The sequence below is a fragment of the Ruegeria sp. C2 genome, from assembly GCF_056537765.1.
The window spans coordinates 1-57,671 of record NZ_JBQFRZ010000013.1 but is presented as its reverse complement, the minus strand read 5'-3'; the positions used below and the strand labels follow the sequence as shown (position 1 = coordinate 57,671).

Annotated in this window: 51 protein-coding genes and 1 pseudogene (1 of these 52 running past the window's edge); 18 read left to right on the top strand and 34 right to left on the bottom strand. The window is 54.7% G+C overall.

Annotation, left to right across the window (positions count from 1 at the left end; genetic code table 11):
* The 4 genes in view from ACR0IV_RS20645 to ACR0IV_RS20630 are tightly spaced (at most 41 nt apart) and all read right to left on the bottom strand, a layout consistent with a single transcriptional unit that may run on beyond the window.
* Positions 1–345 carry the 5' portion of an ABC transporter permease gene (locus ACR0IV_RS20645; RefSeq protein ID WP_480660844.1) on the bottom strand. It extends 453 nt beyond the left edge of the window, so only the first 345 of its 798 coding nucleotides appear in the window; the start codon lies at positions 343–345; its stop codon lies beyond the left edge, outside the window.
* Positions 342–1,094, bottom strand: coding sequence for an ABC transporter permease (locus tag ACR0IV_RS20640; RefSeq protein ID WP_480660846.1), 753 nt, complete (start codon positions 1,092–1,094; stop codon positions 342–344). The genes ACR0IV_RS20645 and ACR0IV_RS20640 overlap by 4 nt, the downstream gene beginning before the upstream one ends.
* Positions 1,095–1,103: 9 nt before the next feature.
* Positions 1,104–1,868 carry a transporter substrate-binding domain-containing protein gene (locus tag ACR0IV_RS20635; RefSeq protein WP_480660848.1) on the bottom strand — a complete coding sequence of 255 codons (765 nt, stop codon included), beginning with the start codon at positions 1,866–1,868 and terminating at the stop codon, positions 1,104–1,106.
* A 41-nt stretch (positions 1,869–1,909) separates the two neighbouring features.
* Positions 1,910–2,707, bottom strand: coding sequence for an ABC transporter ATP-binding protein (locus ACR0IV_RS20630; protein ID WP_480660850.1), 798 nt, complete (start codon positions 2,705–2,707; stop codon positions 1,910–1,912).
* Between the two features lie 77 nt (positions 2,708–2,784).
* Here ACR0IV_RS20630 and ACR0IV_RS20625 point away from each other — a divergent pair, with 77 nt between their 5' ends.
* From ACR0IV_RS20625 to ACR0IV_RS20610, 4 genes are read left to right on the top strand one after another with little or no spacing between them, the layout of a single operon-like run.
* A complete protein-coding gene (locus ACR0IV_RS20625) occupies positions 2,785–3,441 on the top strand; it encodes a TetR family transcriptional regulator C-terminal domain-containing protein (protein WP_480660852.1) in 657 nt (218 codons plus the stop codon).
* Positions 3,438–4,622, top strand: coding sequence for a pyridoxal phosphate-dependent aminotransferase (locus ACR0IV_RS20620; RefSeq protein ID WP_480660854.1), 1,185 nt, complete (start codon positions 3,438–3,440; stop codon positions 4,620–4,622). The genes ACR0IV_RS20625 and ACR0IV_RS20620 overlap by 4 nt, the downstream gene beginning before the upstream one ends.
* A complete protein-coding gene (locus ACR0IV_RS20615) occupies positions 4,619–6,223 on the top strand; it encodes a 5-guanidino-2-oxopentanoate decarboxylase (RefSeq protein ID WP_480660855.1) in 1,605 nt (534 codons plus the stop codon). Before ACR0IV_RS20620 ends, ACR0IV_RS20615 begins: the two co-directional genes overlap by 4 nt.
* A gap of 3 nt (positions 6,224–6,226) precedes the next feature.
* Positions 6,227–7,009: a dimethylarginine dimethylaminohydrolase family protein gene (locus tag ACR0IV_RS20610; protein ID WP_480660857.1), complete on the top strand. Its 783-nt coding sequence runs from the start codon at positions 6,227–6,229 to the stop codon at positions 7,007–7,009.
* A gap of 342 nt (positions 7,010–7,351) precedes the next feature.
* On the opposite strand, the pseudogene ACR0IV_RS20605 reads toward ACR0IV_RS20610, so the two are convergent.
* The 6 genes and pseudogenes from ACR0IV_RS20605 to ACR0IV_RS20580 all read right to left on the bottom strand — a co-directional run.
* Positions 7,352–7,501 (bottom strand): annotated as a pseudogene (locus tag ACR0IV_RS20605) (ISNCY family transposase); the annotation flags it as partial.
* Between the two features lie 6 nt (positions 7,502–7,507).
* Entirely contained in the window at positions 7,508–8,515 is a 1,008-nt protein-coding gene (locus tag ACR0IV_RS20600; RefSeq protein WP_170403814.1) for an oligopeptide/dipeptide ABC transporter ATP-binding protein, read from the bottom strand.
* Positions 8,512–9,480, bottom strand: coding sequence for an oligopeptide/dipeptide ABC transporter ATP-binding protein (locus tag ACR0IV_RS20595; protein ID WP_170511016.1), 969 nt, complete (start codon positions 9,478–9,480; stop codon positions 8,512–8,514). The genes ACR0IV_RS20600 and ACR0IV_RS20595 overlap by 4 nt, the downstream gene beginning before the upstream one ends.
* 9 nt (positions 9,481–9,489) lie before the next feature.
* The gene (locus ACR0IV_RS20590; protein ID WP_170403821.1) at positions 9,490–10,407 is read right to left on the bottom strand and encodes an ABC transporter permease subunit; all 918 of its coding nucleotides are present in this window, start codon (positions 10,405–10,407) and stop codon (positions 9,490–9,492) included.
* Between the two features lie 12 nt (positions 10,408–10,419).
* Positions 10,420–11,343 (bottom strand): oligopeptide ABC transporter permease OppB, encoded by a 924-nt coding sequence (gene oppB / locus ACR0IV_RS20585; protein ID WP_170511019.1) that lies wholly within the window; start codon positions 11,341–11,343, stop codon positions 10,420–10,422.
* Positions 11,344–11,432: 89 nt separating this feature from the next.
* Positions 11,433–13,055, bottom strand: coding sequence for a peptide ABC transporter substrate-binding protein (locus tag ACR0IV_RS20580; RefSeq protein WP_170511022.1), 1,623 nt, complete (start codon positions 13,053–13,055; stop codon positions 11,433–11,435).
* Positions 13,056–13,476: 421 nt separating this feature from the next.
* On the opposite strand from ACR0IV_RS20580, the gene ACR0IV_RS20575 reads away from it, so the two are divergent.
* On the top strand, positions 13,477–14,415 hold the full coding sequence (locus ACR0IV_RS20575) for a LysR family transcriptional regulator (RefSeq protein WP_170511025.1): 939 nt from the start codon (positions 13,477–13,479) through the stop codon (positions 14,413–14,415).
* 58 nt (positions 14,416–14,473) lie between these two features.
* Entirely contained in the window at positions 14,474–15,385 is a 912-nt protein-coding gene (locus ACR0IV_RS20570) for a glutaminase (protein WP_480660861.1), read from the top strand.
* Positions 15,386–15,868: 483 nt separating this feature from the next.
* Here the strand turns inward: ACR0IV_RS20570 and ACR0IV_RS20565 are convergent, their stop codons facing one another.
* The 7 genes from ACR0IV_RS20565 to ACR0IV_RS20535 form a co-directional block, all read right to left on the bottom strand.
* Positions 15,869–19,453: a hydantoinase B/oxoprolinase family protein gene (locus ACR0IV_RS20565; protein ID WP_480660863.1), complete on the bottom strand. Its 3,585-nt coding sequence runs from the start codon at positions 19,451–19,453 to the stop codon at positions 15,869–15,871.
* A 71-nt stretch (positions 19,454–19,524) separates the two neighbouring features.
* Complete coding sequence (locus tag ACR0IV_RS20560; protein WP_010441863.1) at positions 19,525–20,808, bottom strand: TRAP transporter large permease; 1,284 nt, start codon at positions 20,806–20,808, stop codon at positions 19,525–19,527.
* A gap of 4 nt (positions 20,809–20,812) precedes the next feature.
* On the bottom strand, positions 20,813–21,376 hold the full coding sequence (locus ACR0IV_RS20555; protein WP_480439428.1) for a TRAP transporter small permease subunit: 564 nt from the start codon (positions 21,374–21,376) through the stop codon (positions 20,813–20,815).
* Positions 21,377–21,440: 64 nt separating this feature from the next.
* Positions 21,441–22,478 carry a TRAP transporter substrate-binding protein gene (locus ACR0IV_RS20550; protein ID WP_170511034.1) on the bottom strand — a complete coding sequence of 346 codons (1,038 nt, stop codon included), beginning with the start codon at positions 22,476–22,478 and terminating at the stop codon, positions 21,441–21,443.
* 20 nt (positions 22,479–22,498) lie between these two features.
* Complete coding sequence (locus ACR0IV_RS20545; RefSeq protein ID WP_170687396.1) at positions 22,499–23,314, bottom strand: putative hydro-lyase; 816 nt, start codon at positions 23,312–23,314, stop codon at positions 22,499–22,501.
* An 86-nt stretch (positions 23,315–23,400) separates the two neighbouring features.
* Complete coding sequence (locus ACR0IV_RS20540; protein WP_170403851.1) at positions 23,401–24,282, bottom strand: LysR family transcriptional regulator; 882 nt, start codon at positions 24,280–24,282, stop codon at positions 23,401–23,403.
* A gap of 334 nt (positions 24,283–24,616) precedes the next feature.
* Entirely contained in the window at positions 24,617–25,639 is a 1,023-nt protein-coding gene (locus ACR0IV_RS20535; protein WP_170469388.1) for a helix-turn-helix domain-containing protein, read from the bottom strand.
* 96 nt (positions 25,640–25,735) lie between these two features.
* Here ACR0IV_RS20535 and ACR0IV_RS20530 point away from each other — a divergent pair, with 96 nt between their 5' ends.
* Together ACR0IV_RS20530 and ACR0IV_RS20525 are read left to right on the top strand one after the other, a co-directional pair.
* Positions 25,736–27,247, top strand: coding sequence for a DUF1214 domain-containing protein (locus ACR0IV_RS20530; RefSeq protein WP_214648678.1), 1,512 nt, complete (start codon positions 25,736–25,738; stop codon positions 27,245–27,247).
* 34 nt (positions 27,248–27,281) lie between these two features.
* Positions 27,282–28,775, top strand: coding sequence for a DUF1254 domain-containing protein (locus ACR0IV_RS20525; protein WP_170380003.1), 1,494 nt, complete (start codon positions 27,282–27,284; stop codon positions 28,773–28,775).
* 138 nt (positions 28,776–28,913) lie between these two features.
* Here ACR0IV_RS20525 and ACR0IV_RS20520 read toward each other — a convergent pair whose 3' ends face one another.
* From ACR0IV_RS20520 to ACR0IV_RS20510, 3 genes are read right to left on the bottom strand one after another with little or no spacing between them, the layout of a single operon-like run.
* Entirely contained in the window at positions 28,914–29,216 is a 303-nt protein-coding gene (locus ACR0IV_RS20520) for a hypothetical protein (RefSeq protein WP_214648679.1), read from the bottom strand.
* A 60-nt stretch (positions 29,217–29,276) separates the two neighbouring features.
* Entirely contained in the window at positions 29,277–30,047 is a 771-nt protein-coding gene (locus tag ACR0IV_RS20515; RefSeq protein ID WP_170380001.1) for a nuclear transport factor 2 family protein, read from the bottom strand.
* Between the two features lie 35 nt (positions 30,048–30,082).
* A complete protein-coding gene (locus tag ACR0IV_RS20510) occupies positions 30,083–30,877 on the bottom strand; it encodes a VOC family protein (protein WP_170380000.1) in 795 nt (264 codons plus the stop codon).
* A gap of 104 nt (positions 30,878–30,981) precedes the next feature.
* Between ACR0IV_RS20510 and ACR0IV_RS20505 the strand changes: the two genes are divergently transcribed.
* Positions 30,982–31,863 carry a LysR family transcriptional regulator gene (locus ACR0IV_RS20505; RefSeq protein ID WP_170379999.1) on the top strand — a complete coding sequence of 294 codons (882 nt, stop codon included), beginning with the start codon at positions 30,982–30,984 and terminating at the stop codon, positions 31,861–31,863.
* A 229-nt stretch (positions 31,864–32,092) separates the two neighbouring features.
* On the opposite strand, the gene ACR0IV_RS20500 is transcribed toward ACR0IV_RS20505, so the two are convergent.
* From ACR0IV_RS20500 to ACR0IV_RS20480, 5 genes are all read right to left on the bottom strand, one after another.
* The gene (locus ACR0IV_RS20500) at positions 32,093–32,629 is read right to left on the bottom strand and encodes an AAA family ATPase (RefSeq protein ID WP_480473200.1); all 537 of its coding nucleotides are present in this window, start codon (positions 32,627–32,629) and stop codon (positions 32,093–32,095) included.
* A gap of 31 nt (positions 32,630–32,660) precedes the next feature.
* Positions 32,661–33,041: a GFA family protein gene (locus ACR0IV_RS20495; protein ID WP_480473202.1), complete on the bottom strand. Its 381-nt coding sequence runs from the start codon at positions 33,039–33,041 to the stop codon at positions 32,661–32,663.
* Positions 33,034–33,603, bottom strand: coding sequence for a DUF2087 domain-containing protein (locus ACR0IV_RS20490; RefSeq protein ID WP_480473204.1), 570 nt, complete (start codon positions 33,601–33,603; stop codon positions 33,034–33,036). The genes ACR0IV_RS20495 and ACR0IV_RS20490 overlap by 8 nt, the downstream gene beginning before the upstream one ends.
* Positions 33,604–33,831: 228 nt before the next feature.
* Entirely contained in the window at positions 33,832–34,248 is a 417-nt protein-coding gene (locus tag ACR0IV_RS20485; protein WP_480473206.1) for a VOC family protein, read from the bottom strand.
* 71 nt (positions 34,249–34,319) lie between these two features.
* Positions 34,320–35,570 carry an MFS transporter gene (locus ACR0IV_RS20480; RefSeq protein WP_480660871.1) on the bottom strand — a complete coding sequence of 417 codons (1,251 nt, stop codon included), beginning with the start codon at positions 35,568–35,570 and terminating at the stop codon, positions 34,320–34,322.
* Positions 35,571–35,689: 119 nt separating this feature from the next.
* Here ACR0IV_RS20480 and ACR0IV_RS20475 point away from each other — a divergent pair, with 119 nt between their 5' ends.
* The gene (locus ACR0IV_RS20475; RefSeq protein ID WP_480473210.1) at positions 35,690–36,454 is read left to right on the top strand and encodes an AraC family transcriptional regulator; all 765 of its coding nucleotides are present in this window, start codon (positions 35,690–35,692) and stop codon (positions 36,452–36,454) included.
* 369 nt (positions 36,455–36,823) lie between these two features.
* Here the strand turns inward: ACR0IV_RS20475 and ACR0IV_RS20470 are convergent, their stop codons facing one another.
* From ACR0IV_RS20470 to ACR0IV_RS20450, 5 genes are all read right to left on the bottom strand, one after another.
* Positions 36,824–37,576 (bottom strand): outer membrane protein, encoded by a 753-nt coding sequence (locus ACR0IV_RS20470; protein WP_480660873.1) that lies wholly within the window; start codon positions 37,574–37,576, stop codon positions 36,824–36,826.
* 70 nt (positions 37,577–37,646) lie between these two features.
* Positions 37,647–38,891 (bottom strand): DUF3179 domain-containing (seleno)protein, encoded by a 1,245-nt coding sequence (locus ACR0IV_RS20465; RefSeq protein WP_171724059.1) that lies wholly within the window; start codon positions 38,889–38,891, stop codon positions 37,647–37,649.
* A gap of 59 nt (positions 38,892–38,950) precedes the next feature.
* Complete coding sequence (locus tag ACR0IV_RS20460; RefSeq protein WP_171724060.1) at positions 38,951–40,618, bottom strand: sulfatase-like hydrolase/transferase; 1,668 nt, start codon at positions 40,616–40,618, stop codon at positions 38,951–38,953.
* Positions 40,619–40,719: 101 nt separating this feature from the next.
* Positions 40,720–42,357, bottom strand: a complete 1,638-nt coding sequence (locus ACR0IV_RS20455; protein WP_480660876.1) for a sulfatase-like hydrolase/transferase — start codon at positions 42,355–42,357, stop codon at positions 40,720–40,722.
* 1 nt (position 42,358) lies between these two features.
* Entirely contained in the window at positions 42,359–42,637 is a 279-nt protein-coding gene (locus ACR0IV_RS20450) for a hypothetical protein (RefSeq protein WP_480473218.1), read from the bottom strand.
* 122 nt (positions 42,638–42,759) lie between these two features.
* Between ACR0IV_RS20450 and ACR0IV_RS20445 the strand changes: the two genes are divergently transcribed.
* Positions 42,760–44,076 (top strand): tetratricopeptide repeat protein, encoded by a 1,317-nt coding sequence (locus ACR0IV_RS20445; protein ID WP_480473220.1) that lies wholly within the window; start codon positions 42,760–42,762, stop codon positions 44,074–44,076.
* Between the two features lie 285 nt (positions 44,077–44,361).
* Positions 44,362–44,958, top strand: a complete 597-nt coding sequence (locus ACR0IV_RS20440) for a DUF6088 family protein (RefSeq protein WP_480660879.1) — start codon at positions 44,362–44,364, stop codon at positions 44,956–44,958.
* A gap of 212 nt (positions 44,959–45,170) precedes the next feature.
* Here the strand turns inward: ACR0IV_RS20440 and ACR0IV_RS20435 are convergent, their stop codons facing one another.
* The 4 genes from ACR0IV_RS20435 to ACR0IV_RS20420 all read right to left on the bottom strand — a co-directional run bounded on the left by ACR0IV_RS20435 (position 45,171) and on the right by ACR0IV_RS20420 (position 48,813).
* On the bottom strand, positions 45,171–45,851 hold the full coding sequence (locus tag ACR0IV_RS20435) for an IS6 family transposase (protein ID WP_480660881.1): 681 nt from the start codon (positions 45,849–45,851) through the stop codon (positions 45,171–45,173).
* A gap of 493 nt (positions 45,852–46,344) precedes the next feature.
* Positions 46,345–46,410 carry a hypothetical protein gene (locus ACR0IV_RS20430; RefSeq protein ID WP_480734436.1) on the bottom strand — a complete coding sequence of 22 codons (66 nt, stop codon included), beginning with the start codon at positions 46,408–46,410 and terminating at the stop codon, positions 46,345–46,347.
* Positions 46,403–47,509, bottom strand: a complete 1,107-nt coding sequence (locus ACR0IV_RS20425; RefSeq protein ID WP_480660885.1) for a ParB N-terminal domain-containing protein — start codon at positions 47,507–47,509, stop codon at positions 46,403–46,405. The genes ACR0IV_RS20430 and ACR0IV_RS20425 overlap by 8 nt, the downstream gene beginning before the upstream one ends.
* The gene (locus ACR0IV_RS20420; RefSeq protein ID WP_480660887.1) at positions 47,506–48,813 is read right to left on the bottom strand and encodes an AAA family ATPase; all 1,308 of its coding nucleotides are present in this window, start codon (positions 48,811–48,813) and stop codon (positions 47,506–47,508) included. The genes ACR0IV_RS20425 and ACR0IV_RS20420 overlap by 4 nt, the downstream gene beginning before the upstream one ends.
* Positions 48,814–49,281: 468 nt before the next feature.
* Here ACR0IV_RS20420 and ACR0IV_RS20415 point away from each other — a divergent pair, with 468 nt between their 5' ends.
* From ACR0IV_RS20415 to ACR0IV_RS20390, 6 genes are all read left to right on the top strand, one after another.
* Positions 49,282–49,965, top strand: coding sequence for a DnaA N-terminal domain-containing protein (locus tag ACR0IV_RS20415; RefSeq protein ID WP_480734435.1), 684 nt, complete (start codon positions 49,282–49,284; stop codon positions 49,963–49,965).
* A 112-nt stretch (positions 49,966–50,077) separates the two neighbouring features.
* Positions 50,078–51,859, top strand: coding sequence for an ABC transporter ATP-binding protein (locus ACR0IV_RS20410; protein ID WP_480660891.1), 1,782 nt, complete (start codon positions 50,078–50,080; stop codon positions 51,857–51,859).
* On the top strand, positions 51,856–52,755 hold the full coding sequence (locus ACR0IV_RS20405; protein WP_480660893.1) for a glycosyltransferase family 2 protein: 900 nt from the start codon (positions 51,856–51,858) through the stop codon (positions 52,753–52,755). Before ACR0IV_RS20410 ends, ACR0IV_RS20405 begins: the two co-directional genes overlap by 4 nt.
* Before the next feature lie 798 nt (positions 52,756–53,553).
* Complete coding sequence (gene dctP / locus ACR0IV_RS20400; protein ID WP_480472125.1) at positions 53,554–54,654, top strand: TRAP transporter substrate-binding protein DctP; 1,101 nt, start codon at positions 53,554–53,556, stop codon at positions 54,652–54,654.
* A gap of 75 nt (positions 54,655–54,729) precedes the next feature.
* Positions 54,730–56,061, top strand: coding sequence for a TRAP transporter small permease subunit (locus tag ACR0IV_RS20395; protein WP_480660896.1), 1,332 nt, complete (start codon positions 54,730–54,732; stop codon positions 56,059–56,061).
* A 15-nt stretch (positions 56,062–56,076) separates the two neighbouring features.
* A complete protein-coding gene (locus ACR0IV_RS20390) occupies positions 56,077–57,420 on the top strand; it encodes a TRAP transporter large permease (protein WP_480485024.1) in 1,344 nt (447 codons plus the stop codon).
* The last annotated feature ends 251 nt before the right edge of the window (positions 57,421–57,671 follow it).

The window sequence follows — 57,671 nt, the reverse complement described above, 5'->3', positions numbered from 1 at the left end:
TATCCACGGGAATTGGGGGAAGAGCGATCCAAGCCCATAATACAACAACCAAAGTTGCAGCAGCAGCGGCGTGCCACGGATGATGGTACAAAATGCCTTTGCAGGGGCGGCAAGATACCAGGGACCGACCGCCTGTGCCAATCCAAGCGGCACTGCGAGAAGGAAACCGAGAACGACTGTGACGACAAGCAGCCAGATTGTCGTCCAGATGCCCTGAAGGGCCAGCGGGGCGTATTTCGGTATCCAGTCCCACTGCAGCGATGCTGCACACCAGATAACGATCCCGGTGAAGATCAGCATCATCACGATGCGATGAGGCTGCATCAATGATTTGAAATCGATCATCTGCTCCCTCCCTTCAGAGAGGGTTGGCCGCGACGGGCCCATTTCTCAATCCGTGCGAAGATACCGCCAGAAAACAGCGTGACCATGAGATAGAGAAAACCCGCCGCCAGAAAGAATGTGAAATAAGCGCGCGTACTGCTGGCGGCCTGTCGCGTTTCCAACGTCAGCTCGTTGAAACCCACGACCGCAAGTAGTGCCGTGTCTTTGGTCGCAATCAGCCACAGGTTAGCCAAACCGGGTACGGCGAAGCTCATCATGGCCGGAATTGTGACACGCCGCATGGTCATAAAGGCGGGCATCCCAAAAGATTTGGCGGCCTCGATTTGACCGGGTGGAACCGCCTGAATGGCACCGCGAAGAATCTCGGTCGCATATGCGCCCTGAACGATGCCCAGCACCCATATGCCTGCGCCAACGCCACTAACCTCGACGCGACCACCACCCATGGCGGCAGAAATTTTGTTGATGATATCCGATCCCACGTAATACAGGATCAGGATCAGGACCAGTTCCGGCACGGCCCGGATCACCGTCGTATAAATGGCGAGAAGATCGCGCGTGACCTTCCCGCCATAAAGTTTGCCATAGGCTCCGAACAGTCCGATCACCAGACCGAGCGCATAAGCGCCAAAGGCGATCTGCAGCGAGTGGGACAATCCGCGCAGCAGATTGCCCCCCCATCCCGGTGGCGAGAGAGACAGAAGCTCTGCGCTCTGCGCCAGCCCAAGTGAATCCAAAAGTCCGGTCACAGCAGCGGCTTAGTAGATGCTGGCCGAGAAATAGTTCGAAGTGATTTCCTCGTGCGTGCCATCGGCGAGAATTGCAGCGATGCCCTTGTTCAGCGCCTCGCGCAAATCATCCTGCCCTTTGCGGACACCAGCACCAACACCACGCCCCAGAATGGCGGGGTCATCTGCAACGGCACCTTTGATCTCACAGCACGCACCAGCATCCGAGTTCACAAAGTCAGCCATGGCGATGCTGTCGGCCTGTGTGGCATCAATGCGGCCTGCGAACAGGTCCTGATTTGCCTCATCCTGGGTTTGGTAGACACGCAGTTCGGAATCCTTGAAGTATTCCTGCGCATAGGCCTGGTGGATGGTCGAAGCCTGAATGCCAACAACTTTACCCGCCAGCGACTCTGGGGTCGCTTCGATATCCATCGACTTATCCGCGACGATGACGGCAGGGGTATTGTAGTAAGGATCGCTGAAATCAATAGTTTTCAGCCGCTCTTCGGTGATCGACATCGAGGCCATGATCGCGTCGATCTGCTGCCCGGTCAGCGACGGGATGATACCGTCCCAGGCCACCGGCGTGATAACGCAGTCAAGTTCCGCAGCGGCGCATACGGCATTGATGACATCGATCTCCCAGCCAACCCAGGTGCCTGAACTGTCCAGCGAAGCGAATGGCGGATAGGGCTCGGCAGCGATGCCGATCTTGACCTCTTCGGCTCTGGCGACACCAGCCGAAAAGATGGCGGCGGCAAGCCCCGATGCGAGTAGTTTCTTGACGTTCATTTTGTTACTCCCTTTTGGTTCATTCGTTTGTTTTGACTGAATCAAGCGACCGAGCTGAGGAATTGCTTCAGCCGTTCTGATTTTGGATTACCGAAGACCTCGGCAGGTGGACCCTGCTCTTCAATGCGGCCCTCGAAGAGATAGACAACGTGGTTGGCAACTTCGCGCGCAAATTTCATTTCATGGGTGACAAGCAGCATGGTGCGCCCTTCTGCAGCAAGATCGCGGATCACGGTCAAAACTTCGCCAACCAATTCGGGATCAAGCGCCGAGGTGGGTTCATCAAAAAGCATGACGGATGGATCTACCGCAAGCGCGCGCGCAATGGCCGCGCGCTGTTGCTGGCCACCTGACAGATAGGCCGGAAAGGTATCGGCCTTATCGCCGAGCCCTACCCTTTCCAGCAGTTCATGTGCCCGCGCGATGGCCTCTGCCTTCGGCACCTTCAAGACATACACCGGCACTTCGATCACGTTCTCTAAAAGCGTGCGGTGTGTCCACAGATTGAACTGCTGAAACACCATGGCCAACCGTGTCCGGATACGCTCGATCTGGCGGCGGTTGGACGGGCTGCCATCTACGTTCATTTCAACAAGTTCGCCACCGATGGTGATCTTTCCCGAACTCGGCGTTTCCAAGAAATTGATGCAGCGCAACATGGTGGACTTACCAGAACCCGACCCCCCGATGATGGCAACCACGTCTCCTTTGTTGGCTGTCAGGGAAACACCTTTCAGAACCTCAAGCACACCGAAAGATTTGTGAAGGTCTTCAACCTTTATCGCCTCATTGGGCGTGGTTGCGTCGAGTGTGGGAGATACTGTTTTGGCTGTGTCCATATCCAAGAATCTTCTGATTTCGACTTGCAGTAAGCCCCGAATCTCGCAATTATGCAAGTGTATAATAACTTCATGCCATGGATGGCTCGGACGTGCAGGACGACAGCCGCAAATTTACACGTGAGTCTGCTGAATTTCGGCGCGAGGCGCTGATACTGGCAACTTTGGACCTGATCGCCGAGATGGGCGTTCGGGGTGCCACGGTGCGAGAGATCGCTGCCCGCGCGAACGTGACACAAGGGTTGATCCGGCACTACTTCTCATCGAAGGAGGAGTTGGTGCAGGCCGCGTATGAATACCACATGAATACGCTGACAGATCAGACAGCTGCTTCGTCAGGACAGGGAAGCGCAGTTTCTCAATTGACAAACTTTGTTGACGCATCGCTGCGGCCACCAATCGTTGATCCAAGCGCTGTGGCCTTGTGGGCCGGCTTCCTGAACAAGGTGCAGCAAGATGCGAAAATGCAGCGAATCCACCAGCGAACCTATAACTATTTCCGGGGTCACCTCGAGAAGTTGATCGTCGCCGCATTGCAGGAGACCGGGCATCCAATCGAAGCGCCGGAAGCAACACAACTGGCAATTGCCTGCAACGCGGTAATCGATGGCCTTTGGCTCGAAGGAGGTGCGCTCCCGGATGCATTTTCCGAAGGCCAACTTGCGCAGATCGGATTGGATTCTGTCAGCGCTATCGTCCGGATTCCATTGACCAAAGAAGTGGAGCAACCATGAAGACCACATCCGTGACAGAACGGTTATCGGGCTTGGGCGGCGCCAAATGGGGCGTACACCTGAAAGCGCGCGACCTTATCAAGGCCGGAGCGGACATCGTCGAAATGACGATTGGAGAACCGGACGTGCCCGTGCCGGAAGCGTTGGTCGAAGCCACCGTTACCTCACTGCGGGCGGAGCGGACGGGGTACTCCAATGGGCGTGGAGAAGCCGGACTGCTTGACGCACTGGCTGCAAGCTATTCTACCTCTCGCGGGCGGGATTTCGGGCCTGAGAATTTTCTGTGCTTTCCTGGGACGCAAACTGCCCTGTTTGCAGCCATGGCCGGTGTTGCAGAGGCAGGTGATGAAGTTCTGGTCGGCGATCCGATGTACGCGACCTATGAAGGTGTCGTTCGAGCTTCCGGGGCAGAGATGGTGCCTGTACCCCTGCGACCAGAGAACGAGTTTCGCATGCAAGCGAAAGATATCGCTGCACGCATCACCCCGCGCAGCCGCGCCATTCTTCTGACAACGCCACACAACCCGACAGGTGCAATTCTGACTACCACGGAAATTGCCGAAATCGGGCAGCTCGCCATGGCGCACGATTTATGGATCATCTCGGACGAGGTCTATGAAGAACTGATCTTTGACGAGGCCGAATTTGCTTCACCATTGGCAGACCCGAAACTGGCGGATCGTGTCATAGGTGTATCATCCATCTCGAAATCACATGCTGCCCCAGGGTTTCGTAGCGGTTGGTGTGTCGGACCAGCAGCGTTTTGTGAAGCGCTGCTGCCGTATTCCGAAACAATGCTCTTTGGCAATCAGCCCTTTATCGCGGACATGACCGAAAAGGCAATCCGCGACGGGTCCGAGGTTGCGCCCGGCATGGCCGCTCGTTTCTCTGGCCGCGCCACCCTGCTGGCTGATCGTCTTGAAGCAGAAACGGATCTGACGGTTCATCGCCCAGAGGCGGGAATGTTCGCCCTCATCAACGTTTCTGCCACCGGGTTTGATGGCGAAGATTATGCGTGGGATCTGTTGCAGGCCGGGGTGGCTGTCATGCCAGGGTCCGCTTTTGGCAACGGTCTGAAAGACTGGGTCCGGGTCGCGCTGACGATTAGTGACGCCGATTTTGCCACAGCGGTTTCTCGCATCATTGATCACGCCAACAGCAAATCACGCGAGGTTGCATGAGCGGAATGACAATCGGTGAAGCTTTGGTTGCCAAGCTTCGCCAAAGAGATGTGACCTGCGTCTTCGGAATTCCGGGCGTTCACACGGTTGAGCTGTATCGCGGGCTTGCGGCCTCGGGCATTCGTCATGTTACGCCCAGGCACGAGCAGGGTGCCGGTTTCATGGCTGATGGCTATGCGCGTGTTTCGGGGAAACCAGGTGTGACCTTTGTGATCACTGGCCCCGGGTTGACCAATACGCTGACGCCCATGGCGCAGGCGCGCGCTGATTCAATTCCGATGTTGGTGGTCTCTGGTGTCAATAAAACCGCTTCACTTGGCAAGGGCTTGGGACATCTGCATGAATTGCCAGACCAACTGGGGCTGGCCAGAACAGTTGCGTTGGTGTCAGAACAAGTTGCTGACACCCAAGCGCTGGACCCGGTTTTGAACCGTGTTTTTCACAGCCTGACAGATGGTCGCCCGGGACCCGCGCATATCGAGATTCCATTGGATATCGCGGCTTCTGAGTATCAAGAAACGCCAGTTGAGGCATTCGACCCAAAGCCCTCGTTCAACCAAGCACAGATCACGAAGGCTGCGAAGCAACTGACTGAGGCAAAGGAAACTGTCATTCTGGCGGGTGGTGGCGCAAAACGTGCAGGGCCCGGTCTACGGGCATTGGCCGAAGCGCTGGATGCCCCCGTGGTGCAGACTGTAAATGCGCGCGGCTTGATACACGGGCATCCTCTGACCGTTCCAGCCAGCCCCAGTCTGAACGCGGTTCGTTCACTGATAGAAAGCGCCGATTGCGTACTAGCTTTGGGAACCGAGCTGGGGCCGACCGACTACGATATGTACGACACAGGCCAATTTGCTAAAATGCCGGGCCTTATCCGAGTTGATCGGTGCGCCAATCAACTGGCCCGTCATGACGCAACGCTTACCATTCTAGGTGACGTTGACTTGGTTGTGGGGGCTCTATCCGAAGCTTTACCGCATGAAGCAAAGCAAAACGGCGGAGCCGAACGAGCCAACAAAACACGCAAAGCCGCCTGGGAGGAGATTGGTGCGAGTTATCGCGATCAGGTAGAAATCCTGAATGCAATTCGCTCTACCGCGCCGAATGCGCTCATGGTCGGTGACTCAACTCAACCGATTTATGCGGGCAATCTTTTCTACGATCATGACCGCGCAGGTGGCTGGTTCAATTCAGCAACGGGATATGGTGCTCTCGGATATGGGATACCTGCAGCCATCGGCGCATCGATCGCCGATCCAACCGCACGGGTTATATGTATTACCGGCGACGGAGGCGCGCAGTTTTCATCGCCTGAGATCATGGCGGCGGTAGACGAAAAACTGCCGATTACCTTCGTGATCTGGAACAATCGCGGGTACCGGGAAATTGCCACGTCGATGCAGGATGTGGGCGTGACCGACATCGGATGTGATCCTTCGCCCCCCGATTTTGCTGCAATGGCAAAGTCCTTTGGTATTCCATTCACCACGGTTCCACCCGAACAGCAGACCATCGCGCAGGCGTTGCGCAAAACTGTCGCCCGGGGCGGGCCGGCAATGATCGAAGTCACCGCTCCGCCATTCGAACCTCAGAAAGATTGAAACATGTCTGACCCGACCTTTGAATTTTCCCGCGCCATCACCCGACGCCCGGCCCCAACCATTGCTGGCGGATTGCGCGCAGAAGATATCGGCAACCCGGATTTCGACGGGATGGTGGCAGCGCATATGGCTTACGTGGCTGCCCTGAAAAGCACTGGGGCTGAGGTAATCGAACTTAAGCCCCTCGACGCGTTCCCTGACGCGCAATTTGTCGAAGACACAGCCCTTTGCCTGCCGCAGGGTGCTGTACTAATGCGACCCGGCGCACCTTCGCGAATGGGTGAAGTGGCCGAAATGGCACCGACACTTCAAGCACGCTATGAAACGGTCTTCGAAATCAAAGGTCCGGGCCATATTGAAGGCGGAGATATCCTTGTGACTGGTCGCGAGATTCTCGTGGGTCGGTCTGACCGCACGGATGCAAATGGTGTCGCCGAACTCGCTAAGATCACCTCGGACTGGGGCCATAACTTGCGCGAAGTGTTCACCCCTGAAGGTGTATTGCACTTCAAGACAGATTGTTCCTTGATGGATGCCGAGACAATCCTGTCGACCCGTCGATTGGATGCATCGGGTTGCTTTGAAGGCTACCGGGTATTGTATGTAGCCGACGGCGAAGAAGCAGCCGCCAACGCAATCCGCTTCAACAATTTGGTGTTGATGGCCGCTGGCTTCCCGCGCACAGCAGAGATGTTGGATCAGGAAGGGTACTCGGTCGTTGAAATCGACAATACCGACTGTGCAAAGCTGGACGGTGGCATGTCATGTCTTTCGTTAAGGTTTTGAAGCGTTTGTCGCAGACTTTTGGCCATTGGGGTTCTTGAAGCTAATAAACAATTGAACCGTCCAAATTAGTTCCACTGACCAGACATCTGTTGATCACGCGGCAATCGACATATTGGGCTCATTCCGGACCTCGGCGCCATTGCAGCACAGTTCCCTGCTCCGCTGTCAGCTCATTGGGTAGAACCGGCCCACAGCAGCCGTTCACCCAACGTCTCGGTCGCTGCGGTGCGGCTCGTCAAACCGGCCGTTCGCTGCGAGCGCAAAATCGAGCTAAGGTTGAACCTATACATCGTTGGCAAATTTGTTGTTGGCTGAGGTGATGAAGTTCAGAATTGGAAAGTTGGTCGCATCGTAAATGAATACGAGCAGCGTGCAGGTGTCGCTTCGATCCTCGAGCCTTCGGTGATCGGAGCCGTCAATCTGGTTCAACTCGCAATAACCCTCCCGGCGCAAGCGCTGTAAGTGGAATGTCCGTCGCTGTTTACGCAACAGCAAATTTCAGTTGTCGTGTTGGTCAACCCGATGAAAATGACACGCAACACTGTGGCCGTCGAACGATGTTTTTAGTTTCGGCTTGTCAGTACTGCAAATATCCTGGGCCATGGGACATCTCGTACGAAATGGGCACCCGGACGGAGGCGCCAGCGGAGAGGGCAACTCTCCGTCGACCATCAATGACGCCCGGTCTGCCGGGGCGGGCTTGTCCAGATCCGGCACGGCTGCAATCAAAGCGCGGGTATATGGGTGTGACGGGTTCCGATATATGGCTTCGCTTTCGGCCAATTCCACCACATTACCCAAATACAGAACCATCACGCGTGTGGAGATGTGTTTTACAACGCTCAGGTCATGGGCGATGAACATCAGGGAGAGGTTCATCTCTTTCTGTAGGTCCATCAGCAGATTTATTACCTGCGCCTGGATCGACACGTCCAGCGCAGAAACCGGCTCGTCACAAATGATCAGCTTGGGTTCTAGTATCAGTGCTCTCGCAATCCCGATCCGCTGACACTGGCCACCGGAAAACTCGTGCGGATAGCGGTTGACCATGCTGGTCAACAGGCCAACTCGCGCCATCATGGCAGCCACCTTCGAGCGGATCTCGGATCGGGGCATCTTGGGGAAATGTGTTTTCAACGGTTCCGCGATGATCTGCCCCAAAGTCATGCGCGGATTCAGCGAGGCTAGCGGATCCTGAAAGATCATTTGAAGGTCCTTGCGCTGGTCGCGCATGGCGTTTCCATCCAATTCAAGCAGGTCTTGACCCATCCACAACACACGCCCGGAATGCGCAGGAACCATCCGTATGACAGCGCGAGCCAGCGTGGATTTACCGCAACCGCTTTCGCCGACGATCCCCAGCGTTTCGCCGCGTCTAATGTCGAAGCTGATCCCGTCAACAGCCTTGATGTACTTTTGTTCCGTTCTCTTCGCGAGGCCGGTTCCGCCGTACTTGAAATAGACCTTGACGCCATCGACCTTGAGTAATGTTTCGGTACTGGTCATACGAGCTCCTCCAAGGACAGATGACAAGTGCGGCTGCGACCCGCTCTGAATTGTTCCAGCTTGGGCTTCTCGGCGATGCAGCGGTCGTTGGCATACCCGCAGCGCGGAGAAAATGCGCAGCCCTTAGGTGGTTGCTGCATGTTGGGCGGATTCCCGGGGATGGTAGCCAGCTTGGCGTCATTTGACTCCAACCTTGGCACCGCATGCAACAATCCACGGGTATAGGGATGGGTGGGCGCCTCAAAGAGCTGATCCGTCGGGCCGCTTTCCATTACACGCCCGCCATAGAGCACCAGCGTGTTCTCGCACGATCCCTTTACGACTCCAAGGTCGTGGGTAATCAACACGATGCTCATACCAAAATCGCTTTGCAGGTCACTTAACAAATCCATAATTTGCGCTTGCACAGTTACGTCCAGCGCAGTTGTCGGCTCGTCGGCGATGACCAACCTGGGGTGGCATAGCAAGGACATCGCAATCATCACCCTCTGTCGCATGCCACCGGAAAACTCGTGCGGGTACATGTGAACACGTCGTGCCGGGTCGGGGATTTTAACGGCGTCCAGCATCTTGGTGCTATCCTTGATGGCGTCCGTTTTACTTAACCCTTTGTGAAGCATCAGCACCTCAGCCATCTGCTTTGACACTCGGACGAAAGGGTTCAAAGATGTCATCGGATCTTGAAAGATCATCGCAATCTGCGCAGCGCGGTAGGTATTCATCACTTTTTCCGACGCATTAAGAATCTCGGTTCCGTCGAATTTGACCGATCCGGTCACCCGCCCGTTGCCGGCGAGCAGCCCCATGATTGAAAACGCCGTCTGGCTCTTCCCTGATCCGCTTTCTCCGACGATGGCCAGAGTCTTCTGCTCTCCGAGCGAAAAGCTGACGTCCTGCACGGCACGTACCGGCCCGTCGGGCGTGTCGAATTCTACAGAGAGGTTTTTGACTTCTAGCAAGCTCATGAATGGTCCCTACCTGTCTTTGGGGTCCAGCGCGTCGCGCAGGCCGTCACCGATGAAGAAGAAGCAAAAGAGCGTCACAATAAAGAAAGCGAGCGGGAAGAAGAGCTGCCAGTAGGTGCCGTATTGCAGGGTCGAGGCACCTTCCGAGATCAACGCTCCCCAGCTTGTGTTGGGCTCCTGAACTCCGAGGCCAAGGAACGAGATAAAGCTCTCGGTCAGGATCATCTGAGGCACCAGCAGGGTGGCGTAGATCACGATCACACCCAGCAAGTTCGGGATGATATGCCGGATGACAATCACATGGTGCTTGACCCCGATAGCCAGTGCCGCCTCGACATATTCTTTGGATTTCAGGGTCAATGTCTGGCCGCGTACGATCCGTGACATTTCCAACCAGGAAATCAATCCGACACCCACGAACAGCAGCCACATCGAGCGGCCAAAGACGACCAGCAGCAGGATAAGCACGAACATGTAAGGGATCGACATCAGGATATCGACTAGCCGCATCATGATGTTGTCGGTGCGCCCGCCTACATATCCAGCTGTCGCGCCATAGAGGGTCCCGAAGGTGACGGCGATCAACGAACCGACGATCCCGACCATGAGTGAAACCTGCGTACCTTGAACGACACGCGCAAAGAGGTCTCGGCCAAGTTCATCGACGCCGAAATAGTGGCCGTTTCCCAGCGACGGCGCGCCCAACGTAGCAATGTCGCCCAAGACGCTCCAGTCCACCTCTTCGTTGTTCCATGCGGTAAAAAACGGGCCAAGAACGGCAACAAGGCATATAAAACTCAGCACGAATAGGCTGATCACAGCGGCCCGGTTTTGCAAGAACCGGCGGCGCGCGTCCTGCCAGAGGGATCGCCCTTTTGTCGGTGTTTCCACGTGGCCGTCAGGAGCTGCAATGGCGGTGTCAGACATGGTGCGGCCTCCTCATAGTTTGATCTTGGGGTCAATCCAGGCGTAGAGGATGTCCACGACCAGATTAAAAAGGATGGTTAGGCAGCCGATCAGGATCGTGATCCCCATCATCACCGAATAGTCCCGGTTCAGCGCCGAGTTTACAAAGGCCTGCCCGATACCGCCGGTGGTGAAATAGAGGTCGATCACAACAGATCCGGTGATCATGATCACGAAGGTCGGCCCGAGGTAGGAAATCACCGGCAGCATCGCCGGCTTCAAGGCGTGCCGGAAAAGGATTGCACGCGCCGACAGGCCTTTGGCGCGCGCGGTTCGTATAAAGTTGCTGTGCATCACTTCCAACAGCGACGACCGCATGATCCGGGCAATCGACGCCATGAAGCTGGTCGACAATGCGATCACCGGCATGACCAGGTAGGGCCATTGCCCACCGTTCCACCCACCGCCGGGCAGCCATCCGAGCCATAGCGTAAAGATCAGCACGAGGATCGGCGCCATGACAAAGTTCGGCAGCACCTGAGCGCCGATAGAAACACCCACGGCAAAATAGTCAAGCCACGAGTTCTGGTTCAGCGCTGCCGTGATGCCCAAGGCGCACCCAAACACAACGGCAACCACAAATGCGATCGACCCATAAGTCAACGTCACCGGAAAACCCTGAGCGATGATCTCGTTTACCGTCCTATCCTTATATTGAAAGGACGGACCGAAATCGAACTGGGTGACGACACCCACAACGTAGTTCCAGATCTGGAGCGGAAGAGGATCGTCGAGATGGTACTTGGCCTCGATGTTGGCCAGCACTTCGGGCGGCAGGGGTCGGTCAGAAGAAAACGGGCCGCCGGGTGCGGAATGCATCAGCAGAAAGGAGAAGATGATCAGAACAAGTAGCGTAGGAATCGCGGATAGCAGACGTCTGAATATGAATTCGGTCATTGGGACCTCCCGCGGAAAGGGAATGTTTGGGGCGAATTCGGGATGAGGTGCCGGACCAGAGACGTGGTGTGCGGTCCGGCGCTGCCCAGTCAGTCAGCCGCGAAATAGAGCTCGCGCGAGTACCATTTCTGCTCGACATTCCCAACGGGCCAGTTCCTAAGATCGTCGTTCATCATGTAAACGCCTGCGTAGTGATAGATCGGAATGATCGGGAAGTCGGTGGCCAGGATTTCCTCGATACGCGTAAAACTTGCAGACGGATCGGGGCTGGTCTTGGCTTTTTCCAGCAGTGCGTCAACCTCGGCATTGGCATAGCCCGCATCGTTATATGCGTGTGTGCTGCTCATCAGGTCCAGGAAGGACGATGCCAGGTTATATGGCCCGCACCATCCGGCGCGGCCTATGTCGAACTGCTGGTTCGAACGCGCTTCGAGGAAGGTTTTCCATTCCATGTTTTGTAGGACGGTATCGACACCCAGCTTCTGTTTCCACATCTGGGACGCAATGATCGCAATCTTCTTGTGCGCCTCGCTGGTATTGTAAAGAAGATCCAGCTCAATCTCTTCGCCAGAGTAGCCAGCCTCGGCCAGCAAAGCCGAAGCGCGCGCGTCTCTTTCGGCTTGCGTCATTCCACGTGCCGAGCTGTCTGGGCTGACGAAGTTAGCTGTCGCCTCGGGCGTGAAGGTGTAGGCCGGAAATTCGCCACCCTGCAGGATCGCATTGGTGATCACCTCTCGGTCAATGGCCAGGTAAAGCGCCTCGCGAACACGCGGGTCCAGCAGTGCGGGATGCGTGTTTTCCGTCATGTTGATGAAGTAATAGTAGGCACAGAGACGCGGAAAACTAACTGCGTCGTCTGGGTGTTTTTTGCTTAGGGCATTGTATTGCCCGGTAGGCACCTCTGTGCGATCCAACTCACCGGCGAGATAGCGCGTCAGGGCACCGTTGTCGTCACTGATGACAAGAGCCTCGACCCTTTCCAAAATCGTGTTCTGGTCGTTCCAGTAAAGCGGATTGCGTTCGCGCACGGATTTTTCTTGGGGGACATGTTCGGTCAGAACATAAGCACCGTTTGATACGATGTTCCCGGGCTTGGTCCAGTCGGACCCATGCGCATCGATCGCCCATTTTGGCGACGGAAATGTCGGTTCGCTCGTCGTCATAAGCGGAAAGTGCCCCATGCTGTTTTCCAGCTGAACTTCCAGTGTGTGGTCATCCAAGGCTTTCACACCAAGCTCGGACGGATCCATATCTCCGGCCATAACAGCTTTGACATTCTTCAGCCCCATTTCTTTAGCGAACCAGGAATAAGGAGAGGCCGTGTTCGGATCGGCAAGTCGCTTCCACGAATACTCAAAATCATGGGCGGTCACAGGTTTGCCATCCGACCATTTGGCGTTGTCACGCAATTGAAATGTGTAGACGGTGTTGTCAGCGTTCGCTTCAAAATGTGTGGCGACACCAGGCACCAGATTGCCATCTGCGTCCTGGTTCATCAGCCCTTCGAAAAGGTCCCGAATGAATTCACCGCCTTGGACATCTTCCGCCAGTTGCGGATCAATCGAGGCAAATTCATCACCGACGCGGTATGTAAACACCTGCTCGTCGGCTAGTTCTTCATTGGTGACAGGATGGACATCCGCGATTGAGGGCGATGCAAGCAGCGCCATGCTGATTACGGAGGACAATGCAAGTGCGCGGTTCGAGATCATGTTTGCTCCGAGTATGTACAGTGGCATCAGCAAAAAGAATGCGCAGGACTTCACTTGGTCGCTAGTTTGCCAGGCCTTATCTTGTGCCTTGCTGTGCCTTGTGGTTCATCGTGGTCGGAGTGGTAGCAAACATTTTCCCTTCGGAATCCTGCTGAATCATCAAGGTACTTGACCTTACGTCAGCAATACAAATTTTTCGCATTTATCCTAAGATGTTAAATGGCGGCGAGCGCCGAGCGGTTTCTTTGCGACCACCGCTTATTTGAGCGCCTCCAACTTGCGAAGCGATGGCGTGCACCGTAATCTGACGCCTATCGGAACTTCGCCGGTATTGGTCGGGAATCGCGTTTTTTTACCTGAAGGATCCTCAACGAACTGTTGGCCACACTATATTGGATCATTCCTCGAAGAGGGTTGGACGATGACATTTAGGCAGCTTCAGGCGTTTCTGCTCGTGGTGCGAACTGGGACATTGGCGGCCGCCGCTGAACATATGGGGTTAACACAATCGGGTGTAAGTCGACTTGTCACCGAACTTTCGCGAAATGTAGGGTTCGAACTTTTTACTCGCGTGGGCCGGGGCGTAACACCAACAGTTCAGGGTATGGCCTTTTTTAGGATCGCTGAGGGTGTCTACGATAGCGCCGAATCGCTACAACGCGCTGCTGCTGAAATCCGTGCAGGGATCGAAGATCGGGTTCGCCTAGCCTGCCTACCGACTATCGGCGCCGCGGTATTGCCCTCGGTTCTAGAGTCATTTCATCAGAACTACCCAAATGCCTTCGTCGACATTTATGATCAGGATGCCAAAGAAACTGTGGAAGCTTTCTACGACAAAAAGCTCGACTTTGCCGTAACGCACAAAGTTGGTCATCTTGAAGGGATCCATACCGAAGCCTTTGCAACGGCCGATTATGTGTTCGCTGTGCATCAGGACCATGAGCTAGCCAATCTGAAGGTGATCAAAAATACAGATCTCAGCGGGCATAGTCATGTGGGGTTTGAAAGCGAAACGATGTTCTTACCCAATGATGACGAAACCCGGTTGATTGGCGAAGCGTCTGGCAGCATATCCAAGCGAATCTGGTGCCAATCATCCGTAATGCGGTACGCGCTGTTGGCCAACAAACGAAACGTCAACATTGCGGAACCATTTTCACTGCCGCTATTTGCACCGCATGGCGTTGTTGCACGCAGGTTCGAACCGCGGGTTACCATTGAGATGGAATTTGTGATGCCAATGGAAAACACAAATGTGTCTATGTATGTCGTCCTCAAACGAGCATTTCGCAATGCCACATCTGAATTTGCGGCCCGTCACGATCTGCCGATCTTTGTAGGAGGTGCAGAGAAGCTGTAAGCTAGGCCGGCCCCGGTGTGCTGAACAACAACGTCACTGCTAAAATTAGGATTGGCTGATGCTCGACTTACAGGCGCTGCTGACAAGCATATCAGATCGAATCTATCACGAAGCGGATTGGGGACAGCCTGCGCAGTACATTCCGGATCTTGCTGAAATTGAACCCGCCCAATTTGCTATCAGTGTCTGCTTGGCAGACGGGGCGACGTATTCTGCGGGGCTGGCCAATCAACGGTTCACGATACAAAGCATCTCTAAAGTCTTTGCACTTATTGCAACCTTGGGAAGGATCGGCGACCAATTGTGGGCACGGGTCGATCGCGAACCCTCAGGTACTGCTTTCGACTCGATCGTTCTTTTGGAGAGCGACAAAGGCCACCCCAGAAACCCGTTTGTGAATGCAGGCGCTATTGTTACCACAGACGCCCTCCTGTCTGGCCGTGAGCCCAAACTGGCTTTGGCCGAAGTCTTGAATCTCGTGCGCGCAATGGCCGAGGATGATGACATTCATATCAACGGCGTCGTGGCCAGATCCGAGCAAGAGACTGGGGCCAGAAACAAGGCACTCGCTCATTATCTGGCGTCTTATGAGAACCTTTTTAACCCGCCCGATTTGGTCCTTGGAACGTACTTCCATCAATGCGCAATTGAAATGACAACCATCCAACTTGCACGAGCCGGTCGCGTTCTTGCCGGTTTGAAGGGATCGCCAAGAGTGATGTCCCTAAATCACGCGCGACGTGTCAACGCGTTGATGATGACCTGCGGTCACTACGATGGTTCCGGCGACTTTGCATTTCGCGTTGGATTGCCAGGGAAAAGTGGCGTAGGTGGCGGAATTCTCATTATTGCACCCAACGTTGCTTCCATCGGCATTTGGTCACCGGGATTGAATTTCTACGGCAATTCAAATGCTGGTACACGGGCAGCCGCCTATTTGACTCAAGAAACCGGATGGTCCGTCTTCTGAAATAATCAGTGAGTAACCGTTGCTCCAAGATAGGACAGTTTCGTCCGCGACCCGTAAGTTGCCCGCTCTAATCTCGTTGTGTCCTGAACGAATGGCCGGTTTTCACGCTGCCGCGCAGCGCTTAGAAGGGTGCAAGATCAGTAAGGTAGTTTCTTCGTACGCCCGTAGCACAAACTTAGTTCTTCTCCTTCAGACTCCTTTCAGTCCTCGGATGCAGCGCTGCATCAGCTGGAACTAATCGAGTTGCACTACGACGGGTGGCCCACAGCTGCATTCCATCCACCAGTTCGATGTTGCTAAACAGATCCCAATGCGACCGTTCACGACACAAGAGATAGCTGATCAACAGTAGGCCAACACCGCAGAGCGAAGCTGGCCTCAGCTGTTTTTTCCGTAGCAAAAGAAAGCGTTTTCACAATATCCTGAGCAAGTCAAAGGCACCTTTGTATTACGAAAACCCTTCTTTCGTCGTATATCCCCAACTTAAACCGATTTGTTTGGTTGACCGAACCCACCGCCGCCGGGTGTTTCCATTACAAACTCGTCTCCCGAATGAAGAACTGACTGGTCGTTGCCACAGAGCTTTTGTACGGCTCCGTCGCTACGGACAATTGCGTTCTGTCCCGTCGCGCCGGGGGCGCCGCCTGAAGCACCGTGTGGATGGGTATCCCGGTGGGACGAAAGGATGGTCACGGTTGTTTCTTCTAAGAACCGCAACCGCCTGCGAATACCGTCGCCACCTTGAAACTCACCGTTCCCGCCTGAACCAGAGCGGATCGAAAACTCCTCCAACCGTACCGGGAACCGGCTTTCCAGAACCTCCGGGTCCGTCATGCGGGTGTTTGTCATATGGCTGTGTACCGCGCTCGTACCGTTAAAGCCCTTGCCGGCTCCGGTCCCGCCGCAGATGGTTTCGTAGTTTTGATAGGAGGCATTACCGTAGACAAAGTTGTTCATCGTGCCCTGGCTGCCGGCAATAACCCCAAGCGCGCCATAAAGGGTGTCCGCAATGGCTTGCGAGACTTCTGTATTGCCGGAAATGACTGCCGCGGGTGCGTTGGGATTGATCATCGTGCCAGCCGGAACAATCAGTTTCAAAGGTTTCATACAGCCTTCGTTCATCGGAATGTCGCTGCCGACCAACGTTCGGAACACGTACAAGACAACGGCACGGCAAATTGCCAGCGGTGCATTGTAGTTGAGGGGCGATTGATCGGATGTGCCCGAAAAATCGATAGTGGCGGTTCGGGATTCCCTGTCTACCGAAATTGCCACTTCGATTTTTGCCCCTCCGTCCAATGGGTAGGAAAAACTGCAATCTCGCAGGACGTCGAGAACCTGTCGCACGCTTTCCTCAGCGTTGTGCTGAACGTGCCCCATATAGGCGTGGACTGTTGGCAAACCAAACTGCGCCGATATTTTGCGCAGTTCGGCTGCGCCGGTCTCGTTCGCTGCAATCTGTGCCGCAAGATCCGCCATGTTCTGATCGACATTGCGACACGGGTAACGCCCTGAACCCAACAGGTCGCGCGCCGCGCCGTCTCGTAATTTACCCTGATCGACCAACAAGAAATTGTCGATCAACACGCCTTCTTCTTCAATGTGGCGACTGTCGGGCGGAGCCGAGCCAGGGGTCTTACCTCCGATGTCAGCGTGATGGCCGCGCGAGGCGACGGTGAACACGATTTTCTCACCTGCTTCGTCAAAAACTGGGGTGACGACGGTAACATCGGGAAGGTGGGTGCCGCCATTATAGGGGTTGTTCATCATAAACACGTCACCTGGACGGATTTTGCCCTTGTTTTGACGTAGGATCGTACGAACACTTTCCGACATCGAGCCCAAGTGCACGGGCACATGCGGTGCGTTGGCAACCAGATCACCGTTTTGGTCAAATATCGCGCAGGAAAAGTCGTACCGTTCTTTGATATTCACTGAATACGCCGTATTCGCGAGCGTTGCCCCCATCTGTTCGGCTATAGACATGAAAAGGTTGTTAAACACTTCCAGCATAACCGGATCGACATTTGTGCCGACTGCTTCAACCCGCTGCAGCGGTGTTTCACGCGTCAGGACCAGGTTGCCACCGCTCAGACAGGTGGCAGTCCAACCGTCTTCGACGACATTTGTTCCAGTTGGTTCGGTCAAGATCGCCGGGCCTTTGATCGATTGACCAATGCCAAGCTGCGTCCGATCAACAAGGGGAACCTGTTGGTGGTGCCCGCTGCAATAAAGCGTCACCGGAATCCGAGCGGCGTTGGTTGCGTCACTATCGGGCAAAGTGACCTGCTCACCCGTCTTTCCAATAGCCTCTGTCACCAGCATTTCGATGATCAGATCGCTGGTATCCGGCGCGAATCCAAAGCGCTGCTTGTGCGACACGACAAATGCGTCGCGCATCGAAATCGGGTCGGAAAATGGCACCGACAGACTTTGCTGAGCGTCCGCGGGACGGATATGGGCAGTTGCTGAGATCGAGATATCTACCTCTGCCACGCCCTGCGCCGCAACCTCGGCCCTGGCGGACTTCGCCAGAGCATCGCAGATATTCTGTGCCTCTGGATCCAGAATAGAGGACTGGAACTGATGTTCCCGGATCGCTGTGATGTCCGCCAAACCCATACCAAAGGCTGACAAAACGCCCGCATACGGGTGGATGAAAATCCGTTCCATCCCCAACGCGTCGGCGACCAGGCAGGCGTGCTGTCCCCCGGCACCGCCAAAGCAATTCATGGTATATTTGGTAACGTCGTAACCGCGTTGCACACTGATTTTCTTGATCGCATTTGCCATGTTCTCAACAGCGATGCGCAAGAACCCTTGGGCAAGTTCTTCAATCGACTTATCCGTACCCATTTCAGCCGCCAGCGCTTCAAATTTTCTGCGCACAATTTCCTTATCCAACGGTTCGTTGCCTTCATGGCCGAAAACCGACGGAAAATGATTGGGCTGCAGTTTGCCAAGCAAAACATTGCAGTCGGTGACGGTTAGCGGGCCACCGCGTCTATAGGTAGCAGGTCCGGGGTTGGCGCCAGCACTTTCCGGCCCGACCTGCATCCTGCCATCACGAAAGGACAGGATAGATCCGCCACCTGCGGCGACCGTATGGATCGACATCATCGGCGCACGCATCCGGACGCCGGCAACCTCGGTTTCAAAGAATCGTTCATATTCACCGGCATAGTGACACACGTCCGTAGACGTGCCGCCCATGTCGAAACCAATCAGTTTGTCAAAGCCGTGATCGGCAGCGGTGCGTACCATTCCGACGACACCGCCCGCCGGCCCGGACAAGATGGCATCACGACCCTGGAAAAGATCGGCGTCGGTCAAGCCGCCGTTAGACTGCATGAACATCAATTGATCGCACCCGCCTTCATCGGCGCCCAGAGCTGTCGCTACCTGCTCTACGTATCGACGAAGAATGGGTGACAAATAGGCATCAACCACTGCGGTGTCTCCGCGGCCCACCAGTTTGATCAGCGGGCTCACCTCGTGGCTAAGCGAGATTTGTGGAAACCCAACGGCACGCGCCAGCTCACCAATCAGTTTTTCATGAGCGGGATACTGAAAGCTGTGCATCAACGCGACAGCGACGGATCGGTACCCGTCCGAATAGGCCTTTTCCAACGCGGTTTTCGTTTTGTCGATATCCAGCTGTGTCACGACCTCGCCATCTGCCGCGACACGTTCCTCGACTTCGACTACGTCTTCGTACAGAAGCTCGGGCAGCTGGATGTTCAGGTCGAACAGGCGCGGACGGTTCTGATACCCGATCCGCAAAAGATCGCGCAGCCCCTTCGTTATGAACAGAATGGTTCGTTCGCCTTTCCGTTCCAGCAGCGCGTTGGTCGCGACCGTGGTTCCCATCTTTACCGCACGAATTGACCCTTTTGGGATGTCCTGATCGCTTTCCAGACCCAGCAATTCACGAACACCTTGTACAGCGGCGTCGGCATAGCGTTCAGGATTCTCGGACAGCAACTTATGTGTCTGCAAACTTCCATCCGGCTTGCGTGCAACGATGTCGGTGAACGTGCCACCCCGATCTACCCAAAACTGCCACATGGACATAACTCCTCTGCTTGCCGGCCAAACCGGCATTGAATTTCATGAAGGGGGAAGGAAGCCTCGGCGGTTTAGTACACCAAGGAAGGCAACCAGGTTGCGAGCTTCGGAAAAACCAAAAGAAGCCCGAGCATGACGAACATGGTAACAACAAATGGCAATGCGCCGCGGATCACATCCATCATCGGTCCTGCTTTCCTGATCCCTTGCACCACATAAAGGTTGATCCCTATCGGCGGTGTGATCAGAGCGGTTTCCAGAAGTACCATCAACAAGATGCCAAACCACACCGGATCAAAACCCAGCGCCACAACGATCGGGGTAACCAGCGGCGCCATGGTCAACAGCATGGACAACGTCTCCATGAAGCAGCCGATCAGGATCAGCACCGCGACGATCATCAACATGGTTTGCATTGGGCTCCAGCCCAGCCCTGTGACAAAATCGGTCAAAGCCTGGGTCAGGCCGATTATTGAAAGGACAAAGTTCAGGAACACCGCAGCTATAATGATCAGCATGATCATGGCGGTCGTGCGCATTGTGCCTTCGATTGCGTGACGCATGGTTTCCATCGACATCTTGCCGTTGAACGCCGCAAGCGCCATCGAGGCAACAACGCCCAATGCTGCGGCTTCGGTAGGCGTAGCCAGACCTGCGTAAATCGAGCCGACGACCACCATGAAGATGCCAAGAGGGGGGATCAGTGCAGGAAGCGCAGCAAGCCGCTCTGCCCAGCTGTGGCGTAATTGGTCCCCGCCCCATTCCGGCCTGATCATGCATGCCACAACGACGGTTGCCATGAACAACAGTGCCAGCAGAAATCCAGGCAGAAAGCCCGCCAGATACAGTTCCGGCACCGAAGTATTGGTCAACAAACCATATAGGATCAGGTTGATCGAAGGCGGGATGAGAATGCCGAGCGTTCCTCCGGCAGCCACGGTGCCGAGAAACAGCCGCTCGTTGTAACCCCGTTTTTTGATCTGCGGCACAGCCACCGTTCCGATGGTTGCGGCTGTGGCTACGGATGACCCAGACGTGGCCGCGAACAGGGCCGAGGATCCGATATTGGAATGCATCAACCCACCCGGCAACCATCCAAGCCATTTGACAATACCGTCGTACATCCGTTCGGTGATGCCAGCACGCAAAAGGATCTCTCCCATCATTACGAACATCGGGATTGCCACCAGCAGAAAGTCCGTGCTGGTCTGCCATGCCATATCCGATATTGCGCGGTGCAACGGCATCGGGCTGTCGGTCCATTGCAGGATCAGGCCCAGCCAACCCAACGAGGCGGCAATAGGAACGGCCAAACCGATGAGGGCAAGTAGGATCAGGAGTGTCTTGATCAGCATCGGTCTATACCGTCTCGTCTTCTATTTGTTCGTCCAGGGATTTCACGCCGATCAGGTCCTGCACTCCGGCCAGATCGCCTCGTAAGTATTGTCTGATCGCGGCCAGAGCGATCAGAACGCCCGAGCCTACAAAGAACATCCAACCCAAGAGCCACGGTATCTGGGGAATGGCCAACGGTACGCGCATCGGAGTAATCGACCGGGAACCGTTAGCCAGCGTGTCGGCCACCATACCCCACACCATCACAACGATGACCAAGGCAAATCCTGTCAAAAGCACGAGGCCAAACAGGTTGATAATTGGGTGCAGCACCTTGGGAATTGCTCCGAGCAGGGCGTCAACCCGGATATGCGCGCGTTCAAACAGCGCAAAAGACATCGCCAACGCGGTTGCCACACCGAAGGCATAGCCCGAGATTTCGTCCGCCCCGCCCAGCGAGATGTTGAAAACTTTGCGTAGAAAGACTTCGAGAGTGATGAGGAAGGCCGAAAACACGATCAGTGTACCACCCAGCCACGTCATCCAAAGGCTCAGCCTTCGCGCGCCGCCTAAGAGCTTGTCTAACATTTTGATTACCTGATGTTTTGTGGTGGGGCGGCGGGAGTTTGACCGCCCCACTGAATCGGCCGGATTACTTGGCTTCGGCTTTCAGGCCAAGGATCGGGCCAACGGTTTCATTCCAGTTTGCAGCACAATCGGCGCCGCAGCGTTCCGCCCAACGGGCCAGCACGACATCGGTCGCGATCTTGTCCCGTGCGGTCAAATCGTCTGCCGTGGGTTCGACGAGCGTCATGGATCCGGCTTCACCGATTTCACATGTGCCGCCGGTGATGCAGGAAATCGCAATATCATCTTCGGTTGCCGTCTCTGCCCACATGGAGTCCGTCAGAACCGCGAGTTCGGTTTCCAAGAGTGCCTGTTGTTCTGGCGTCAGGCTGTTCCATTTGTCCAGGTTCATGGCTCCGAATGCCAGACCCCAGCCAACACGCAAGGTATAGGCATGAGTGGCCACCTGGTTCCACTTGGCCGTATAGGCTGACATGGTGCCGGTGATCGCGCAGTCTACGACACCTTTTTCCAGCGCCGGAATAACCTCGGAGAAGGCGACAGTTACGGATGTGCCCCCGACACCTTCTACAAAATCACCCAAAGTCGTCGAGTAGACGCGGATCTTTTTGCCTTCCAGATCGGAAATTCCGTTCACTTCAGCGTTGCACCAAAGGGTTTGGCTTGGGAACGGGTACAGCATAAGCAGCTTGGCGTTGTAGATCTCTTCGAACGCCGAGGACAACGTGTCGAAATAGGCGTCGGCCACCTTACGCTGCGTGTCGATGTCCTGTGTCAAAGTGGACAGATCAGCGCCTTCGAAAATCGCATTTTCGGCGGCGACGTAGCCGGGCAAGCCAAAGGCAAAGTCGAAGACACCGTTCTTGACCATGCGCATGATCTCGAAGCCCTTTAGCCCCAAACCGGATTGCGACTGGATTTTTCCGACTATTTCGCCGCCCGATGCCTCGTTGAGCCGTTGGTTAAAGAATGGCTCTTCGTGTTTTTGGTAGTTGGTCAGGCTGGACCACGTTCCTACTGCGTTCAAAACCACGGGATTGTCGGCAAACGCTGCGGTTGTTGAGACAGCGAGCGCGCCGAGAGTTGTTGCGAGTTTCTTCATCTGGTTTCTCTCCTGTTGTATTATTTTGATTGATAGATGGGTGTTTCAGCGTCATCCGCGATGTCGGTGATCAGCATGTGCCCCGGCTTGTGCGTGATCGCGATTGAAGGTTTGGCATTCTTGATCGCAGCCTGTGGTGTGACGCCACAAGCCCAGAACATTGGCGTGGTGCCGTCTGAGACCGGAGCCGGATCGCCCCAGTCCGGGCTATTTATTTCGGCGATACCAATTTTCTCTGGCTCGCCCCAATGCACCGGCGCTCCGTGCGCCAGAGGAAATTTGCGTGAGATATCGACAACTTCGTCTACCCTGGCATCAGGGATCGCCCGCATACTGACAACCATTGGCCCCTCGAAAGGACCAGATTTGATCGTTTGGATATTGGTCACGAACATCGGCACTGTGCGGTCGTTTTCGATGTGCCAGAGCGGTACGCCGGCCTGTTGCAATGCATGTTCGAAAGTGAATGAGCACCCCAAAGCGAACGCCACAAAATCATCGCGCCACAGTTGCTTGAGATCATGAACCGTGTCGACGTGGATGCCGTCGCGATATACGTAGTAAGCCGGAGTATCGGTGCGGATATCAATATCAACTCCCAAGGTGTCCATGTTTGGATTGCCCGTATCGGAAACGCCGACAATCGGGCAGGGTTTTGGATTTCGCTGGCAGTAGCGCATGAAATCCAACGCGTAATGTTCGGGCAAAATCGCCAGATTGGCCTGCAGGGTATTCCCGCCCAATCCGGCTGTGTGACCGCGATAGGCCCGTGACCTGATCTGCGCGCGCACAGACGCTGTTGTCGCAGATTTCAACGGCTCAAACAGATCGCTCATTACGACCCTCCCTAGTTTGGAATACGTTCGTGCGACTAGGGCATAAAATCAAATTGTATTATTTTTGTCTTCTACATAATATATTTTTATACCTGTTGAAGCGCTACATCTCGGGCGATGACCGCTGCGGCCTCAAGCAGATGATTGCGCGGATCACCCAGGTAAGAGGCAGAAAATTGAAGAGGTTCGGGAACCCAGCCCGGGTCGAATTCGACCAGCTTTCCCTCTTGCACCAGCTTCTTCGCTAGCGAGATCGGCAGCGCGCCAACACATAGCCCGGCCTCGACCATCCGAAAACAAGAAGACAAAGAAGAGGACGGGAACAGGGAGATTTCGGAACCGAATCGTTCGAAAAGTGCGGCCCTCAGTTCCCGGTACGGCCGGGTGTTCTTGGCGTAGGTCGCGATTGGGATGCCAGCCAGATCGACGTTTTGCCCTAGAGTTCCGCCTGCTGCCTGAAACCAGGCCAGTGGTACATCCGGAAGCACCACGTTGTCGACCGTGTAATCTGAGACCGGCCCAAGCAGAATACCCAGATCGATTTCACGCCCCAGCAACTGATCCCGGAGGTTCAATGAAATGTCGACGCTGATCTCGATCTTGAGAGACGGGTACTTTGCTCGCAATGCGCCGACAAATTCGGGCAGCCAACTTTGAGCGATAGTCTCGGACACGCCCAGGCGGATCAACCTGTCAACGGCGCTCGTATCCACAACGTGCTCTTCGACCAGATCTGAAAGGTGCTGAAATTGCTCGGCATAGTGGACAAGCATATCGCCACGCTTGGTGAGGCGCATGCCAGCGCTTTCACGTTTGAACAACGACGTTCCCAAACCATCTTCCAAGGACTTGATGCGAGTAGTCACGGCAGGCTGCGTCAGGTTAAGTACTTCGGCTGCCTTGCTGACACTGCCGAAGCGCACAACAGAAAGAAATGTTTGTAGATGTTCGAGTTTGAGCCGAGCCAAGTTGATCGCTTTCTGCTAAGAACGGTCCTGATCTTACTATCGTATTGTCTACGTTTGAATTGTCAGAGGCTATTGATGATGAACTTGTTGAATATTTATAGGAAACCAGACTTCCATTGAAGGTAATACGGCAATGGGATCAGATAATTACGGCCCATTCCGGACATTCACCAACTGGTCGACCTGCTGCGGCGCGGCCCGTGGAACCTGCCATTCGCTGCAAATGCAAAATCTCGACGTCTGCGAACCACAGGAGCGGACTTTATTGCCATTGGATCAAAGTCGGCTATGCGGACAAAGCAGACATTGGAAGATTGCTCTCGCGACCCACAAGTCAACTATTGTCGGAGTTCATCTTGCGATAGTCAGAGGGCGTCAGTCCCGTCACCTTCCTAAATGCGCGGCTGAAATTATTTGCGGTTTCATATCCTAGCATGGAGGAGATACTGGAGACTGTCTCGCGCGTATCTGTGAGGAGTTCCTCGGCCCTTGCTACCCTGACATCGTTGACGATTTCGCGAAAACGAACCCCTTCGGTTGCTAACTTCCGTTGTAGTGTGCGAACGCCAAGATCGAGCGAACGCGCGGTGGCATCAATCGACATTTCCTCCCGATGAAGTTGTTGCCAAACCACTTCCTCGACTTGTCCTCTAAGTGTTTGAGGTGGGCCGCCCAATCGTTCGCGAGAAATATCTCCGACGGTTGTCGAGCCGCCGGTAAGTTTTTTGGGCGTGGTTTCGGCTCGCAAAGCCGATGCATCAAAATCAACCCCAAGCCGGGAGGCGTTCCAGATTACAGGACAAGCGTAGGTGTCTTCTGCCTCGACAAATCCAGGAACCTTCGGGAAGTCCAAGAGCACGGCAGATGGCTTCCAGTCGCTTCCTAAATACGCGCGGAATATGCTCAAAAAAACCCCAACGGCCGAGAAGCCGATGTCCGGATACGCGAAATGCGAGCGAAGTCCAAAACGATAACAGTAGCGCGCGCTTGTGCCCGAAGTTTCAAGCCACGCGCGATCCGTAGACGAATGAAATGGCATGACGGCAGAAGCTCGTATTAGCGCTGCCCCCAGCGTTGGAGCAGAAAGAACGTAACTCCCCCAGGCGCCGTAGTCAGCGACAGTGAGATACGGTGACCACAACAATCCGATGTTTTGTTGTCCCGTGGATCGTGCGGCTTCGTGCACAAAGGTCGCCAAGGCATGCTCCGAGATGTAACCGCCTCTTTCCTCAATGAAGTGAACAGGAAGATCGGCAGAGTCAAAAGCACGCAACAAGCGTCTTTCCCCAGCGGCCTCAAGCACAAACTGGGGCATCGCGCCCAAGGCCTTAGCCGAAATCATCGGTGGTAGGTTCAATCCGTCAACCCGCTTGTTCGCCCGCGTGTCGTGAAATGATACGCATCGGCTGAACGAATGTGCAAGCTTTCCCTAAACAGCAGGGAGCATTGCAATATGAAAATACTTCGGCCATTACACGGCGGTTTTTCGATGCATTTTTTGGGAATGGTGCTCGGCGCAGGTATTTCTGCTTCACCAGTTTTCTCCCAGTCCTTCAACGACACGGGCGACATCCTTGCACGATCAGCCGAGGTCGAGGACATCGAGTACAAGATTATGGTGCAGCGTGCCACCCAGACGGCCATCTGGGGAATGCCTGCCGCCGGTATGATCGATTTCCTCAAGGGCATTCGCCGCGACCTCGGTGGCGACTACAATGACATCATTTATCTCAACAAGCCGTTCGACTCCAAACATGGGTTTCTTACGGCCAACGATGTTACGGCCTATGCTTGGGCTTCAATGACCTCCGAACCCGGTCCCCTTGTCATTGAAGTGCCCGCTGCCACCGACAAGGTGAACTACTTCGGTACAATCGTGAATGCTTGGGATGTTCCTATTGTGGACGTAGGTCCCGATGGTTTCGATGAAGGTGCCGGCGGCAAGTACCTCATGCTACCCCCAGGCTACGAAGGGGAAATGTCGCTGGAGGAATTAACTGAAGCGGGATACCTTCCCTTTGAAACAGATACCTACGAATATGGTTTTTCGTTCCGGCCAAAACTGACGAATGGCGGAACGGACACCGATGCGGCCGAGTACGCTCAGACGATCAAAGTGTACTACCTGTCTGAGGCTGACAATCCACCACCCAACAACTATCTCGAAGCGTCAGAAGTGCCGTACGACTCGCTTCCATACTACAACGAGACCTTCTTTCAGGACTTGAATGATTACGTTCAAAACAACCCCGTCAGACAACAAGACAAGGTCATGGTAAATTTCCTGAAGGATCTCGGGATCGAAAAGGGAAAACCTTTCGAACCATCGGAAATTCAGTTGAAAGCAATGAATGAGGGTTTGTTGTTGGCGTATGCCTCTATGCAGAACTACTTTGTTACGCCCGGCAAAGCCATGATACCGCTCTGGGTCGACGATAGCGGCGAGATGAAAAGCCAGTGGCTGATATGGGACTTTGCCGAAGGTCAACCCGAGGCAGGCTTCCCGTATGAGACTGAGACAGAGGTACTTGTGGATGCGCGTGCGGGCGGCAGCTACTTCTGGATCACGTACCTGCCGAAACAACTCGGTGGCGGTACCTTTTATCTGACGGGCCTTCGCGACAGCGACGGCGACATGTACGACCACAATCAGACTTACAGACTTAACGTGCCAGCAGACACACCTGCCGACGATTTCTGGTCCGTGATTGTTTATTCGATGGAGACCAAGAGCTTCATCCGGAACGTTGATCCAGTGGGTCTGTCCGAGCGCGACACAGACTCTATGCAAGCCGATGAAGACGGTTCTTACGACATCTTTTTTGGACCGGAGGCACCGGAAGGCAAGGAAAGCAACTGGATACCAACCACAGAGCCGTACTTCCTTTTGTTCCGTCTATATGGGCCGCAAGACGGATGGTTGGAAAGTGGCTGGATGCTGGGCGATCTAGAAAAAGTAAACTGATCAAAACAAACAAAAATTCCCAATGGAGTGAACAATGAAAACAAAGTCGTTAGCCGTGCTGACCGCCCTGGTACTCGCATCGCAATCTCCAGCCCAAGAGTACAAGGCTGAAGTTCCGGATAGCATAATCGTACCGGATCAGGTGGAGACACGATTTGGAACGTTGGAATATTTTGACGGCTTGCCGACGCCGGATACAGCTAAGCTGTCGTATAACGCATTAAATTTCATGCGTGGCATGCAGGTATTCATGGATGGAATGCCTGCAGCCTCAACATATGCAATGTGTCACGGGCTCGAAGAGGGCGCTGGCGTTGATCCGATGAAGATCGGGATCTTTGAAGACCTGTATAACGCCCGTTCGCTTCTTCTCACGCCGAACACCACGACAATCTACATTCTTAACTGTACGGACCTGTCCGAAGGGCCAGTGGTTTACGACGTGCCGCCGGGCATGCTGGGGTTCGTGAACGATGCCTATATGCGTTATGTCACTGACATCGGGAACGCTGGGCCTGACGCTGGCGAGGGTGGGAAGTTCTTGATCGTTCCGCCCGACTATGAAGGTGAGTTGCCGGACGACGGTTACTATATTGTGAAGCCGCCAAGCTATCGGAACTGGTTTCTGTTGCGTGCGTTTTATGGGGAAGACGGCGTTGGAGCCGCAGTGGATCGTGTGAAGGAAACTCTTCGTGTTTACCGGTGGGAAGACCGCGACGCGCCGCCCGATCAGGAATTTGTGAACCTGACTGATCTTCAGTTCAACACGATACACGCCAATGACTTTTCCTTCTTTGAAGAGATGAAGGCCGTTGTAGACAACGAAGCGGAAGGAGCACTTCCCGATGAATTGATGGGAGCAATGTTCTCGCTGGGTATCCGAAAAGGTGAACCATTTGAACCCGATGACGAACTGAGGCTGCTGCTCACAGAGGCAGTCGCATTGGGCACGGCGGCGGCTAAGTCGTTGAATTTTGCTCCTCGCTCGCGTGCGCCATTCTACTATGACGAAGGGTATTGGAAGACGGCGTTCGTCGGTGGCAATCATGAGTTCCAGGCGGGGGACGTGAAAATCCTCGATGCGCGGACCCTGTTCCACTACTACGCGACTGGCATTACGCCTGCCATGGTTGCACAAAAGGTTGGTGTCGGGTCGCAATATGCGCTGGCAAACCGGGACAGTGACGGGAACTACTTCGATGGGAGCAACACCTATTCCGTCACCATCCCGCCAAATCCGCCCGCGCAGGATTACTGGTCTTTCGTCGTTTACGACACCCAAACCCGTTCACTGCTCGAAACTGATCAGAAACTCGCAGGGGTCGACAGCAACCAAGCTACATTGGAAGCGAATGAAGACGGAAGTTACACTGTCTGGTTCGCGCCTGAAGCGCCTGAAGGCAAAGAGGGCAACTGGATACAGACGATGCCGGGCAAATCTTGGTCGACCGTACTGCGATTGTATGGCCCTCTCGAGCCTTGGTTCGACGGATCGTGGCGCCCGGGCGAGATCGAACTTATGGAGTGATAGACTGTCAATTTAGCGCCCTAACAGTTCGCTATCGAGAACGAGATGTCGTGCCATGTGAGTGCGCATCCCGAACAACGCGACAACAACCAGGGGAGGGCGGCAACTACCTCGTAGTGCCGCCCTTCTGTTTGTCTGCTATCGCGCTAAATTGTAGCGTGTCATCGACATTGTGGTTGCATCGATCATGCTCATGAATCGTTCAGCAGCGGGTGCTGATGCAAAGCTATCCATGGACGCTTGGGCGTCTTCGGCACTTTCCCAGTTAACTACCACTGCCCATTTGCCATCTGTGAATGCAGCTTGGCGCGAGACAAAGCCTGGTTGTTTGCTGACATGCTCATCTTCGATGACTTTATCAACAGGTTCGAACTCTTGCGGTGTAACGCCTTCAGCAAGGTCCATCGTCACAATTTCAATGACGCCGACGTCTTGTGCCATTGCGTTACCTCCTACGAGCATTATCAGGGTGATCAAGAACGCTTTCATGATGGCACCCGATCAAAACTTTCCATTGTCGTGGGCCATCTCGGACGGGATGTCCGCGATTACGTCCCAATGCTCAACGATCTTGCCGTCTTCGACGCGGAACAGGTCATAGAAGGCAGTCGGCTTGTCGGCAAACGTGCCCTCGGAGGCGGTGAAGACAAAGTTGCCCTCGGCCACAACAATGTGGACGTCCGTGTAGATCATCTGGATGCCTTGCTCGGCCATGCCTGCAAGAGCCGCACCCAAACCGTCCAGACCGTCAGCAATGTTGCTGTTGTGCTGTATGTAGGTCTCCGTCGACAGAAATTCGGTTATCCGGTCAACGTCGCCATCCTTCAGGATGGTGTGCACAAAGTCTGTGACCAGCGCCTTGTTCTCAGCGGTCTTATCCAGATCGGTTATCTCAGTTGGACCATCGGTCTGAGTATGACCCGACGGGTTCGGCGGTGTGATTGGTGTCAGGTTGTCCCAGTGTTCTGCAACCTTTCCGTCCTCGACGCGGAAGACATCAAAGCCAACCAAGGTGTCTGCACCAAACGCCTGGGCGTTGTTGTAGGTGGTATGCAGGACGACGATATCGCCCTCCGTGATGACCCGGTGGATGTCCACCTCGATCCCGCTTTCCTTAAGACCGGGGATAAACCCCAGGATTGGAGCGGCACCTGTGGGTACAGCAGGGTTGTGCTGAATGTAGTCATTTGCCAGCAGTTGTTCGGCTGCGGTTGCGTCGAAGTTGACGAAAATGGCGGCTACAGCCTCCAATACGAGCTCTTTAGGTGTCATTGTTGTTGTCCTCTCTTGGTTTGATTTGACGATATTCACGCGGCGCAGGCTTGCGCCGAGTTGATCGTGAATTCAGTGCCCCACGGGTCGACCTTGCGGCCGGGCGTGAGAGTTTTGGGGTCTGCCAACAGCTCAACACTTGTGAGACCAGTGGCCCCAGCAGAGCGCGAGCCTGCTCCCTTGGATTGCCAAGCGTTTGTAGCTAGGTGGTGATGGTAGCCACCGGACCCGAACCAGCGGGCTGAGGGCAGCTCAAAGGTCTGAACCATACTCAGTTCGTCAGTAACGAATTTCGCTGCTTTGCTGACATCACCGACACGTAAATGAACGTGTCCGATGACTGTGCCTTGTGGTGCGCCTTGCCACTGTGTGGCATCTTCTGTGAGTGATTTCAGATCGAGCGGGTGCGTTGTCATGTGGACGGTATCGCCCTCGCGTTTCCACATTTTGCGAGGCAGGTCACGATAGATTTCGATGCCGTTTCCTTCGGGATCGTTCAGATAAAGCGCCTCGCTGACACCGTGGTGGGATGCCCCGTCCAGGCGAACACCGCGCTCATCCGCGTAGATCAGCCATGCGCCGAGGTCTTGTTTGGAAGGCAACAGAAATGCCGTGTGAAACAGCCCCGCCTCTTTAGGAAAGGGTTTGGCGTTTCGGTCCTGGCGCAGCTCGATCAGCGTTCCAGCCTCGGTGCCGAGGTAGGCGCTTTCACCGTCGCGTTCGATCAGGCCGAGGCCAATCACGTCTTCATAGAAGGTGGCGGTCTTATCCAGATCGCGCACCGTCAGGGCGACCTGACCTATTGAGATGGGGGCGTCTGACGCTGCCATGTTCTTTTCTCCTGCGATTAAGCTTGAGAGGAACTTAGCGATGGTCTTTTCTCCATAAAATGGCGATAAGAGCGAGTGTGTATCGCGCAAATGGAGACAATTCTATGGACCGGATCGACGGGATGCAGAGCTTCGTGGCTGTTGTGGAATCCGGTTCTTTTGCCGCCGCCGGACAACGGCTTGGCATTTCAAACAAGCTGGTCAGCAAGCGTGTCGCACAGCTCGAAAACATGGTTGGGCTGAATCTTCTCCATCGCACCACCAGGTCTATGTCGCTGACCCACGAGGGGGAGCGATATCTGGAAGGAGCGCGACGAGTGCTGGCTGAGATGGAGCAGTTGGAGACTGAGTTTGACGCTTCAGAGGGCTTGAAGGGCATCGTTCGTGTGGCCGCGCCCCTTACCTATGGCGACACGGCGGTGGCTAAAGCAGCAAGCCGCTTCGTAGAGCAACACCCGAACGTCACGGTCGAATTGGACTTGTCGGATCATTATGCCGATCTGGCCAAGGGCGGTTTCGATATCGCAATACGGATCGGCGCGCTCAGTGACTCCAGTTTGGTCGTTCGCAAGCTTGGTGAAACGCATATGAAAGTCGTCGCGACCCCTTCCTACCTTGAAGAACATGGCGCACCTTCACATCCTGCGGAACTCTCGGACCACATTTGCATTCGAGATGCGAACAACCCGGATCCAAACCGCTGGCCCTTCCAGATCGAAGGGCAAACCGTGCAGGTGCCTGTCTCTGGCCCATTTCTCGCAAACAGTCCTCCCGCCTGCCTCGTTCCGACGCGCGCAGGGAGCGGCATCTTCATATGCCCAGATGTGTTTTTGGGGGACGACCTTGAAACCGGACGTCTTGTGCAACTCTTTCCGGAGTTCCATTCCCGCACTTTGCCGATCCAAAGCGTGCAGTTGCCTTCGGCCTTTCGAAAGCCGCGTGTTAAGTCCTTTGTCGAGTTTATGCGTGAAGAGATTCGAGCGTAGGAAGTCCAAAGCAGTCACTCGCGCTATGCGCAGCATTTGGTAGGTATGGGCTCGATGCCGACATCGGAGCAGGTGCGGCAAGTCCCTTGCCCCATGTCATACTGCCACCGAGGACGGCCCTTAGCCGACCTTCGCCCATACAGATACTCGCTGCGGTGCAGCCCGTACTGCCGCCGTTCGCTGCGGGTGCAAAGTCGAGAGCTTGATGGGTTAGAAGCGGACCACTGGTTTAAGCTGCACCGCATATGCTCAGAACGAATTCAACGCGTTGTTGCACTGATACCCTTGGCAGCTCCGTTCTCAAGTAGCCAAGGGTATCTAGTGCGCACAAAATACGGTGATACTCCTGAACTGCTGCGCAGAAGTCGTGTCTGCGCTCACCATCCTGCGTGAAAAGCTCTTTCCATGGCGGAGCCACGAAAACTTGCTTCGCATATTGCCGCGTTTTTCCGAGTGTTTCTGATAGGTCCTGTCCGCCGGAACTCGCTAAAGCAACAGCTGCATCGACCAACCCGCGATCAAAAAAGACAGAACCTTCTAACTCACGCGCTGCGTGCAAGTCGCTCCTTGCAACCTCAATGGCACGCAATGCGAATGCGTGCATGTTGACCCACGGCAAAGCGTGACCCGATCGGGCCAATTCATCCGCAACAATCCGTCGACCGGGCTCTGTCACCGTGGCGTGTCCGCGCTCGCCGAGGGCCTGAAGTAACGTTGACTTCCCGCCACCAGAACAGCCTGTCAGCAAAATCAACTTTTGTCTCATCTCTGTTTCCGAAAACCAATTCTGCTTCGCGCTAACGTTCGTTTTGAGGGAGTCCGTCTGCGAACTCGTAATAGTCCCCTTTCTCGGACACGAAGATATGCATCGCGAGGGACGTATGCGTTGGACCATCGAATACGCCCATGGCGACAGCCGTCCAGTCATGGTGGATCGGATCCCAGAACAGTGTTGATCCACAGGTGCCGCAAAAGCCCCGTCGCGCCTTTTCAGAAGATTGGTACCAGCGCACTGCATCCTCGCCTTCGATCCGAAGTGCCGTACGGGGAATATCTATGGAGGCCTCAAAATGACCGGAATGCTTGCGACATTGCTGGCAGTGGCACGCGGTGGGGCGCGGCAGGTCACTTTCGACGACGATCTTTACGGCGCCGCAAAGGCAAGATCCTCTATGCATGGCCGACCTCCTCTGCTTTTGACGCACGGTTTCGGCGCCGCACGTTCAGTGCTTGAATGAGAGCTTTCGCCTCGACTGGCGGCTCCTGTTCGATGCGTCGGTAGTCGGTACCATCGTTTTGACGCGTCAGAAGCCCGGCAGAAATCATTGTTCGCCGCAGGGTTGCTGGATCTTTGAACGCGTGTTCGAGATTCAGACGCTCGTTGACTTCCTGCTCCATCATCAACTGTGCCGGTGGGAGCCTTGCCCAGAGCGCCCAGAGAGCAAGAGTTTGTACGCTGCGTCTTGACGGCCAGCGAAGGAGACATCCGCTGGCGTCGAATTGATGCAAGGCGCGCTCAACGGCTCTCGCATCAACAGTTTGCCCGTTGGTTGCGCGTGCAAGCCTTTGACCAGCGGCATGGACCGAGCGCATGTGTTGGACGTTTTGAAAACCTGCGGCACGCGCAGCCATATTCATGAGCACGAGGTGCGGCGGGCTTGCGTCACCGAGTTGCTTGGCGAGGGATCGCACAAACACGGTCAAGTCGTCCGCGTGTAACGGCAGAGAGATTTTAGGCATGGGGCTTCCACATCAAGCGCCAATGCTGGATCGTCGGTCGCTGGCTTAACGAAGCGGCGCTCTCAACTGTGTTAGTGAATGCATTGCCGTTCGATCTGTTTGGCAGGTTTAGCTCTCCCAGAGGAGCAGCGACGCCTCGGTTTCTGCCGACCGTGCAAAGTAGATAGCAAACGATGCGACCGAGGCCAAGCCCATCGTTGTATTGCCTGCCCAACCAGACAGTTTCCTTCATCCGTCTCTTCCTGGTTCGCTCTGATCGCTGGAGAATAACGCGATCTTGTTGCCTTGAGGATCGCGCAGGTAGCCGACAAAAAAGTTCGGTCCGTAGGCCTCTCTGAAGCCCGGCGCTCCATCGTCTCTTCCACCCGCCTCAAGTGCAGCGGCATGAAGATCACGAACCTGTTGTTGGCTGCGCGCCTCGAACGCGACCATCGTGCCATTTCCTGTTGATGCGGGCTGCCTGTCAAAAGGAGATTTGACATAGAACTCAGGGAGGTTTGGCGCCTGCCCCGGCTTTGTAGGAAGCGCATAGCTCAGGTCACCGTGATAGTGTTCCAGCTGATATCCGAGATCTGGCAGAAACGCGGAGTAGAAGCGTTCAGCGCTCTTCATGTCATCGGCACCTATTGTGATGTAGGCAATCATAGTTAAGCATCCTTGTGATTTGTTCCCATTCGTCGCTTGGCGCGTTTAGTCGCGGCGGTTCGCGCATTTGATCATATAAACCAGTATCGCCGCGCATGTTCGGCCTTAGCCTCTTCGATGGTCATGCGATTTCTACCAAGCGGATCAATTGATGGAAGATCATTGGGTCGTGCTGAAGCGGGCAGAGTGCCGATGGCAAGAACGGCCGCACCGCCGGCAAGCGCCGCAGAAAGGCCAAACATGGCACCCCAGGATATGCCAGCGACGATCCCGGCCAAAACCGCTCCAAACGCGCCTACCCCGTCCAGCAAAGTGAACGCGAAACCCAGCGTCGTACTTTCGTTGCGATCCGAGTGATCAACTGCGGCTGCCAGCATTGTCGCTCGAACTGCGTCCAGCGAGGCAACCCCAAAGGCCATGATTGCAATCATGACCAAGAACGGGGGCTCGAACACCAGTAAACCGATAGCCAGGGCAGCAAACCCGTTTCCAGTCGCGAGTACCGGAAAGCGGCCGAGCTTGTCGGAAATTGATCCAACCAACGGCTGGGCGAGCGCCCCGGCCACAAGCATAGCTGCAAAGATAACCCCAATCTTTCCGGGTGCAAGTGCGTGAACCGTCGCCAAGTAGAGCGGGATCATGCTCATCAGACCAATCAGTGCCATGTTATTGAATGAGACCATGGCAACGAGGCGAACCCCATTTAGACTGCGCCATGTATTCAGAAGCAGCAATAGCTCCTTTCTACTGATACGCGAAGCTTCGGATAAAGGAACCGCCCGCGCGACCCACAAAAAGCAAACGCCAACACAGGCGGTTGGAAGTACCGAAAGCGCCAGAGCAACGCGCCAATCCACAACCGATAACAGCAACCCGATCAACAGTGGCGCGAACACCTCCGCAAAAGACCCTCCAACCGCATGTATTCCCAAAGCGCGGGCGCGCGTTGTCTTGTTGTCGCCGGTCAGTACTCCGGTTGCAATCGGATGCCAGGCCGCGTTGCCCATCCCAGCGAGTGCCAGAAGGATCGCAAGGCTCCAAAATCCTAGCGCCTGTGCTGCGAGCGCATATCCCACGACGACCCAGAAAAAGGTGCCGACAAGAAGACGACCACGGCTCGACACCCGATCTGCGATGAGGCCCGCAGGCAGATAGGCCAAAGCGCCACCAACGCTGAGCAGCGTGAACAGTAGACCGACCTCAGCGGGGGAAAGGTCCATGTGGAGGCCAGCGGCCGGCACGATCAACCATAGCGCTGCGATTGGCCAGTCGATGGCGAAGTGTCCTGCGGCAAACCAGGCCATCAGAGATCGTTCTGTCATAGTGCCTAACCCATTGAGTGCGAAACTTCAGGCACGGTGCCCGACTGATTGGCGATTGTTAGCGAAGGGTGATATGTCTGTCTGTCGACAGGGAGACGATTGTTATCGAGGATTCGTCAATGAAGGACAGCAAGCTGACAACATCTGATCGACCCCGCTATCTCGGGGAAACGATTGAGCCAGCGTCAGGCGAATGCTACGACTGGCATTCCCACGATTTTGGTCAACTCATCTCCGCGGCCTCAGGGTCGATGTATGTCGGAACCCCGGACCGGGTCCTGCTGCTCAGTCCGGCTATGGCGATCTGGATTCCCCCGGACAAAGAACATTGGATGCGCTATGGGGCGAACAACGTCATGCACTATGTCGATGTCAATCGCGAAGAGGCAGAGTGGCTTGGGCCAGATTGCCGGGTCGTGGCCATGACACCACTTCTGGATGCATTGTTTGTTGCGGCGATGCCAGAAGCTACAAGTACACGAACAGTTAAGCACAACACAGCGCTGCAGACCTTGCTTCGACACGAGCTACTCGCAGCGAAGGACGTGTCGCTCTCACTTGTTTTGCCGAAAGATGCGCGGCTACTCGGCGTCGCGCGTGATGCCCTCAACGACCCAGGCAGCATTCGCTCAGTCGAAGCTTGGTTGTCAGGCGTCTCCGCGAGCAGAAAGACCGTCGAACGACTGTTCATCGCAGAAACAGGCATGCCACCGTCGAAATGGTTGCGCCATGCACGGGTCTTGCATGCCGTATCACTGCTCGCGGCGGGTAAGAGCGTAACCTCGGTTGCCTTCGATATGGGATACGAATCTATGAGCGCGTTCAGCTATATGTTCCGACAAACTCTAGGCGTTAGTCCGAGGGAGGTTTTAAGGAGCCGGTAGGTTGTACCAGAAGGGTCAGATGTTTTCTGCGGCCCTGAGCTGCCGTTGGCCTACATATTTCAATGCTGCGGTCGCAGCCCGCTTTGCAGCCATTCGCTGTAGTTGCGAAAGCCAGCCGAGGTGAATTCTCACTCTGCGGTTGAAAGTGGCATCGCGACTTAGACTTGCTTCATTCATCGCTTGATTTCTAGAGTGAGAACAAACCCCAACCAGCTATCGATGCTGGGGTTCAAGAACTGGTGCCAGACACGAAGACAAATCTGAGGACACAGCGAATATGATTCTCTAGAACTTTCTGCAGTCTACTCGCGCCAATCAAACGATGTTCGTAACATCACAACCCAGTCTCGAGTTCACCAATAAAGAATTCTAGAAACGATAAGTCGCGCCTAACACTGGCCCTGACTGATCAAATGTAAAATCGCTACCGTCGATCTCATGGTCAAACGAGATATAGCGATAGCCGCCGCGGATCAGCCATCTGTTGTTGATGGCATATTCGGCGGTCAACAGAACCTGCCATGTTTCACTGCCGCTGCGGAAACCTCCGTAGTCGACGAAACCGGTGCCGGACCATTTGTCCGAGAACCGGACGCGTGCTCTGGCGGCGATGACAGGGTCGGTCCAGCTGTCGTCGGCGGTTGTTGTCCTCCCCGGTGCCGCGCCAGGGAGAAGGGTGAACTCTGTATCAGTGCTGAACCACCGGAACCCTCCGGCGACATCCACCGAGATAGTTGGTGCTTCATACACTCGGTAGCCGACATAACCGCTTAGGTATTGCGTGGTAAATGATGTCTCGAGGCCCGAACTGGCGGGGCCGGGAGTGCTGTTGCTGAACGACAAATCTGTGTAGTTGTAATCTGCAAGTATAAGCCATCGTCCGTCGGTGGCCGAGAACGCTCCCATAAAGGCGAAATCTAGGTTTTCCAATGCATCAGAAAAACTGAGTGTACCGTCCAGTGTCCCCATGGGGGTGCTTAAGGATGTTTCTGTTTCCGGCATGAACAGATAAATCGTGGCCTCGTAGGACCAATCGGATTGTTGTGCCGCAGCCGTTGTGGCTGCCGATGCCGATAGCGTTGCCGCGCGTAAGCAACTTTTCACCCATAGTGACGAAAACATTCTGTTCCTCCCGACAAACATACAAGTTTCAATAAATTGTCGTTGGTTTGAAATTGTGTGGTCCTGATTTTCATTCCGCAGCTTCTTCCGTCGCCATCGAACTGTTGCCGACGCGATTGATATCTGTGTTCGGGAAAAACTCGGACCAAACGTGCCAGAATACGCCTGCGCGCAGGGTTTCTACACGTTTTAGCTGACCCTGATCCGAGTGACCCCAGAAATCGCATTTGGCCACCGGTTGACCCGAGTCGTTATACCAAACGCCCAGGCTTTCATATTTCGGATCCAGGCTGACCACGACATCCCGTCCTCCGACTTTGGCGGTCACGATCCAGTTGTTCTCGATGATGAAATCGTCGGTCCAGCAAGCGACATCTTGACCAATCGTAATTCCCCAGACGTAGGTTTTGTTCGGCAACCGGTGGTCTGAACGATCCATGTTGTCCATCACAGGAGCGTCTTCCTGATGTTGGCGTCCGATGCCCCAGCCAAAGGTGATCTCGGTCATCATGTCCAGCAGACGCAGCAAAGGGTTCGTGGATGGTTTGTTCAGAAACACCTCACCTTCTGGATAGGCTTTCTGAAACCCGCGGAATGTCATTCGAAAGGTGGGCCAAGGCCTCATTTGCGCTTCGGGCCGGAGAGGGCAAGCAGGACCCTCGGAGTTGGGGTCGCGATCCGCCTCGCGAAAACCGTAGATATGCTGGATCGGATCGCCCGTGTCGTTGTCACGCAGTATCAAGTTGTTGCCATGCTGGGCCAGAACCTCAAGGTTCAGGCGCCGTCCTTCTATTCGCGGTGTGTACCCCTGACCCAGATTGGCCATCGCGCAGTAAGTCATGACCACATCCTCGCCCCCCAGCCCATCTACATCGCCCGCCAAATGAGGGCGCATGATCTGCGCATCCGGGTGCGCGCGCGCGTGACCATTGTGTTCGATGACGATGACTGGCGCTGTTGGACCGACATATTTTCGCGCTTCCTCGATAGAAAAATACTGGGCGTCGTTGAGCTGGTTTCTCAGGCCCAAATGCACCCACACATAGGGAAACCCATAAAGAAGCAAGGTCAGCGCAGCCGTTACAAGCCAAAGCCAGAAAGGGCCGCCCCCCAAAAGGAAATGTGCAAGGGTTGCCACTACAAATCCGCCCAGGCCAATGCCAATCAGGCGGTATTCATGCCGGATAAAGCGCACCATATTCTCGCGCTTTACTTTCAGCAGCATTTGCGAGACATCGCCAAGGTCGCGGAAATAGACAAACCCGATTCCGAGTGACACGATCAATCCCAGTGCGAAAATTATGCTACCAACCATGCTGAGATCCTCGATTTTGGTGATTACAGTCCTTCGCGGTTCATTACGAAAGAACAGGCCTACTTCTGGGGCGACGCGCGCTTGATCATGAAAGCTTCAACGGCTTGCTGTGTCTCGGGACGAATGTTCTCAATCCCCTCATAAGGCATGCCGTAGGCGGGCGGAGTATCGGGGTATTTCTCTTTCCGCGCCTTGTGGCGGCCCAGTATACGTACGAATTCCTGCCCACCCCAAGACCCGACTTCGGTTGAGACCGAGTATTCTTCGCGGGTGTCGCGGTAAAGATCGAAGAATTTTGCTAAAATTGCGCTCTCGCCGGGTCCCGGCAGTTTGAGCTTAAGCTGATCCTTAACGATCGCCTCGGGTTTCGCGACCGAATAGATGATCACGTGATCGCGTCGCGCTTTCGATTCATCCGCGAACAGTAGCGCCGCCGACTGATCGACACCATCGACCAGACGATCCCTTGGGATGAATCCATCCGCCCCGGCAAAGCGCGAGATCGTGGTATACAGGTCCGAAACATGAATGATGCTGTTTAACAACCCGTCAGCTTCAATCATGCCCGGCCAGCGGATGAAGGCGTCCACGCGCACGCCACCTTCAGTCGTGTCGCCTTTACCGCCCGCGTAAATCAGTGGGGTAAACCCGGATTGCGGCGCGTATTTGGTAAAATGCCCATTGTCGCCCATAACCACAACGATGGTGTTTTCGCTGAGCCCTAGATCATCCATGCGCGCGAACAGATCACCCAGCCACTGATCCAGTAGCTGCATCTTGTCGACATACAAGCCGCCATTCGCGCTTTCCGGCCCGTCACGGCCGGCGCGGGTATTGTCCAGCGGGATCATCGGCCAATATTGCAGGAAGAAGGGCGCGTCCCCAGTTGCAAGGCGTTCCAGTTCCTGAAGTGTTTTATCCTGAAACGCCTGGTTCATTTCGTCGTATTTTTCGGCGTTCCAGCGTTCTCCGGCTTCCATGCGGATTTCGCGAATGGCGCCGCCGGTCTCGCCCTCGATGACGGTCATCATCGCCGAGGCATCCGGTCGGAACCAGCCGTCCAGTGTGTATTTATCCTCATAGTCCCGGATCGCGACCGAGACCTGTTCTTTGATCGCATCATCATTAAAGATTGTCAGCTGGCCCTGCTGGTGGATGGCGTGCTGGGCATAGTCAAAACCCTGATTCATCGCCCAGCTTTCGGCAATATCGCCCATATGCCACTTGCCGACGTGGCTGGTTGCATATCCTGCCTGTTTCAAGACTTCGGCCAGCGTCACTTCATTATCGGGCAATCCAAAGCCAGCGATATCGACGGTCGTATCACCCATTCCCATACGCACGGGCAAGCGGCCGGTCATTTGTGCCACGCGAGTCGGGGTGCAGGACGGTTCAGTATACATCCGAACCATACGCAACGCTTCGTCCGAAAAGTCGTTGATGTTCGGAGTGTCGTACCCACGGACAGCGTTGAGCTCGGGTATACCCATATCGCCAAAGCCCATATCGTCAATCAGAACGCTGACGATATTTGGGGGTTGCCCATTGTTGCCGTCACGAAAAGCGGCCAAAGCCTGATCAACGGCAGCGTCATCCTGCACCCATTGTTCCGCGCGTTGGGCTTGCAGAATATAAAACTCAGCATCGTGTTGAATAGGGTCGTCCTGAGCCTGCAAAGGTGGGGCGGCAATGCCTGCACACAAAACCATAAGCCATTGTAGTTTCATTCCATTTCCCCCAGGGTTCGAAGCCGAGCTTCGGTTTTTGACTTCGATGTGATTACCATCAGTAACATCGATATATTCGAATAATTACTAAATTTGTGATCTCACTGCCAACTCGTGAATACGTCGCGGGTCAGTTCGGATTCCGGGCGCAGGTTTTCAATGCCTTCATAAGGTGTACCTTTGCCAATCTCTGAATGCGGATACTTGGCGATCATCTTCTGGTGACGCTTGATCATATCTTGAAAAGATGCCCCGGCCCAAAGCGAGTAGCCCACCAAAGGGTGTTCCTCTCGGGGGTCCCTATAAATATTATAAGTCGGAGCAGCCGCGCCGGGTTGACCGGGGGCAGGAAGATGCATCTTGAACTCCTGCTTGACGACCGAGCGCAAGACAGGTCCTTCGTAGATATAGACATAGTCGCGCCGCCCATTTCCCTCGCCGTTCAACAGCAAGGCCGTCTGGTCGATGCCGTCTATTACGCGGTCCCTTGGGATAAAGTCTGTGGCTCCGGCAATTCGCGCCATCGTGGTGAAGATATCTGAGACGTGAAAGATGTCACCGGCTGCGCTGTTGGCTTCGATCACACCGGGCCAGCGAATGAACGCATCGGTTCTTACGCCGCCTTCAAGATGCTGGGTTTTGCCACCGCGATAGATCAGCTGGTTCAGACCGGATGAGCCTTCGTAGTGATACATCAGGCCATTATCCGCCATCAAAACAACAATTGTGTTGTCCGCTTTGCCAGATTCTTCAAGCTTGGCCAAAAGATCTCCGATCCAACCATCAAGCAGTTGCAGCTTGTCGGCATGAAAACCGCCATTTCGTGAAATTGCCTGATCTGGGTAGACGAAGTTCAACGGGTAAAGCGGCCAGTATTGTAAGAAGAATGGCGCATCCTCGGAAGCGACGCGTTCAAGTTGCTCCAACGCCTGCCGTTGATATCGTTCGTTCATCTCTTCATATTTGGTCTGCGTCCACACTTCACCGGCTGACATTTCTACTTCCTGGGCGGGTCCACCGGCTTCGGCCTCGACACCGGTGACAAGGCCGTATGGCTTGAACCGTTCATCCAGCAGGAACTGATTGTTCTGCCCCTCGGGCACATAGCCGAGCATGGTGTTGGACCGCATTGCCTCGGGGGTCATGAGGCTCAGCTGTACTTGCTGGTGGAGTGGAAATGCGGCCCAATCAAACCCCTGATTGTGGGGGTACGATTGTTCGATGTCGCCTTGGTGCCATTTGCCGACATGCGCCGTATTATAGCCGACCTGTTTCAGAATCTCCGGCAGTGTCACTTCACTGGCCGGAAGGCCCTCGCCAACCAAAGCCACCTTGACCTCTTCCACACCTGCGCGAATTGGGTGGCGCCCTGTCAACATGGCTGTGCGGGTCGGAGTGCAGGAGGGTTCGGTATACATGCGCATCAGCGACATACCTTCGGTGGCCAAATGATTGATGCTGGGTGTCTCAATCCCCATGACGTAGTTCATCTTGCGGTCGCCCATCTGACCGAAGCTGACGTCGTCGATTAGGACGTAGAGAAAATTCGGAGGCTTGCCACCATTGGTCGCACGAATTTCGGCCAGCTTGGCGTTGATTTCAACGTCTTGCGCATCCCATGCCTCACCAAACTGCGCGCGGAGGAATTCAAACTCACCGTCATGAACAATGGGGGTTTCCTGTGCAAGCACGGAGCCGACACCAATCAACGACGCCGGCAAGATGTATCTAAGTCTCATGTCAAACCTCCAAATCTTTATCCCGTACCGATTCCGCACCCGCGCCTTGAGCCTGCAGCTGTCCTTCTATACTGCCGCGCAGGTCCGAAATGCTTTCTGCCAGATCGGCAAGGTATCGCAACTGCAGAACTGACTCCGAATTTGGCGGCATCGCCAATTCCGCGAAAACCTCTTTGTAGTCGCGACACATCCGATCAAACTCTTGGTCTTTTTCTCGTAGGTCCCGTAGCAGACGACCCGCTTCGGGAAATTGGGATTCAAAGAATTCATCATCCGTCATTGGCAGCGCCCTATAGGCATTCATTCTCTATGCATGCATCCAACAGAATATGTATTGCACGTTTCAAGTCGCATGCTACGGTAACATCATGACGTCAAACCCTTATTGTGAAAGGATAGTTTTTGAACGTCAGCGTGGGAAATCAGGATCAGACTGGTACTCAACACTTCTCGAGCGAGCAGGTGCGTGTCGCTTTAAATAAGGTTCTGGGGTCGGATGAATTTAAAGGATCCGCCCGCATGCGATCATTCCTGTCTTACGTTGTGACAGAAACACTGGAGGGTCGTTCCGACGAGATACGCGCTAAGACCATTGCAATGGATATTTATGGCTACGAGGCGGATGAGCTATTGAAACGCGAAGGTGTCGTGCGTGTGGATGCCGGACGTGTTCGGCGAAAGCTCCAAGCTTATTATGAAAGTAAAGGGGCCGCTGACGAACTGGTAATCTCATTGCCTGTCGGAAGTTACGCACCACAATTTTTGTCGGGCTCCGATCGAAGCAGACAAAGCTTACGCGTAAGGCAACGGGTTACCTTGGTCGTTATCTCGCTTTCAATTCTAGTAGCCGGTATTCTAACCGGCGTTCTGATCGGCCGCAGTTTGCAATCTGTTGCTCCAAAAACTGGCAAAACTGCGATCTACGACGTGTCTCCAGCCCGCGTCGAAGCAATGAACCTAAGCAACGCAGGCCGGGATCTAATTTTCCCGGTTACAGATTTGGCACGCCTTCAACCTGCGTTGTTGATATTTCAAACAGCAATTGAACGAGACCCGTTGTTCTACGGGGGGTACGCAGGCGCTTCTCAGGTCGAAACCATGTTCGCCATCATGAAATCCGGCAGTCCAAGTTCAAATGAATTTTTGCGCGCGGCCGACAAGAATAGTGCTTATGCTTTGGAAATGGCTCCGGATGCAGCATGGTCGCTTTCAGCTCGGGCCTGGTTTGAATTTGGGGTGGGCAATTATGAAAGCGCGGTTGGATTATCCCAAAGGGCCGTAGACTTGGCACCCGATGATTCACATGTTGCTGAATTCGACGCCCTGATCTCCCTTTACACGTCCGATTTTGATCGGGTTCTGTCGCAATCAGTGAGATATAGAGCACTGGCCCAAAACGGTGGAGGGCTAGTTTTTGACAACGCATTGGGTGCGGCTCAGTTCCACACGGGAGACTATGCTGCCGCAATCCGAACGTTTGATAAAACAATATCTCGCGGTGGGCCGTTCGGACCAATTTCCGCAGCTTACCTTATGGCAGCCCACTGGAGGAACGGAGAACAAGCTGAGGCACAGCGGCTTGCAAGAGTATTTTCGGACACTTGGCCAAGCTTCCCCCTCGAAAAACTAAAGGCTCGGGTGTTTGTAGACCCACAGCCAGTTCAAGAGCTGATCAGTGCAATGATAGCTGCAGGTTGGTCAGGACCCGCCAAGCCCTGACGATTTTCTATAGGGTTTGTAATAATTCGTTCAGAGGCATGCGCTTCCAAGAAGGAGGTGCGTTGGTTGTGAAGTGGACGAACCTCCAGACGAGATCAAAACAAAGTTCATCGATACCGAATGGGTGTGTGATGGACAGACAAAGGTCTGCTCTTGGCTCCCGATGAGATAATCTTTGCACTCGCAGCGAACTTCTGCTTCCCGCCCTACTTACAAAAACACCCAGATATTCCCCTAGCTTGAATGTCAGAAAAAAGTACTATTTTTTCTGACAAGGAGAAAGCTATGATCACCTCATCGATTAGACAACGCATCATCGGAAAAGGCCGGGGCGCAATCTTTGCGCCAACCGACTTTCTGGATATTGGCTCCCGCGCAAGCGTGGATCAGGCATTGTCGCGTTTGGCGGATCAAGGGATGATCCGACGGTTAACGCGTGGGCTTTATGACTATCCGAGAAAGAGCGCCCGATTAGGGCTGTTGTCTCCGTCAGCCGATGACATAGCCAAAGCGATTGCACGCAAAGACAACCAGGTTCTACAGCCCTCCCCTGCCATGGCAGCCAACCAGTTGGGGCTGTCGACCCAAGTGCCGTCCAAGCCGACTTATATGACCGACGGCCCGACCCGCACCAAGACAATTGGTCGACAAGTCATCCAGTTTCGAAATGCATCATCCAAAACGCTAGTTGGTGCAGGCCAGAAAACCGGCGCCGTATTTCAGGCGTTACGCTATGTTGGCAAAAACCGGGTGGATAGCCATGTTGTCGACACGCTGGCCCGCAATCTGGATATTAAGGACCGCGCCTTGCTCGCAAAACAAAGTAAATATGTACCGGCCTGGATGCACCCTGTGGTGCAGCAAGTCGTGGCGCGGAACTGATCGTGGACCAGTTTGCCAACGATACTCCAAAGAACCGTGAGGAGGCTTTTCAGGAATCGGCCGCCAGCTTGGTTTGTCCAAAGCAATCGTCGAGAAGGATTTCTGGGTCTGTTGGTCACTGAAACATCTATTCGCCCTGCCCTCTTTTGGCGCTCACATGGATCTGTTGCAAAGTTTCTGACTGAACAAAGAGTTGACACCGAACCTGCGGCTTATGCTGCCAGTTCTGCAAATTGACGAAATGGACAGAGTCCGGGCATGAGTTGACCTTTACGGATCATGTGCGTCACTTCGATTCCGTCCAGTGTAGCAGCCGCTGAAGCAAAGGCCTTAAACCCTAGCATCGGTCGCGTGCGCCTCTTGATGAAGCGATGGTCTTGTTCCACGATATTATTCAAATACTTCCGCCTGATCATCTCGATTGGGATCGGGCAGCCAAAAGCTTTCAACATTTTGTTGATTGCTTTGAGACCGGCTGTGTTCGCACCGCTCTTGTCGATGACGATCTTTCGTGGAAGGCCATTGCATTCAAGCATTCGAGCGAAGAATCTCGTAGCGGCAGGTTTGTTCCGACGTCCTGAAAGCATGAAATCCAGTGTCTTGCCGTGCTTGTCGACGGCTCGGTAGAGATAGACCCAGTTACCTTTCACCTTGATGTAAGTCTCGTCCATTCTCCAGGAACGGTCGCACGGTCCCTTTCGCCTACGCGCGACTTCTGCGATTGCACTAGCGTATTTTGTCACCCAACGGTTCAGCGTCGTGTGATCTACTGCAACGCCACGCTCGGACATGATTTCTTCAAGATCACGGTAGGACACGCCATATCGGACGTAGAAGAATACAGCAAAGAGGATCACATCCTTGGGATATTGCGCGCCTTTGAAGGAGATCATGGGCCGGCTTTCGACTAGTTGGGACCGAAAGCCATCCACACGCTAATCCTACGCGCGTCAACAGCCAAAACTTTGCAACAGAGCCACACGAAGACTAGCTAAAAGTTTGCGACAAAGCCGCTCGAACATACTCCATAGGATCGGGCAAAAATATTCTTAATAGTCATTATAGATAGATTTTGCGCACTGCTGTTGCATTGCTGTAACCATGTCAACGCGGCCAATCTTGGCAACTCGAATGCTGACTTATACGGTTCCCTATCTACGCTGATTTCTAAACCCTTCTACATACAGAACCGACACAACCACGTAGTTCCTCTATTGCCGATGGTAGCATCCAAACGGCCCGCGATCACCTTTCAACCCGCTCGAACTTCACCTGTTAGGCGATAGGACGCCTTCCTGTGACTAAACTCCGAAACTTAATCCAAGGTCGGGTGCCACACTTCTTTCAGCGCCGAACACCCCACCAGGAAAACGACCACATTACGGATCATTGGAACCAAAAGACATAGTTAGACACAATCGCAATGAGCACCCTACCCTGCGCCTTACCCATGGGTAAGATCATCCTCTTCACGCAGATCATCAATCAACACGCTCACGGCACGTTCCAGTTTCGCGCGATCAACGCGCGTGAAATCCAGATTGTAGCGTAGTTCCAGCCGACCACTTGAAGCGGAGCATTTGGCGATCCCTGCCCTGCCCGTAACCTGAAACGTGGTTTTCGCTCGGCGTGGCTTGCTCACCGATCCAGCCGGAGGTTTCGCTGCGACTTCATTCTCCTGAGCCAAGAAACCACGCAATATGGCGACTTCTCGAGTGCCATCTCTTTCTGGCTCGCTCATCAGCGCTGTATTGACCACGTGGATCAACCCGGGATCAGTATCCAGCTTCCGCTTCAGCTCCACCCCAACATTCCGCGGAATGTCATTCGGATGCATCAGTGTCTCCTCAAGCATCGTAAGCAAACTGGCGAACGCACGGATATAGCTGCGTTTGGTGTAGCTTGCTGACTTGAACAAAGCGGACACGGCCTTGTCCACGTCCGGGCAATCGTTTGCTGGATCATCTGCATACGCACGCGCCAAAGACCCCATCTCAGCAAATGAGATGTCTTTTCGGATCAGGTTTTCATCCACCATCCGACGATAGCTGTCATTCAAATCCGCCGGCTCTGAAATTCCGGCGGGGATCGTCGCATATCCTGTATCACCGGTTTCCTCTAGCAATGCGCGATAAGCCGACAACCGACGCATGCCTTGTACCAGTTCATAACGCCCATCAGAACGGCGTTCGACACGGATCGGATTCGACAGACCGATATCCTGAATTGATGCTTTTAGCTCATCCAGTTCCGGATCAGGCCCAGGCTTGCGATCTCGTGTCAGACGTTCGGTAAGCACATCCGCCAGCGCGACCCGCTCTGTCACCAATCCTTCATTGCGAAGACGAACCAGCTCATGCGCCAGCCTGTCATTCTCAACACGGATCGCGTCTTCGGTAGACTGTTGGTCACGCAACGCATCTGCGTTCTCAGAGATAGCCGCCGCCATTGGACCACGGCGCTTTTCAAGCGCTCCGTCAGGTGCTTTTCTGGCCGGGATATCGTCCATCGCCGGCATGTCGATATCGAACATTCTGCGTTTACGGCTCATGCGTCATCCTCCAACTTATCCCAGGCCGACAACATGACGCCCCGGAATTCATCGTAAACGTTGTCAAAAGTCGATCGTGCACGACGCCAGGTTTCCCGCGTCATCTCACGATAATCCATCTCATACACCGAGCTCAGAAACCGCCCCGATTGCTCCACGGCTCGCGTCATCTCAACCGGGTGTTCGGCAAGATGATCCCCAAAGACTTTGCGGAAGGCGTCGTACATTGCTGTGTGAAGTGCATTGCCCGACTCATAGCGAGTCAGCAAGAAGCGCAGTTCGCAGAAGGTCTTGGGTAAACCGATCTTACCCGTGGGTAAGGTCTTGTCGAAGCCATAAGCCAGATCTTCGAGCGCTTCAGCCAACTGACCGATGAACGATGTCGTTGAATCGTATTCCCAATAGCCGGGCCCGGACGGGATATAGAGCATATCAGCGGCGAACACTGCGTTCATCGACTGATAGCCAATCGCGGGTGGACAATCGAACAGGATCAGATCGTAAGCGTCATCCGGGATTTGATCCAGATAGCGTGACACCGCGGCAAAGAACGACCACTCTGGATTCAGATGGCGATACTGTGCAGACGCGAATTCAACAAAGGCTGCGTTTGCGCATGAGGGAATCGCGTCAATGGTCGACCACGAGGTCTGCTTGATGAAATCCGATATCCGCAGATCACCAAGACCCATATCGGTAATCGAAGGTGGCAACTCGCGGCGGGGCAGGGCGGTGCCGGACTCCGCAGCAGCGGGGCGGTTGTTCATCCGTGTCGTCTCACGGATCAGATCACGGGCCATGATGCCCCAAACCGTATAGTCTTCGGCAACGTCGGTCAGCCCCATCGAATGGCTGAGCGTAGCTTGCGGGTCAAAATCCACCACCAACACACGATAACCGTCTAGTGCCGCAGCATGCGCGAGGTGCAGAGCAACAGTCGATTTACCAGCGCCGCCTTTGAAGTTCGCGACGGCTGCGCGGATCGCGCGCTTACCCGCTGGGCGCGGCGGCGTTAGCGCCTTGCGATTGATCTTGAGCCTCCGCCGCAACTCATTGACTTCCTCCAGGCTGAACCAGCGCTGACGCCCATCAGGCTCTACCTCACCGCCAGGCAAGGAGGGATCAGCGGCCAGCTTTCCCCGGAAGGTCGACTGATTCACTTTGAAGATCAGCTCGGACACCTCCCAGCTTGAGAAGCGGCGCAAGGTCTTCTCCATCTCGGGGCTGAAGGTTTGCTGCCGAATCCAGCCCTGCAGCTTCAGGGACTGCGTACGCAATGCGTTTAGGTCTTCGTGCGTGTACATGCCTCAATTCTCATTTGTTGGACGCTATTTTTCTCACTTTCGTTATTTACGCTTGATTTGCAGTTTTAGCAAAAGAAATTATTGTGGAGTTGTGAACTTACCCATGGGTAAGAAAATAAGACTGATGAGCGCCGGAACCGATTCGGATAGTAGCCATCAGTAAGATGGGACTCCGTCGCCGGATTCAGGCGACATTTAGGGGGGCGTATTTGGCCGAACCTCTGCATTTGGGGGGACATCATAGGCTCATAAGGGGTCAACCAAGGTGTCCCCCATCACCAGAACTTCACCTATTTCTTTTCTTTTTTGAAAGCGAATTGGGGCATCCATCGAGCGCAAGTGTAACCAAGTCTTGACAGAATCGGATTATTGGACGCTAATCGGGTCACAATCACGAAAAGCGTTGGGAAACGGCGCATTCATGGCGGATAAACCCGTTTGAGGCATGTAAAGGCGGTGAGGACACCTATGCAGGTTGCGAAACCAGTGGGGCGTAATGCGCCTGCACTGAAGTATGATATCCTGTCAGCGTTGGCAGTCTATGCTTTGTCTGGTGATAAGCACAGGCACCGCAGCGTCCTACGAATGATGACGTTGATCACCACCCGGTACAATTGGCGTTCCAACGAGCTGTCGATCGGGCGTGAGGAAATCGCGCGCCTCTGGTCCGTGAATGAACGGACGGTAAAGCGAGAAATGGCGAAATTTCGGAGCTCGGGTTGGATAGCGGTAAAGCGTGCAGCCGTACGCGGGCGTGTCGCTGTATACGAGCTGGACCTCAAACAGCTCATGCTGGACACGGCTGAAATCTGGCCTGTGATCGGATCCGATTTTCAGGATCGAATGCAGCAGGAACCGACAGAGACGACAAATGTCGTACCCTTTCAGGCCAAGCCGACCGTCCCGCCGCCTGAGAGCGAGAATGTTTGGGGCCAGGTCCAATCCATTTTATATGGTCGCGATCCTGAGCTTTGGGCCAGCTGGTTTCAGCATCTGAACGAAGCCGAGCGGGCAGGGGGGCAAGTAACGTTGATTGCGCCGTCACGCTTTATGGCGGACTATATTGCCCAAAAGTGGACATCCCGTGTTCTGGCAGCCTATGGGCGCGTCGATCCATCGGTCCGAACTGTGCGCATCGAGGCCGCAGAATAGGGCAGGGGGCGGGTGGGCTTGCTCAACGAGGGTGGGCAGACTATCTAGCGACGATGGTTTAAGGGCGGTACGATCCATTCCGCCTCGCCGTTGATCACTGTGGAAGCTGACATTGCTAAAGATCAAATCGAAATTCGCAGCACTCTCCGAAGATTCAATCCTGTGGCGGTTGCTGGCTGAGAACATCCGGGCCCAGATGGTGCCTTATATCATTGCTACCATTGCAATGGTCTTTGTTGCGCTCACCACTGCAGCGGTGGCATTCATCATGCGCGATGTGGTGGATTCGCTGTTTGACAGTGAAAATTCCAGCAAGATTCTGGGTGTTTCGATCGCGGTCTTCATGATCTTCCTTATCAAGGGTATCGCGACGTACGTGCAGGTGGTGGCGCTGACACGAGCGGGAAACAGAATAATCGCTCAACAACAGATCAGGCTCTATGACAAGCTTTTGCGGCAAGGGGTTTCTTTTTTTAACCTTACCGAAAGCTCGGACCTCTTGATGAGGGTGACTCAATCAGCGCAGGCTGCACGGATGGTGATCGAGGTCATGGTGACCACCGCTGTTCGTGATGCGCTGACATTGCTTGGTTTGCTGTTCGTTATGTTCTATCAGCAGCCGGTTCTGTCATTGTTCACTCTGATCATTGGTCCCCTGGCGATTTGGGGTGTTCGATCCCTACTGCGCAAGGTGCGCGCGATTGCGGATATGGAATTGCAGTCGATGGCGGCGATCATGAAAGTGATTCAGGAGACTTCGGCGGGCATTCGAGTGGTCAAAGCCTTCGGGCTCGAAGAGCGGATGGCCGGACAGATGTACACGGCCGTGAAAAGCGTAGAAAAGCGCAGTAACAAACTCGCGCGTTTGCAAGCAGCAACCAGCCCGTTGATGGATATTCTGGCGGGTTTTGCCATCGCTTCGGTGATCGGCCTAAGTGCCGCCAAGCTTTTCGGTTCAGCTGGCTCCACCCCGGGTGAGTTGATGTCATTTGTGACGGCACTGATGATGGCCTATGAGCCTGCCAAACGTCTGTCAAAAGTGCGGGTCAAGATGGAGGTTGGCCTACGGCGGGTGAAGATGCTGTTCAACCTGCTGGATCAGCCCGAAACCCTTCCTGAAGAAGCAGACCCCAAGGCGCTGCCGGATGGTCCGCGTCAACTCGTGTTCGATAACGTTTCATTTGGGTATCGCAAGCGCGACCTGATCCTAAAAGACCTGTCGCTGACCTTTGAAGCGGGTCAAACGACGGCGCTTGTTGGCCTGTCGGGTGGCGGTAAATCGACCATTCTGAACCTCGCGCTGCGGCTCTATGATCCGATTAGCGGATCGGTGTCGATTGACGGGTTGGACATCAAATACGCGTCCTTTGAAACGCTGCGCAAGAACATGTCTTTCGTGGGTCAGGAGACGTTTCTGTTCTCGGCTTCAATAGCCGACAACATCCGGTTTGGTCGCGAAGGGGCGTCACAGCAAGACGTAATTGATGCCGCGAAGGCTGCAAACGCTTACGATTTCATCATGGCGCTTGAAGATGGGTTTGACACCATGGTCGGCGAAAACGGCGCCTTCCTGTCAGGGGGGCAGAAACAGCGTCTTGCGATTGCGCGCGCGTTGTTGCGTGACAGCCCGATCTTGCTGCTAGACGAACCGACCAGTGCGCTGGATTCACGGTCCGAACATCAGGTGCAGGAAGCATTGCATCGTTTGACCAAAGGGCGGACGACGATCATCGTTGCACATCGCCTGTCCACTATCATGCATGCGGACAAGATCGTGGTCATTGAAGCCGGAGAAGTTCTGGAACAAGGCAGCGCGGCGCAGCTGCTGGAACATGATGGGCCGTTCAAAACTCTGTACGACCATCAGTATTCCAGCTCGGTCAAAGCAGAATGAGCTTAGGGTCTAAAAAAACGCCTCTGGACGCTTCGGTTATCATCCCGACCTATCAGAGTTGGGATCAGCTGCAGCTTTGTTTGGATGGTCTTGCGGCGCAGACCATTGCGGCTGATCGGTTTGAAATACTTGCAGTAAACAACGATCCCACTGATCCGGTGCCTGACGGTTTTCGGTTACCTTCAAACGCGCGCATTCTGAGTGAGGCAAAGCCCGGGTCATATGCTGCGCGAAACCGTGGTATCGAAGATGCGGCGGCTGAGTTGCTGTTTTTCACCGATTCCGATTGCCAGCCTGATCCCCAATATCTAGCTGCAGGGCTGAAGATCGCCTCAGACCATCCTGAGGTCGGGCGGTTTGGCGGCAATGTCGTGCTGATCCCGAACGGTCGGGATTGGACAACAACAGAACTTTACGATGTGCATCTTGGGCTTGAGCAGCAGAAATGGGTCGAACGGGGCAGGGCGGTGACCGCCAACCTGATCGTACGTCGCTCTGTCATGGATCGGGTCGGTCGTTTCAACGACACAGTGCTGTCGGGCGGGGACATGGAGTGGAATGATCGGGCCAAATCTGCAGGTGAGCCCATCCTGTTTGCTGCAAATGCCATTGTCCGCCATCCCGCGCGCGGCAGCCTGCGAGAGCACATTACAAAAGCCCGCCGCATCGAGGGCGCGCGTTTGCGCCGCAATGCTAAGCGTGGCTTCGTAAATTACATCCCACCTATTCACAAATTGATCCCGTCCTTCAAGACACTGAGAAATCTGCTTAGGACTCCGGAGCTGTCAACTGGGCAAGCCTTTGGGGTTTGGGGCGTTCATTATGCACTGCGGGTCGCGAAGATCACTGAAACTGTTCGGTTATTGTGGTTCCGGCAGCCTGACCAGCGGAAATGAGGGCGTTTCCGCTGGCTCTGTGGTGCTGCGCATTTCAGTTAAATTATGATCATAGTGAGTGCTGCAGTGTGGATCTGTAATAAAGTTATGAACGCCATGCGTCGTTTTAGTGATAGTATTGGGTGGTTTGTCACAAAATTTTGCCCTCTCTGTTTGAGATGAGGCGATCGCGGAAAAGGCTTTACGGAATTATGCAGGACTCTGTTTCAAAGTTCTGAACGCACCAAGTTGTCTTGGCGATCTCACTGAAGCTAGGCTGCTGAAGCCGCAAATTGTTTGAAGGGACAGTTTCGGGGAGTGGGCTGCTCCTTGCGGATCATATTTGCGACCGCGATGCCTGCTAGCGTTGCTGCGGCTGAAGCGAATACCCTGAGCTCCAGCATTGGCCGAGCGCGCCTCATGGTGAGGAGTACTGTTCCCCGATGTTGTTCAGATGCTTCCGCCACACTATCTCTATTGATATCCGGCCGCCGAAACTCTGTGCCCGTGTTTGGCCAGCCCGATGACTTTTCCGAACTCTAGGCCGCTGCCTGCATCGGTGACAACGACGCGTTGCGAGATGTCTGTTTGCGGTTTGTGCGTTGGCTGATCTTCGCCGGTCGTCGTGGTTTCCTGCGCATTTGCGACACAACTGGCTGTGGTCCCATGGGTAAATGTGCAGCGACGTGGAAATTCACGGAAAGGTGAGGAAATCAACAATTGGAAAAAAAATATTACCAATTTAAAAAACTCAGACTATCTTGCGCCTGCATCGGCATGGCCTCGCACGGGCATGACGATGATCAAAGGGAGGAACACATGACCAAGAAGCTCATTACACGCCGCAGCGCATTCAAGACGATTGCTGGTGCAGGCGCGGCGTCTCTGGCGGCCCCTCACATTGCGACGGCTGCAGGAGAAGGAACCACTTGGAAGATCCAGACATCTTGGCCCGGGGGGATCGGGCTACAGACCTTCAAAGACTGGTGCGCCACAATCGAAGAAAAAACCGGCGGGGAACTTGCTTTTCAAGCCTTTGGTGCCAATGACGTTGTGGGTGATTTCCAGCTGGCCGATGCGGTGAAAAATGGCGTTTTGGACGCCATCAATCCGTTCACCATCTATTATCAAGGCATCATCCCCGCGGCAGTGTTCCTCAGCTCTTACCCGCTGGGGCTGCGTCAGCCGCATGAGTATGACACATTCTACTATGGCCTCGGTGGCATCGACATTGCTCGCGAATTGCTGGGCGCACAGGGGCTGCATTTTGTCGGTCCGGTGCATCATGGACCGAACATCATCCACTCGAAAGTTCCGATCCGTTCGATCGATGATTTCGAAGGCCGCAAGATGCGACTGCCCGGCGGCATGGTTGCCGAAGTATTCTCGGAACTTGGTGCTGAAACCACGGTTCTACCGGGGTCGGAGATTTTCCCGGCACTGGAAAAGGGCACCATCGACGTGGCCGACTTTGTTGGTCCTGCAGTGAACCATGCATTGGGTTTCAGCCAAGTGACCGATTACATCGTAATGGGACCGCCGGGCTTTATGTCGGTGTACCAGCCGGTCGACCTCATGGATATCACCGTCGGCAAGGCCGCATGGGACAAGCTAAGCCCGCAGATGCAGGAATTTGTCGAGATGGAAACCCATGTCTATTCCGATCTGCACCACGCCGCGATTCAGGCCGCCGATCAGGAAGCCTGGAAAAAATTCGAGGCCGAAGGCACCGAGATCACCCGCCTGTCGCAGGACGATGTCGAGCTAATGACCGAGATCGCCGTGCCGATCTGGTTCAAATACGCCAACCGCGACAAAGACGCGGCGCGGGTGTTCAAGATCCAGCTCGATTACATGATGTCCGGTTCGCTGGGCTATGTGACGCCGGAGATGATCGAAGGTCAGACTCTGGACCTGTAATTCTCGGGCCACGTACCTTTCGGTCCGCGCAGGTTCTGCGCGGACCTAACTTTCCTTTGGACTTCGGAACGTAACATGCCAAGCGTCGATTTTACGCTGCCGCACTGGCTGTATTGGGTGGGTTTGGTCGCCTTTCCCGCTTTGGCCATGGTGCTGGCGCGCCGCACGCAACCTCAGACCCGCACCTATGGGCTGCCACTAGGGTATTTGATCCTGGTGACTGGTGGGATGCTGGGTCTGCATCGCTTTTATTTGCGCAATCTGCTGGGGCTCTTCTATCTGCCGGTCTTCCTCATGATCCTCTACGCCAACGGACAGGAGCGTGAGGCGCGGAACGAATTCTCCAATGCAATAAACGTGGTGCGCCAGGCCGAACGTGTGATCGAACGTGAAGCTGGCCGGGTTGAGACTGCCGAGGCTGAGCTGGATGAGCTAAGGGCTGCCGCTGAAGCCGCGCAAGACGGCACCGCTTTGCAGAAACGACGTGCCGAGCGGGCGCTGGACCGGGCGGAAAAAGCTATCAGTACCGGCCGCGAGCGTTTGGACGAAGCAAACGCCGATTTGCAAGAGGCGCAACCGCTTGCCGAAACCGCCGGCGCGACCCGCGCGATGTGGAGTTCGGTTGCGCGCTACGCCTTTTACACAATTCTGGCTTTCCTCGTTGTGGACGCCCTGTTGCTTCCCCGGCTTGTCAATCGCGCGCGGAAGAAAGCTGCAGTGGACCCCGACGAACCAGAGATGGAGATCGACGAGGAAACCGCCGCCCGGGCAGCCGAGATGGACCCCGGTGCGCGGAAGGCCGATCATGAATATGCCGAAAACTGGATTGATCGACTGTCCTTATATGCAGGTGAATTTGTCAGCTATTGGGCGGTGATTGCGGTCTTTGTCTACTACTACGAAGTGATCGTCCGCTATGTGTTCAATGCACCGACCAACTGGGCGCATGAATCCATGTATCTGATGTTCGGCATGCAGTACCTGATCGCGGGCTCATATGCGATGCTGACCGAAAGCCACGTGCGGGTCGACATCTTCTATGCGCCGCTGTCCAAACCCAGAAAAGCCTGGGCCGACCTGTTCACATCGATCTTCTTCTTCATCTTTGCCGGCACGTTGCTGGTGACCTCGTACATCTTTGCGATGGACGCGATCGCAGTGCCTACCGGCAATTCAGTTGTCTCGGAATGGGCGCGCGGCAATCTCGGCTTCTTCGAGATGTTCGGGGCGCTGACTTTTGGCGACTGGACGGATCCGAACGTCCGCTGGGGTGAGATCAGCTTCAACGAATGGGAAATCCCTCTCTGGCCGATGAAGTGGATGATGGTTGTGGGCGCGATCCTGTTGATTTTGCAAGGGGTGTCGAAACTGTCCAAAGACATCCGAACTATTGCACGGGGGTACTGACCGATGGGTCTGGAAATGTCCATCGAGCTGCTGACGCTCGTAATGTTCGGGTCGTTGCTGGCCCTGCTGATGGCCGGTTTGCCACTGGCCTTTGTGACCGGGGGGCTGGCTTGCGTCTTCTTGTTCCTTTTGGGAGACGCGCGAGCCCTGAATATCGTGCCCAGCCGGATTTTCCCGCTGATGACGAATTATCAGCTGTCAGCGATCCCGCTATTCATCTTCATGGCCGCGATGCTGGAAAGGGCAGGGATCATCAACGACATGTTCGATGTGATCTACAAGGTTCTCGGCGGGCTCAAGGGCGGACTGGCGGCGGCGACCATTCTGGCCTCGACCGTGCTGGCGGCGATGGTCGGCGTGATCGGTGCGGCGGTTGTAACGATGGGAATCATCGCGCTGCCAGCAATGTTGAAGCGCAACTATGACCCAAAGATCGCTATGGGTTCGATCATGGCTGGGGGCACTCTGGGCATTTTGATCCCGCCATCGATCCTTGCCATCATCTATGCAGTTGTTGCTGAGCAATCTGTAGGCGAGCTGTTCATCGGCGCAGTGGTGCCCGGGCTGATGCTCTCGGGGATGTATATCCTTTATGTTGTGGTCCGGTCCTATATCAATCCGGTGCTGGGACCGCCGATCCCCGAAGATGAGCGGATATCAAATCGCGAGAAGTTACGTCTGCTGAGCAAGATGTCAGCTCCAATCGCATTGATCGTCATAGTGTTGGGGGTGATTTTCTCGGGCGTTGCCACGCCGGTTGAGGCCGCGGGCATCGGCACATTCGGTGCTTTTATCGTAGCTGCGATCCACAACAAACTGGACTGGCCCACGGTGCGTGAGGCCTGTCTGACCACGCTCAAAGCTTCGGCCATGGTGATCTGGATCATGTTTGGCGCGACCATCTTTGTGGGGCTTTACGTGCTGGAAGGTGGTCAGCAATTTGTGCAGGAGACGATGCAGAACGCTGGTCTGGGTCCGTGGGGCATTCTGATCGTCATGCAGATATTGCTGGTCGTGCTGGGCATGTTCTTGGATTGGGTTGGTATTCTGCTGCTATGCGTGCCGATCTTCGTGCCGATCATCAAGGCGCTGGGGGCCGCAGCCTTTGGTTTTGATGACCCGAATGATCTGGTTTTGTGGTTCGGGGTTCTCTACCTCGTGAACATGCAGATGAGCTTTCTGTCTCCGCCCTTCGGTTATGCACTGTTCTACCTGCGTGGAGTTGCGCCGCCATCGATTCCGATGACGGATATCTTCAAAGCTGCGCTGCCCTTCCTGTTCTTGCAGATCGTCGGTCTGGTGATCTGCATGCTATTCCCATGGGTGGTGACCTGGTTGCCAAATCTGGTTTACGGTTAGGGCCTTGTCAGATCGTTTGTCGATCATCTTGCATAGCTGTTAACAGAAGTTTCGATGGCAACTCCTGCGCCGGATATCGAAAGGTTCGGCGCAGGTGTTGCGGCAGGAACGGATGACATTGCCAACTTGTTGCAATTACAAAGAGTTCACGTTGCCACAAGGTTCTGTTGCAAACTTTGACCATTGACGCTCAAGAACGCAGAGAGTGAATAGCTGCCGGTGTAATTCAGCCGAAAGTCAGTTCATGATTT

Excerpts from the sequence above, each read along its gene's own strand:
- ACR0IV_RS20635 (WP_480660848.1), bottom strand. The coding sequence starts at position 1,868 with ATGAACGTCAAGAAACTACTCGCATCGGGGCTTGCCGCCGCCATCTTT.
- ACR0IV_RS20630 (WP_480660850.1), bottom strand. The coding sequence starts at position 2,707 with ATGGACACAGCCAAAACAGTATCTCCCACACTCGACGCAACCACGCCC.
- ACR0IV_RS20625 (WP_480660852.1), top strand. The coding sequence starts at position 2,785 with ATGGATGGCTCGGACGTGCAGGACGACAGCCGCAAATTTACACGTGAG.
- ACR0IV_RS20620 (WP_480660854.1), top strand. The coding sequence starts at position 3,438 with ATGAAGACCACATCCGTGACAGAACGGTTATCGGGCTTGGGCGGCGCC.
- ACR0IV_RS20615 (WP_480660855.1), top strand. The coding sequence starts at position 4,619 with ATGAGCGGAATGACAATCGGTGAAGCTTTGGTTGCCAAGCTTCGCCAA.
- ACR0IV_RS20610 (WP_480660857.1), top strand. The coding sequence starts at position 6,227 with ATGTCTGACCCGACCTTTGAATTTTCCCGCGCCATCACCCGACGCCCG.
- ACR0IV_RS20600 (WP_170403814.1), bottom strand. The coding sequence starts at position 8,515 with ATGACCAGTACCGAAACATTACTCAAGGTCGATGGCGTCAAGGTCTAT.
- ACR0IV_RS20595 (WP_170511016.1), bottom strand. The coding sequence starts at position 9,480 with ATGAGCTTGCTAGAAGTCAAAAACCTCTCTGTAGAATTCGACACGCCC.
- ACR0IV_RS20590 (WP_170403821.1), bottom strand. The coding sequence starts at position 10,407 with ATGTCTGACACCGCCATTGCAGCTCCTGACGGCCACGTGGAAACACCG.
- oppB (WP_170511019.1), bottom strand. The coding sequence starts at position 11,343 with ATGACCGAATTCATATTCAGACGTCTGCTATCCGCGATTCCTACGCTA.
- ACR0IV_RS20580 (WP_170511022.1), bottom strand. The coding sequence starts at position 13,055 with ATGATCTCGAACCGCGCACTTGCATTGTCCTCCGTAATCAGCATGGCG.
- ACR0IV_RS20575 (WP_170511025.1), top strand. The coding sequence starts at position 13,477 with ATGACATTTAGGCAGCTTCAGGCGTTTCTGCTCGTGGTGCGAACTGGG.
- ACR0IV_RS20570 (WP_480660861.1), top strand. The coding sequence starts at position 14,474 with ATGCTCGACTTACAGGCGCTGCTGACAAGCATATCAGATCGAATCTAT.
- ACR0IV_RS20565 (WP_480660863.1), bottom strand. The coding sequence starts at position 19,453 with ATGTGGCAGTTTTGGGTAGATCGGGGTGGCACGTTCACCGACATCGTT.
- ACR0IV_RS20560 (WP_010441863.1), bottom strand. The coding sequence starts at position 20,808 with ATGCTGATCAAGACACTCCTGATCCTACTTGCCCTCATCGGTTTGGCC.
- ACR0IV_RS20555 (WP_480439428.1), bottom strand. The coding sequence starts at position 21,376 with ATGTTAGACAAGCTCTTAGGCGGCGCGCGAAGGCTGAGCCTTTGGATG.
- ACR0IV_RS20550 (WP_170511034.1), bottom strand. The coding sequence starts at position 22,478 with ATGAAGAAACTCGCAACAACTCTCGGCGCGCTCGCTGTCTCAACAACC.
- ACR0IV_RS20545 (WP_170687396.1), bottom strand. The coding sequence starts at position 23,314 with ATGAGCGATCTGTTTGAGCCGTTGAAATCTGCGACAACAGCGTCTGTG.
- ACR0IV_RS20530 (WP_214648678.1), top strand. The coding sequence starts at position 25,736 with ATGAAAATACTTCGGCCATTACACGGCGGTTTTTCGATGCATTTTTTG.
- ACR0IV_RS20525 (WP_170380003.1), top strand. The coding sequence starts at position 27,282 with ATGAAAACAAAGTCGTTAGCCGTGCTGACCGCCCTGGTACTCGCATCG.
- ACR0IV_RS20520 (WP_214648679.1), bottom strand. The coding sequence starts at position 29,216 with ATGGCACAAGACGTCGGCGTCATTGAAATTGTGACGATGGACCTTGCT.
- ACR0IV_RS20515 (WP_170380001.1), bottom strand. The coding sequence starts at position 30,047 with ATGACACCTAAAGAGCTCGTATTGGAGGCTGTAGCCGCCATTTTCGTC.
- ACR0IV_RS20510 (WP_170380000.1), bottom strand. The coding sequence starts at position 30,877 with ATGGCAGCGTCAGACGCCCCCATCTCAATAGGTCAGGTCGCCCTGACG.
- ACR0IV_RS20505 (WP_170379999.1), top strand. The coding sequence starts at position 30,982 with ATGGACCGGATCGACGGGATGCAGAGCTTCGTGGCTGTTGTGGAATCC.
- ACR0IV_RS20500 (WP_480473200.1), bottom strand. The coding sequence starts at position 32,629 with ATGAGACAAAAGTTGATTTTGCTGACAGGCTGTTCTGGTGGCGGGAAG.
- ACR0IV_RS20495 (WP_480473202.1), bottom strand. The coding sequence starts at position 33,041 with ATGCATAGAGGATCTTGCCTTTGCGGCGCCGTAAAGATCGTCGTCGAA.
- ACR0IV_RS20490 (WP_480473204.1), bottom strand. The coding sequence starts at position 33,603 with ATGCCTAAAATCTCTCTGCCGTTACACGCGGACGACTTGACCGTGTTT.
- ACR0IV_RS20485 (WP_480473206.1), bottom strand. The coding sequence starts at position 34,248 with ATGATTGCCTACATCACAATAGGTGCCGATGACATGAAGAGCGCTGAA.
- ACR0IV_RS20480 (WP_480660871.1), bottom strand. The coding sequence starts at position 35,570 with ATGACAGAACGATCTCTGATGGCCTGGTTTGCCGCAGGACACTTCGCC.
- ACR0IV_RS20475 (WP_480473210.1), top strand. The coding sequence starts at position 35,690 with ATGAAGGACAGCAAGCTGACAACATCTGATCGACCCCGCTATCTCGGG.
- ACR0IV_RS20470 (WP_480660873.1), bottom strand. The coding sequence starts at position 37,576 with ATGTTTTCGTCACTATGGGTGAAAAGTTGCTTACGCGCGGCAACGCTA.
- ACR0IV_RS20465 (WP_171724059.1), bottom strand. The coding sequence starts at position 38,891 with ATGGTTGGTAGCATAATTTTCGCACTGGGATTGATCGTGTCACTCGGA.
- ACR0IV_RS20460 (WP_171724060.1), bottom strand. The coding sequence starts at position 40,618 with ATGAAACTACAATGGCTTATGGTTTTGTGTGCAGGCATTGCCGCCCCA.
- ACR0IV_RS20455 (WP_480660876.1), bottom strand. The coding sequence starts at position 42,357 with ATGAGACTTAGATACATCTTGCCGGCGTCGTTGATTGGTGTCGGCTCC.
- ACR0IV_RS20450 (WP_480473218.1), bottom strand. The coding sequence starts at position 42,637 with ATGACGGATGATGAATTCTTTGAATCCCAATTTCCCGAAGCGGGTCGT.
- ACR0IV_RS20440 (WP_480660879.1), top strand. The coding sequence starts at position 44,362 with ATGATCACCTCATCGATTAGACAACGCATCATCGGAAAAGGCCGGGGC.
- ACR0IV_RS20435 (WP_480660881.1), bottom strand. The coding sequence starts at position 45,851 with ATGATCTCCTTCAAAGGCGCGCAATATCCCAAGGATGTGATCCTCTTT.
- ACR0IV_RS20425 (WP_480660885.1), bottom strand. The coding sequence starts at position 47,509 with ATGAGCCGTAAACGCAGAATGTTCGATATCGACATGCCGGCGATGGAC.
- ACR0IV_RS20420 (WP_480660887.1), bottom strand. The coding sequence starts at position 48,813 with ATGTACACGCACGAAGACCTAAACGCATTGCGTACGCAGTCCCTGAAG.
- ACR0IV_RS20415 (WP_480734435.1), top strand. The coding sequence starts at position 49,282 with ATGCAGGTTGCGAAACCAGTGGGGCGTAATGCGCCTGCACTGAAGTAT.
- ACR0IV_RS20405 (WP_480660893.1), top strand. The coding sequence starts at position 51,856 with ATGAGCTTAGGGTCTAAAAAAACGCCTCTGGACGCTTCGGTTATCATC.
- dctP (WP_480472125.1), top strand. The coding sequence starts at position 53,554 with ATGACCAAGAAGCTCATTACACGCCGCAGCGCATTCAAGACGATTGCT.
- ACR0IV_RS20395 (WP_480660896.1), top strand. The coding sequence starts at position 54,730 with ATGCCAAGCGTCGATTTTACGCTGCCGCACTGGCTGTATTGGGTGGGT.
- ACR0IV_RS20390 (WP_480485024.1), top strand. The coding sequence starts at position 56,077 with ATGTCCATCGAGCTGCTGACGCTCGTAATGTTCGGGTCGTTGCTGGCC.